This window comes from Streptomyces sp. bgisy159, from assembly GCF_057707805.1.
On the sequence record NZ_JBYIQX010000046.1, the window covers coordinates 1 to 50,319 of the forward strand.

Sequence of the window (50,319 nt, forward strand, 5' to 3'; positions counted from 1 at the left end):
GAAGATCCGGTGTGATTGCTACCTTAGCGTACCACCGACCGACCTGCGGGAATACGAAAGCCCCGCTCACCGGACCGGCGGGGATCCAGTGAACGGGGCTTCACCGCCCGCCGGCCGCCCTCCACGGGGGAGAAGGACGCAACCGTCTCGGCGGGCGCCTCCCCGTCTTCGACGTCGGGGAGGAGCTGGGACGCCAGCGGGGGTGCAGTGGGCCGACCTCACCGGCACTGCGGCCCCCGCTGCGCCCTCCACGCGCGACGCACGGGCGCCGCACGCGGGTCTATGGGGGCGGGGAGACCGCCCAGGTGTATACGCCAATCCGCTGGCCGTTGAAGTACACCGGCCCCCGGTGATTCTCCCGGCCGTCGTGCGGCGAGTTGGCGCACGTCACTACGACGCCGGAAAGGTCCCGCCTGCGGGTGGCTTTCTGGAATGCGACCGTGTCGGCCGGCAGCTTCGTGCTGGCGTCGCACACCCTCAGCCGGCCCGTCATGACGCCTGCCCGTGGATCGCCTTGTGGTGCGCCCGCATGACGCCGACGATCGCGCCGGCCTGAACCGGATTGTGCGACGGATGGCCGGGCGTCGTCGCCGCCACCCACTCCCGCTCCATACCCCTGCACGCGCCGCACCCGGGCCACGGAGCGGGGCGAGTGAATACCGGGCCGGGTACTTCCGTGTACCCGGTGTCAGACATCCGTAACGCCATCCCCGCACCTCCCTGGATTCGGGCGCACGGCTGTGCATTTCGTCACTCGCCGTACGCGGAATGGCACGACCAGTGTGACCACTGAGCAGACACGAGTGCAACCCAACCGCGAAAGAATGCAGAATTGCACTTCGATCACCCATTGGTTCACTCACTGTGGAAAGCTGTGTGCGCACCAGCGACGAACACCGGATGCCAGGGGGTGAGGTATGGCTGAGCCGACTGTGCGGAAGCGCCAACTCGGCGGCGAGCTGCGCCGTCTGCGCACCGCGAAGGGCCCCAAGATCGACGATGTAGCGAACAGCGTCGGCATGCCCGGATCGAAGCTGTCGCGCATCGAGTCCGCACGCCTGGGCATCAAGCCGGCCGACCTTGACGCGCTGCTCGACATCTACGACGTTGAGGACGCCGGGAAGCGTGACGTCCTCCACTCCATCGCGCGTCACGGCGGGGTCCGCGGGTGGTGGCAGACCTATCGCGACGTCATCTCACCCGCGTACGCAGACCTGATCAGCCTGGAGGCGGAGGCCAAGAGTCTTCGGACGTACCAGACGTCGCTCATCCCCGGGCTCCTCCAGACTGCTGCCTATGCCCGCGCCACGCTGGACGCGCTCAGCATGACAGCTACGTCGGCGGAGGTTGACGCACTCGTTGACGTCCGCATGGCGCGTCAGGCGGTGCTTTCCCGCCGGGAGCCGCTGGAGCTGTGGGCCGTCATCCATGAGGCGGCACTGCGCCCGAGGGTCAAGGGTGACCCCCAGATGATGCGCGACCAGCTTCAGGTGCTGCTCGACAAGCAAAGACTTCCGCACGTCTCGATACAGGTACTGCCGCTCAGCGCACCTCCCCACGTGGGGCTGAGCGGGAGCTTCGCCGTCGTGGGGTTCCCGGAGACAGCCGATCTCGACGTTGTCTATCTGGAGAACTTCACGTCAGCCCTGTACGTCGAGGATCCTGCGGAAGTGAGTCGATACGGGTCGGCCTTCGAGCGTCTTCGCGCGGCGGCCCTCCCCTTCGACGAATCGGCCGACCTCGTAGCTCAAGTGAAGGACTCGATCTGATGAACATCATTCCCGACGCCACCGCATCCGGCTTCGACTGGACCAAGTCGTCGTACAGCGGCAATCAGGGCGACTGCGTGGAGGTCGCTCACGGCGCCGTCCCCGCAGCTCTCCCCGTGCGTGACAGCAAGCGCCCCAGTGGGCCGGCGGTGGTCTTCGCCGACGCCACGTGGGGCGTGTTCGTCGACGCGCTGAAGCGTGGCGACGTGGCCTGACGCACAACGCAGAAAGCCCCCGCCGGGTGACCCTGGCGGGGGCTGTTGTGTGGTTGAGCCGCCTTCACGGCGCCACGGGGCGCAGGGCGTACAGCGTACGGACCTCGTCGAGGTCGACGCGCGGTCCGTCGGGGGTCTGGAACTTCACGAGTCGCGGCCGTCCGCCGTTGGCGGCACCCCGGACCGTCTCGACGGCAACGCCGACGACGTCCGCAGCCTCCTTGTAGGTGACGAGAACGGGCGCAGGAACGGCCGGAACGGGCTCCATGGCCTCTTCCTCCAACGGCTCCGTGGCAGGCGCCTCAGCGGTCGTGTGCGGCTCCGTGGCGGGCTCCTCCGCGTGTGCCTTGCGGCTGTGGACGAGGAGGGAGCCGCCGAAGAACGCGAGCACCGGCCAGCCGGCGACGAGGACACGGAGGGCCGTCGGGGGGTGTGCGAGGTCGAGGACGCCGGACGTCGCGATGTTGGCGCCCATGGACGCACCCATGGACAACAGGAACCACGTCCACGGCGCACGCTTCGAACGCCCGTCCTTCTCCCGGATCTGCGCCCACGCCATGACCAACAGCAGGTCGACGCTCACCGGGTACGCCCACGCCTTCCACCCGCCCTGGCCGGCGGCCTCCGCCACGTCGTGGATGTGCGCGAAGGACAGTGCGGCGGCGATGACGGCCTGAATCAGCAAGGGGTCGCGCAGTCTGGCGGCGTTCATGGCTCCTCTTCGTGTGCATGTGGTGTGAGTGGTTGGTGAACCGGAGCCCCCGTCACCGGAATTGACGGGGGCCCGGATGAGGAGAGGATCAACTGATCGACTTCGGGTCGGCCTCCAGGAAATCACCCTCACGGAACTTGCCCCGGGCGACGCCGTCCGCACCGTAGAGGGTGGCGTATCCGTCCCCCGCCGGCTCCCACCGGCCCACAGTGACCCGCGCGAAGCTCGCCCAGCCCTCTACGAGGACGACGGTTCCGGGTACCGCCTGACGGGCGGTGATGACGACGCACGATGCGTCCAGCCGTGTGCCGTTCGGGTTGTGACGGTCCATTGCAACTCCCGCGCGTTGGTAGTGGGTTGACCGCTCCACAGAGAGCAGAGCTGCCACGGCGGGTGAAACGTGATCCTTGAGGAGGTCTGCCCAGTCTCGCGGGTGCTCTCCGCGTCCTCTTCGGCATCGTCAGTCCCGTGGTTTCGCCTGCACAGCCAGCACGTACAGAAGGTCTGCTCTCTGTGGAGTTGTCCCGCTCGGCTTCAGCGAGTGCCTTGCGTTGACTCAACTATGACACACCTATGTCGACCACCACAACTCCATTAGCCAGACAAACGAGAGTCGACTCACACTCCCTCCGCAATCAGCGCCACCCGTCTCCCCCGCCTGCCGGCCAGCGTGACCACGTACCCGCCGCGGACCCTCGTCGTCTCCTCTCCGCGCCTCACGGCCTGGCGGAGGAAGTGACGGTGTGCCGTGTCGTCGACGAGGACGGAGGGGCCGTCCTCGAACGTCAGGCGGTAGCGCACGGTACGGCGCGCCTGACGGTGATGGGGCGGTTCGCGGGGATGACGGCGTCTCCCCCTTCGGCGAACGTGACGTGGACGTGGCCCCGAAGGGCCGTGGGCCACGTGCTCTCGGCAGCCGTCCGCACGTGGCCGTGGAGGACGAAGACGTCGCCCTCGCGGATCTCCCGGGCGGTGATGTGAAGTTCGGTGGTGGTCATGGTGCCTCCTACGAGTGACTCGCACTACAGAAGGAGCCCCCGTCACCGGAATTGACGGGGGCTCCAGGGGTGTCAGGCAGCGAGCACCGGACGCCCGGGGATGCCGGCCAGGCGACGGATCGCGGCGACGATCACGACGACCTTCGGGTCCGTCGGCTCCTGCGCCCAGCTCCCGGCGGAGTGGCGGACGGCGCTGGTCGCCCACGCGTGCATGTACGCCTCGTACTCGTCCTGGCTGAAGTAGCCGGAGCGGTACCACTGTTCGACGGTGTCCGGGGTCATCTTGGACATGCGGTAGGCGTTGCACTCGACGCAGTGGACCGTCATGAAGTGCATGTTGCCCGGCTCCGCCAGGGCGGGGCACGTGGTGGCGGGGACGTCGACGGTGACGGGCTCCAGCTCCTCCGTCGGCTCCTCGATGATCTCCGACGACTCCTCGGCGATCACCTCGTCCGTGGGGCGGGCGTGCTCGTCGCAGGAGTAGACCGGCCACGAGTAGTCGCCGTGCGTCTGCTTGACGTGGCGGACCCGCGTCGCCGGAGCACCGCACGGCTTGTGGCCGAACTCCGTGGCGGTGCCCCACGATCGGGTGATCAGTCGGTGAGTGGCCTCGCAGTTCATGGTGTCTCCCTCGCCAGTAGCTCTTGATGTGACTTCATAGTGACACACATATGTCGGCCACCACAACCCAGTTAGCTAGGCGAACGTGAGCCGATTGGCGCTCCTCCGCCACGACTGCCGCTCCCGCCGGCGCTGAGCACGTCGGGCGAGCGCCCTCCACTTCCCCGGCGGCTGTCCGCAGCAGGAGCAGTCACGGCCCCCGGGACCGTCGGGGCAGAAGCGTCCGAGCATGCGCATGTGACCTCCAAAGTTGGCGCTGAGCTGCGAAGTTGGGCGCTGACGTTGGCTTGGTGTACCTTCTCCGGCGAGAAAGCTGCGGCGTTCCCGCCAGGGCGCTGCGTGAGACCCCTATTTCCCGTCGACGGGTCGTTTCCCCGTCGACGCTGCGAGGCTTCTGAATGCCTCATGAGGGCGGTTGTTGTGCCAAACAACCGTTCGCCCGCATCGAAGGTACGAAGTATTGAGTGTCGAGCCATCACCCGACCTCAACGAAAGGTCCGCTCCGGCGGAGCGTGGTTCAGCGGGCGCCACGTCGACAGGTGACTGTCCTTCGTTGAGGTTTGTCGTGCCGCCGTACGGGCGGTGCCCTCTCGAAGGACGAGCTTTGAGAGGGAGAGGCATGTCGTTCGGCAGCGTGGCGCAGGAGCTTGCGATGACTGCGCCGTGGGTGCTTGCGGCCATCATCGTGGCCGTCATTCTGATCGTCGTTACCGGCGGACTCGTCGGTCTCGTCGTCGTGCTTCACGGGACGACGGAGGCCGCACGGCCCGTGATCATCCACGCTCTTGGCGACCTGTTCCGCGCACTGGGGGACTTCCTCCGCGCCCTCTTCGGGCGTCGCAAGTGAAGGGCGCCAGTGCTTCACGTCCGGTGCAGCAGCGTGAACCCCGTCCCGCTTCCTACGCAGGTCTGGAGGACGAGGTCAGCGCTCCCGAAGTCGGGGATCGCTCCGCCCTGCCGGTTGACGTGCATGTGCGTGTACGCGCGGTACGTTCCGGCGAGCGGGCCGGATATGACGCGCACCGTGCGGCCGACGGGTACCGTCGCGAGCCACTGGTAACCCATGTAGTTGTGGCCGGCCAGGATCCGCCCCGCGTACATCGTCAGCGCGCCCGCGTCGATGCACGGCTGCGGAGCTTTCTCGCAGACCTGGTAGAAGCTGATGCGGATGTCTGCCGGCGGCTGCGTGGTGCGCGGTCGTTCGGTCCGGGACGTCGGGGACGGGGCCGCGAGCGATGCGGAGGGCGAAGGCGTCAGAGACTCGCGCTTCCCGCTTCTCGACGTGTGCGGCGCCGGTCGAGGCTCCGGACGGTAGGGGTGCGGGGAGGCCGGCGACGGCGTCACGACGGGCGCGGAGACGACGTCAGAGAGCCGAGGAGTCGGCGTCTGCGCGTCGGGGGCGATGGCCACGGCCACGGCCGCGACCGTGGTGACGGATGCGGCGACAACGGCCGCGCGGAAGGGGAGCCGGGAGGGTCGGCCCGTGTGGGCGAGCTGCGGCCTCGGACCCGCGTAGTACCGCATGAAGCTGAGGGAGTCAGCCGCCCTGTATGTGGCCAACTGACGCTGAGCTTCGTCGCCCAACAGCTCGTACACCTTCGTGGCCGTGACGCCCTGGCGGTGCGTAAACCGCCAGACGTCGGGTCGGATCTCTTCGGCGTAGACGCGGATGTTGTCGGCGTCTCGGCTCTTGTAGACCGGGAATGCCACTGTCCCTCCAGGTGGTTAGGTCGCTTCGAGTGCCCCGCCGCGGATTCGAACCGCGCGCCCGCCGGCACTGGGGGTGCCGGGTGAGTGGGCGATACCTAGACGGGGCGGGTTACTCAGGCGCTGCGGTCGATCAGTCGGAACAGTTGCTTCGTGACGATCTCCAGCCGGCCGAAGTAGTACGCGGCGCGCGACGGGTCCGCTCCCATCTCGTCAACGATCTCCTTGTAGCGCTGGCGCAACTGCTCCAGCTCGTCCGTGTCCATCGCTCCTCCTACGGCCTGGCCGCTCAACACGGGCAGGCCCTTGTGTGTACGCCCCTGTGTGGGCGTTTTGGCTAGGCGTAACGGACCTCGACGACGGGGCGCTTGTCGTCGCCCTCGTAGCGCACGGTGCGGCTCCAGCAGGGGGCGCAGAGTCCGACAGTGCGTCGGGTCGGCTCTCCCGAGCGGTTCACGATGCGGTGGGTCTCTGAGTCGGCGGCGAACGCCATGCCAACGTCGCGGCAGCACGCTTGGCACTCGTACTCGCTCCGCCGGAACACCGTCGTGCCGGACAACGAGAGCGCGGGTTCGGCAGCCATGGCGGCGTCCGTCCGGTCGTACCGTGCGCGGGCAACACGGCGGTTGTGCTCGTAAACAGCCCGCTCCAGTTCACGCTTGCTGCGGTACAGCCGCATGGCCACGAACTCTGCCGTCTGGTCGCTGCGCATCTCGGCTCCTCCTTTTGGCTAGCCCCGGAGGGCGTTTCGGCTAGAGCAAGTGGCTCACGCTGTGACGCGCGGCAGCACGCTCGACCGCACGCACGCCCTGAAGAGCGGTCTTGCAGGGAGTTCCGAACTCGTTGTCCGCGACAGGGGTCGCGCTCCAAGCGTGGAGTCGCCACACCCAGCCGCTACCCCGTGGGTTCGGCTCCACGATGGCGTACACGTCACCAGAGCCCACCTTGTAGTGCATGAACGCGTTCTCGTCGGCGTTCACCGCACTCCACGAGTCAGGAACGGCTCGGAGTGCACCGATGAACTCGTTGCCGTAGATGTCGGTAACCGTGGCCATTTCGTCCCCTCCCCTGGGGCGCCCCGTGCGAGGCGCCCCGTCAGTTCCTTGCGTGACTCGACTATGGCACAGATATGTCGGCCACCACAACCCCCTTAGGCAAGGAAGCGTGAGTCGACTTGCGCTCCTACTCGCCGGCCAGGAACTCCGCCAGGCGGAGGAGGTCCGCGGCCGTGTGCGGGGTGTCGGCGAGGAGGGACTTCGCCTTCGAGACGAGGGCCTCACGCCCCGGGCAGGCCGGCGCCGGTTCCGACACCTTGCGGACCTCCACGGCCCACACCTCGCCCGCGTCGTTCGTGTCGACGAGGTACGGGAGATCGTCTTCGTCGATGGCCGTGACACGGCCCGTCAGCCCCTCGTACTCGCTGCTGTACGACCGGTACTTCACGATCTCGACGAGGTCACCGACCTTGACGAGGCCGCTCTCCGCGTCCGCGCCGGCGTCGGCGAGGAGGTTGCGGGCGAACTCGGCGAAGTCGTCGGGGCGTACGTAGATGTGGTTCGAGATGTCGGAGCGCATCTCCAGACGTACGTCCCCGTCGGCGTCGACGATGCCTGTGAGGGTCTCGTCGCCCGAGACGCGGCAGGTGAGGGTGTACTCGGCCATGTTCTCTCCTCTGTGGGTAGCTGATGGAGCGTGAGTCGACTCACGCTCCTCGGATCAGAGCTGTTCGACGGAGATTCCGTCGGCCGGCGTTGAGTCGGAACGGGACTCCACCGCGTACATCACGTCGTCGCCCCAGAGGGCGGCCTCATCGGGGCGCACGCCGGAGAGGTCATAGTCGTCGAGGGAAGGAAGTCGGGTCATGGTCGGTGCTCCAGTTCTGTTGTAGGTGTGTGACTCACGCACAGATGCCGTGATCGGCAGCCACGCGTCGGGCGGACTCGACGCCACGGGACCTGAGGCGACGCAGGGCGGCCGGGCGGACGCTCAGGTCGGCGCACGTTTCCCGCTCGTCCTGCTGCGTCATCCCAACGCCGTAGAACGCACGCAACGCGAAGGACTGGCGCGCCGGGATCTGCGTCATGAGCCAGCGGGCCAGGTCACAGCGGCGCCCGGCGTCGGCCGCCTCATAGGAGGTGTCCGGGATGACGTCGGCGAGGGTCATCTCGTCGTCTCCGGTCGACGTGCCCGGCCCCGAAAGCGGCCGGTCGAGACTTTCGGCGTCGGCCAGTGCCTCCACCACGGACACGAACCGCTCGCGCTCCATGCGGTTCTTCGGGTTGCTGCATGTGGAGAGCGTCTGCCACGCCTCCTCGACGTCGCCCTTCGCGCTCCACAGCGCCCGCTTGACGCGCAGGACGGACGTCGGGTCGACGGTCAGGGCCGCCGAGGACCGGACGGCTTCCTCCATGATCCGGCGACGGGCCGCCTGGAAGACGAAGGAGGAGAGCTTGGCGGAGGAGGCATCCGTCCGGTAGTCCCGCACGTGCTGAATGAGAACGGCTCGCGCTTCCTGGAGGAGGTCCTCCGCGTCCTCGCGGCTCGCTCCCGGGGCAGCGGACCGGATCATGCCGGTGAACATGGGGTCGAACGCTTCGACGATGGCCCACATGGCGTCGGAGTCGCCCGCCTGCGCGGCCGTGATCTGCTCGTCCGTAACCTCGATGCGGGCCATTCGTTCTCTCCTCTGTGAGTGCCTTGCGTACTTGGGTTATGGGGCGCAGACGGCCGGATGTGACGCGAGGGTGTGAGTAATGCATGTGACCTGAGTCACACAGTGATGGAGGTATGAGAAAGCCCCCGTCCCGCGTGGGAACGGGGGCCGTGAGGAGTGTGAGTCGACTAGCGCTTGTCAGGTGGTGAAAGGATGTACCGGGAGTCCGGCCGACTCCGCGATGGTCACGTCAGCCACGGCGACCGGGCACTTCTCCCAGCCGGCCAGGCAGTACAGGGCCGTCGCGGTGGCCCACTGAAGTACGGCCGCGTAGGCGGGGACACCTCCGAGGAGCCCTGCCGCTTCGGCGATTGCGCCCACCTCGTCGTCAGTGCTCTGCGGCCCTGTTACAATGATCAACTTTCCCCCTGGGTGGAGGACGCGTCCTCCCCTTCCCAGTGGGCCAGGGCGCGATCCATGGATGCGGAGACGCCGCGAACCACCGCTATTGCGTACGGCAGTTGGTCAGCGCCGTTCTTCAGTTCTGCTTGAAGAGCCCCACGGCGTTCGCAGATCGCCGTGTCCTCCGTCGGGCGGTTAGGTCCGTGCGTCGCCTGCCGGCCCGTTCCGTCCGCATCCACTCCGGGCCGTCGGCGACCCGGCATGGTTACTGCGTCGCCGTACGCGGTGACGAACTGTCGAATTTCGGTCACTGCTCGCTCAAGAGCGTCGAGGAAACAGACCATCCGTGCTGCATTTTCGGCGTGGTCAGGACTGTAAGTCACACAACCTCCACAGGCAATCATCGTGCGGCCGGATCCAACCCCCTCATAGGTACGCTTTGTTGGGGATAGTCCGGTTTCCAACTTCAGGGCGTCCACCCCGTTTATGTCGGTCGACCAATTTCACCTGCGGTTATGTCGGTCGACACACCCCGGAGTGGCTGGTTCCGTTGTTACGAAGTCGTTACCTCGTGAAGGAGTCATGGAGGCTCGTGTGGCGCCTGACGGACCCGCTCCGTGACCGCCTGGTCGTCGTCAGTGAGGCATTGACCAGCGGTTTGTGACAGCCAGTCAGCCACCTCAGTAGAGCCTTTCGACCTATTGCACTCGTCGCACGCGGCGGTCAAGTTGAACCACTCGTGAACACCGCCGGCCGCAAGCGGACGAACGTGGTCCACCTCTGCTACAACCATCCGGCCAAACGAGGCGTCACAGTAGGCACAGGACCACTCGTCGGTGTCCTCCCACCGTCGCAGAACGTCACGGCGTGACGGGTGAAGCGGTGGCTCCGGAGGGCGCAGAAGGGGCAAGGTGCGCATGGGACGTGGTACGGACCGCACGGCGGAGGGACGGAATCCCGCCACCGTGCGGGCAACTGCGGTCTTCCGTCCGAGCGTTGGGACCGCAGACCGGGCGGACGTCACGCTGCCAGCCCAACGCGTTCGTACCACTCGTCTTCACGTGCGCGGAGCGCCTCGTCGTACTTACCGTCAGGGCCCTTCATGTACAGGGAGCCCCACGACCGGCCACCGACCTCCGGGTCCGTGTCCAGAGGGACGCCGAAGAAGTCCATCCGCATGGCCTCCCCGACCTCCCGCGCGACGTCGTCCGCCACGTCGGCCGGTGCCGATCCGAGGCATTCGTCATGGATCGGGAGGAGGAGGTACTCCGTCAGACCCCGGTCGTGCATGTTCAACAGGGCCTGGCACAGGACGTCGCGCGCAGTGCTCTGAACGGCGTAGTTCGTCGCTGCGTAGACCCGGTCCCGGTCCAGCGGCACGCGCCGGCCAGTCGGGGTGAGGACGACGTACCCGTTCGCCCGTGCCTCACGCTGGATCCGGTTCGCGTACCGGCGAATGCCGGGGTACACGCGGTCGTAGGCTGCAATAGCCGTCTTAACCTCAGCGATCGGGGCGCCGGTCTGCCGGGACAGTGTCGTCGATCCGCCTCCATACACCTTGCCGAAGCCCACGCCCTTGCCCATCTTGCGGTGCGCCTTCGTGAAGTCGGGACCCCAGATGAGTTCGGCCGTGAAGTCGTGCAGGTCGCGCCCCTCCGCGATGGCCCGCTTCATGGTCTTCTCGTCCGCCAGGGCCGCCAAGACACGCATCTCCACAGCGCTGTAGTCGACGGAGAAGATCCGGTGCCCAGGGTCAGCGAGCAACGCGCGGCGAATCGTCCAGTCTCCCGACGGGAGTTGCTGGAAGGGCGGACCGGAGATGGACATGCGCGCGGTCCGGGCCTGGAGACTGTTGATCTTCGGGTGGATGCGGCCGTTGACGTCGAGCCCATCGCGCATGGGCAGGGCGTACGACGTCCGCCACTTCCCCGCTCGCTTGCTGTGCAGCACAGCGTCGGCGAGCGGGTTCGGTGTCCGCGTCCCGCGCGGCTGCCACTGCTGATCCAGGTCGGCCAGGTCGAGGAGAACGGACTTGTCCACCTTCAGGGCGCCGCTCGCCGTCTTCTCCGTCAGCCGCTCCCCCATGCCGACGAGTGCCTCCGCGACCTGCTTCGGGGCATTGACCGACGTCACGCCGTACTTCGCAGCCTTCGCCGCGTGGAGCTGCGCCTCCTCGTCCAGCCGCTCGACGAGGCCGCGGACGTAGTCCTGATCGACCAGCATCCCGCGGCGCTCCATGAGCGCGCAGACGTACATGACGCGGTGCTCAAAGTCCACGAGTGCCTGACGGACACCGACCCTGCGAAGCCGTTCGACGCCGATGGGAAGCCACCGGGAAACGAGGATCGCGTCAAGGCCGGCGTACTGGAGGTAGGTCGGGTGGTTGATGTCGATCTTCCGCCACCCCGTCGCCTTCGTCTCGCCGATGGAACGGAAGACTGCGGTCAGGTCTTCCTGCGTGTCCGGCGCCGACGGGTCGACGTCCCTCGCGCACAACTCCTTCAGCTTGAGTCCGTATCCGCCCTCGTGTCGGGGTCGCGAATCGAACAGATGCGCGATAATCTTCGAGTCCGTCACCTTGGGAGCCAGCGTCGCCAGCGGCACCCCAAGGTGACGGTCCAGGACGAGGAGATCGAAGGTGGCGTTGTGGAAGACGAGACGGGGCAAGGCATCGAACGCCCACCGGGCGGTGTCCGCGGTGCGGTCACTAACTTCTGTCTGAAGGACCCATGCGTCCCGCGCGTCGCCGAACTGCGCGGTTCGGAGGCGGTACGTCGGGCTGAAGGTGTCCAGGCCCGTGGTTTCCGTGTCCGCCCCGATCATGACGCCGGCGTGCGCCTGACGCTCTGCCCACCGACGGAACTCGTCGAGGTCCGCGGCCGTCTCTGGGACGCGGGTCATCGTCTCTTCGCCCGCGATGGTGTAGGGGAAATACTTCACAGCCCCATCACCTCCGCCCGCTTCTTTGCGACGCGCTCCGCGTGGGACTTACGGGCGCGCTCTTCCTGCGACAGGTCCGCGACGGTCGCCACGGTGAAGTTCAGCGGGCGCCCCACAGACATGCCGGTCGTGTAGACGTGTGTCGAGCACTGTCCGTCGTACTCCGACGCATCACGCACGGATACCGACGACCACTCACGCTCTACGTCTCCAGTCGTCGCGTCGATGCGGGTCCAGAGCTTCAGGTCGTGACCCGGAATGAACTCCGGCCCGCGCGCCGGGTGCGGCTCCACCTCACCACCCACCGTGTCCGCGTACCGTCGCGCCGCCAACTCATCAAGGAAGACGCCGCGGATCCGGTAGTCGCTGTACTCGCCCGACGTCACGACGTAGGCAGTCTGCTGGTCACTCATGCTGCGTTCTCCTTCGTCTGCCCGAAGATGTCCGTGTCCGTGGCGGGCTCGTCGTCCGCCGGCTCTGCGCTCTCCACCTGAAGCTCCATGTCCGTCTTCAGCCGGAGCCCCTCGAAGCCCCAGCGCCCGCCCTTCTTCGCCTTCGGGAAGCCACGGCTCTCTAGCTCGACGCCCAGCGCCCACCCGGAGAGCACTTCCTTCCGGCTCAGCCCCGCGTCCTGCGCCCACTCCGCGTAGGCGCGGCGGATGGCCATGGGGGCGACGCGTGCGCCCTCCTCCTTCACACACCGGGCGACGAGGAACTCCTCCAGTCGGTCTTCCGACTCGCGGTAGTCCTGTGTCGCCGCCTGGACGGAGGCGGGTTCCTGGAGGCCGTGTGCGTACCACTCCATAGCGCCGCGCACGGCCCACGCGAGGATGCCCTCCGCCTCCTCCCGGAGTTTGGCGGGGAGAGACGGGTCCGCCTTCGAGCCGCGGAAGGTGGCCTCGAACGGAACGAGTTTGACCCTGCGCCAGATCCCCAAATCCTGAGACAGGATGGCGGGCTTGTAGTTGCCGGCGACGAGCAACAGGAACGACGGCACGTAGGTGAAAGGGTTCTGATTCAGGAACCGTGCCGTCACCGGGTCCCCGCCCGTGAGCTGCTTGACGAGTGCCTCCGCAAGGCGGCTGTACTTCTCAGTCTCGCTCGCCGTCACGAGTCGTGCCCCTCGGAGAGAGGCAAGCTCCGGTGACGCCTGGCCAACGGCCGTGCGCTGCTCGAACGTGCTGAACTCCGTCGACTTCGTGATGCCGCGGAAGACGTACAGAGTCGCGTCCAGGAACGCGCTCTTCCCGTTCGCTCCGCCCCCGTGGAGAAAGGCGAAGCACTGCTCGCACGTCGACCCGGTGATGCCGTAGCCGACGAGGCGCCGCATGTACCCGGGCAACTCCGGATGATGGGGGAATATCTCCGTGAGGAACTGCTCCCAGCGTGGAGCCCGTGCGTCCGGGTGGTACGCAACGTCGAGCCGCTTCGTGATCATGTCCACTGGGGTGTGCGGGTGGATCCGCCCCGTGCGGAGGTCGACCGTCCCGTTCGCCACGGACAGCAACTCCGGACGGGCGTCGAACTCGTCGGCCGACGCAGGGACGCCGGGGACGCTCGGGAGTTCCTTCAGGATTCCGTCGATGTGCTTGTTGGTGAGCGCCTTCAGCGCAAGCTTCCGCTCGAAGTCGCTGCCCTCCGCAATCATCTCGGCGCCCATCCGGTGAAGCGCCTCGCGTACGGCGTGCGGGGCCGGTGTCCAGATCGTTCCGTCCCAGACGAGAAAGCCCAGCCCACGGGCGTAGCGCACTCCCCCGCCGGCGCGTCGCATGTAGTCGCGCAGCCGCACGGCCAGGCCGACGTCTGTGCTGTCGAACATCTCTCGCGCGGAGGCGGACATCGCCTGAAGGGCTGTGTCCGTGTCCTGTGTGTCGACGTCCGTCGAGGGTGCAGGGGCGGAGACGGGAGCCTCCAGCTCTACGACGGCCGCCGCACGCACGGCACGGTGCAGCTCCGCGGGGAACGCGTCTGGGGCCCGCTCCCTCCACGCGGTCAGATCCTCGCCCGGGTTGGGGAACGCGAGTCGCCTCACGATGGTGCCGTCCGACTCGACGAGCGCCTTCGCGAGCGCCCTCGTCCCCCGCTCGCCCGCGCTGTCCGGGTCGAAGGCCAGGACGACGTCACGCCCGGCGAGGTGCTTGACGAGTTCCGCGAGAAGGGCCGCGTTACTGGCCAGCGCAGCGCCGCGGATGACAAGCGCGTCGTAGCCGACGCCCACGGACGTCAGACCGTCGCCCGGACCTTCGGTGATCAGGATCGTGTCGTAGCCCGTACCGGCCCGCAGTACTCCGTACTTCGACCACGTCCGACCTTCCACGTTCGTCAGGGACATCCACCGGGCAGGACACTTCTTCGAGATGTCCCGGCCCTGGAGTCCCCGAACCACGCCGTCGAAGCCAACGAGCGGGACGGTGATGCGGGGGTAGCGGGTGAAGGAGCGGGACAGCCACGGCTGAGACCGGGCACCCGGTGCGCAGTACCCGACGTCAAGGTCACCGGCCACGTCCGCCGAGATGCCGAAGCGATCGAGGATGTAGGCGCGTGCTGCCTCCGCGTCGTCACCCGCCAGGGCGGATGACGTCTCGTCGACGAACGCGCGGAGTCCGGCGATCTCCGCGACGCCCACGGCCTCCGCCGGCTTCGCGCTGACGGTCGACGCTCCCAAGTCGTTGACGACGTCGAAGAGGTCCGCCTCACGAAGCCGTGCCTCGTCGAGGATGGACAGCTTCTCGCACCCTGCGCGGCAGACGAGGAGGAGCTTCCCGTCGTTTTTAAGCGTGAGCTTGAGGGACGGAGTCCGGTCGTTGTGCGCGGGGCAGAGCGCAAGGTAGCCGTCGTGCTCCTCCTCCACGCCGTCCAGTCGCCCCAGGATCTCGGACAGTCGCAAGGTCTCTCCCCTCTCGTGCATGCGGAAGGGGACGCCCCCAGAGGGACGTCCCCGGCGTTGTGCTGCGATAGTGCGTCGGCCCAAAGCTGTTAGGCGAGCGCATATGAATGCCGTAGCATCGGTGACTCGCGTTACCTGCTACTCAGCAGCCCTCACGCTGCCTCCCGTAGCTCCTCGTCGATGTCGTGCCACCTGTCGAAGTCGGCGTCCTGGAGCGCCTCCTCCATGATCTTCAGTCGGTTGATCAGTCGCACGTCCGTTCGCACGTCGCGCACGACGTAGCCGTCCGCCACGCCCTTCATGCGTCGTTTGACGACCGCGCAGCCGAACGGTTGACCGGCGTGGATGGCCTCCCGGTTGGCCTGCGCGATGTAGTCGGCGAGAGTGATCGTCTTCTCCGCCTTCGCCTCGACGGCGTGGAGGTAGTAGCCGGCCAGGTCGCCAATGTCACGGGCGCCCATCTGCACGTTGCGATGGACGCCCGGGTCGTGGTGCTCACGCAGGTAGGCGACGAGTGCCGACTCCCACGCGGTGCCCTTCTGCTTACTCGGATTGCTCGATGTCCTCACCTCTCACCCAGACTTCGACAAGCTTCAGCTCGCCGTCGGTGTCGACGATTTCGGGCTCCGACTCGACGCGCCAGGCACGCCCGCCGTACGTCAGTCGGCCGTCGCTCTTGCGGGCACGGCCCTGCGTGCTGTCCGCCATGTCTCCACCTCTTCCCCGCCCCGGCGACGACGCTGTCACCGTGCATGTATCCATCCGGCTTACCCGGGAGGATGGTGTTTGAGACACCTAACGAGAGAACAGGTGTGCGGGGCACGGGCATGCACGGTACCTGCACAGATGTGACCGGGAAGTGGCCGAACGGTCACGCCGCGACGAGCAAACCCCCGCCCCCTCCGCCGGCGTCGACGAGGCGGAGTCCACAGGGTGCGCCGAACTCTCCCGACTCGATGACGCCGTCCCCGCCGAACTCACGGAGTAAGGCCACGCGGTCGGACGCGTCGATGCGGTCGGCGTACGGACCCCAGATCTTGCCCTCCGGGTAGCGGAAGGCGCTCACGGTCTGGACTACTCGGAACACTGCGTCCTCCTCGTCGTCGCCTCCGTTGGCGACTGTTTGTTCGCGGCCTAACGGCTGTCGTAGGATCCAGACCGGAGAGGGCGCCGCAAGCACGCGCCAGCTCAGGACTTTCACCTGACTAGTTGTTCGGTCTTGCGCGTAGTTTCAGCTAGCCCGTACGTAGACCAACTATGGTTTCCGATCTCAACGAAGACACCCCGCGTACACCGGGGGCGCAGTCGGCGGGCGCTGCGCTTGACAGGCATCCGCCTGCCTTCGTTGAGATCTTCGCGTTCTGCGGAGTCTCTCGGAAGCGGCGGCTGACACCGTCCGGGAGGCGGGATGTGGGCCGTTCTGGAGCAAGTGGCCCTGGCTGCTCCGCAGATCTTCCTCTGCGTCATCGTGTCGTTCGTCCTCATGATCCTTCTGTCGCTCGTCATAGCCCTCCGCAAAGCGGAGGCATCGGAGCGGCCCGAGATCATCAGGGCGCTTGCTGACCTGATGGCGTTCTGGAAGAGGCGGTGAGCCCCAGCCACACCACGGCGACGACGAGGGCCAGCGCGGGGATCAGAACCGGAAGGTAGGTCAGGATCGTCAGGAAGTCGCCAACGCTCCTCACCAGATCTCCCGAATGATCACGATCGCCTCGCCGTTGTCCAGCTCGTCTACGGCGTCGATGATGGCGGAGGCTGCCATCAGCTCTTCGCCCTCCCGCAGGCTGTGAAGTTTGGTCCCCTCGTGTACGGGCGGGATGACGAACTCCTCCCGCTCGCCGTCACGGCGCTCTGTCGTGACCTTGTGCACGTTGATGCGGCTCACTCGGACTCCTTCATCTCCTCGACCGCACGGCCGACGACGCGCGGAATCAGGTCGCGCAGCTTGTTGCGCTTCGTCAGCCCCGGATCCTTCGCAAGCCACAGCAGTTGCTCAGCCTCCGCGGCAGTGAGATAGAGGCAGATCGGGTGCACCTTCCGGCGCTTGAAGTAAGCCCTCACTCTGCCTCCAGCTCCCTCATGAACTCCTCCGTCAGCCACGGCCACGAGGCGTAGACGCTGCGCGCGAAGGTGAATTCCACGGGCTCCGCATCGGGGACGGGGCGGACGATGACGGTGTCCGGTTCGCGGATCACTGGACGTCGCTCCACTCCGTGTAGGCGGACTGGATCTGCGCCGACTGCACCCACTCCTGTTTCGCGTACGCGGTTCGCTGCCCGCGGGCCGCTCCGATGCTGTTGAACGGGCCAAAGAAGCGGACGGTCTGACCTCTGTGGTCAGGGGTGTGGCGCGTCACCTTCAACCGGTAGACGTCGTCATCGTCGCCAACCATCTGGCGGGCCATCAGTCCTCCTCCTCGTCGCCCCAGTAGTCGCCGAACGACAGTTCGCTGTCGACCTCGCCGAACACGTAGTGAACCCACCGGGTCTCCACGGCCTTGACGTCCGGGTCGGCGCGAAGGTCAGCAACGGTCTTCACCACGTCGTCCGGGTAGATGTCGTCCTCGTTGCCGCTCTTCCAGCGGATAGAGACGTGATAGGTTCCGCCGTCGAAGACGCCCATCAGAGGTCCCCCTTCGCTGCGCTGTACGCCAGGTCCATGGCGTCGCGCACGTCCCGGCTGCTCAGCTCCTCGCCGTAGGCGCACTCCCGCAACTCCGTCTGAAGGTGCGCAACATCGTTCGCTGCGAGAGAGCGGACGAGCGCCTCAAGCTCCTCGACGAACCCCGCTTGTCGGTATGCCTTGTCGCCCCACCAGTCGGCGAACTTCTCCCAGACGGCCGGCGTTATGCGCCGCTCCTCTTCGTCTCCTGAGATGACCATTACCTCTCCTCTCGTCTCATCACAACCACCTGCGCACCCCGTGCCAGCGCCACCCCGGCTGCCTCCCAGTACTTCGGGAAGTCCTTCCGGCTCGTCGCTGCGGGGCGGATGTAGACCAGGTCTCCCGGGCCGGCGTCACGGACGTCGCCCAGAGCGGGGGCGTTCGCGTCGTCGATGACGTGGAAGGCGCTCACTCGATGCCGCTCAGATCAGCGGACAGCTTGCGCGCGTCGTCGATGTCTTCGACGTCCCCGAAGTTGTCGATCAGTCGCAGTCCCGCGCGAACGAGGTTGAACTCCCGCCGGCTCAGCTCGATGACCACGGTCTCCGGCTCACGTACCTTCGCCATGTTCCGTCTCCTCTCTGTCCTCCTACGCCCAAAGCCCCCGGGCCACGTGGGCACCGGGGGCTGAGGAATGTGGGTCAGACGCGGGTGAGAGGGCCGTACTTCTCGATGGCCTCCGGAAGGGTGAAGCCGCACCACCCGTAGGGCACGGTCGGCGTGCACTGCGCCTGCACAACCGACGAGTCCTCCGGGTTGCGGCGGAGTGCCCAGTAGTCGCCGTCCTGGTCGCGGTACCGGGCCGACAGGTCGTAGACCACGCCGTCGTGGACGGCCACGGTGTCGGCCGGAACCTTCTCGAAGTCCTGCGGGCGGAACGTCCACTCGCTCATGCGTGCGCCGGGGCCAGCGTTGACCTTGATGCGGAACTCGTCCCAGAAGTCGTCGGTGCACGCCGACTTCACCTCGAACAGATCGCCCGCCTTGACGTCGGCGTGGTAGGCGTAGTCCTCCAGGATCCTGACCACGTCGCCGACCTTGACCGGCTCGTCCGCGGCCTCCGGCTCGACGGCCGTCAACGAGTCAGCGCCGTTGTGGCCGACGCGGCCGTCCTCCTCCTTCGTGGCGTACCACTCGTAGTCGCCGTCCCGGAACGGGCCCGCTTCGATGGTGTAGGTGGCGCCGGAGTACCGGCCCTTGACCTTGTCGCCGACGGCGAACGTCGCGGCCGGGGTCAGCAGGGAGCCGGACACCGTCCGGTGGTGGCCGTCGTCCCCTTTGAAGAAGTACCCGCAGCCGCCGGGGGTGTCGTACGGGCCGTACACGATCTCACCGCGACCGAAGACGGAGTTGACCACCTTGTCGCCGACCTTGAACGTCATCTTCTCTCCTCCGTGAGTGGCTCATGTGAAGGCCCCCGGATCGTCGGTGTCCGGGGGCCGTGCGGTGGGGTGGTCAGGCGGTGACGCGGGTGAGGGGACCGTATCCCGCCGCGACGCTGAAGGAATCGCCGTCGTACTCGTCCCGCGGCTTGCTGCCGATCAGGCCGACGACCTTGTCTCCGAACCGCGCGAACTCCCACACGTCGCCGTCCCGGTCGCGGTACTTTGCCGACAGGTCGTACGGCACGCCGTCGTACTCGTAGACGTCCTCGTCGGTGACTCGCTCGACGGCAACGCAGTTCCAGCGGCCGTTCAGATCACCGTGCCTGCCCCGACCGTCGCCGAACTCGACTTTGAAGGCGAAGTAGTTGTCCGGCGCGCACACCTCCACAACGGTGCCCACCCGACCGTTGAAGCGATGCGCCCCGCCCCCGTCGTCATCCGTCACTCGCACCCGGTCGCCGACCTCGATCGGTCGCTCCGCCTCAGCCTTCCGCATCACGCTCGCAAGCGCCGTGAAGGTGCGGACGTCGTCCGGGTCGGCCGGCTCGTCGACGAGCTTGACGACGTAGACGTCTCGGTCGTCGAAGGGGCCGTACTCGACGGTGGCCTTCGCGCCAGCGCGGGTCGTCAGAGCGACGACGTCGCCGACGGCGAACGCCGGGGTGGTCGGGATCTCGGAGAGCACGTCAGGGGTGACCACGACCTCTCGCCCGTTGTCCTGACGGACGAGGTACCGGGTGTCTCCGAACAGGCCGGTGTACGGCCCGTAGGTCACCTCCACCTCTCCGCGGACGTCGTGCTTGACCTTCTGCCCTACCTTGAACGTCTCCGTCACTTGCTCTCCCCCTCGTTGGTGTCGGCGATCACGACGACGTGCTCAGCGCTGACGGTCCGGACGGACGTCGTCTTGCGCGCGATGAAGCCGGAGTCCCGGCCCGTCGGGCGGACCTTCAGCATCGGGACAACGCGCCCGGTCCGCCGGTTGGTCTGCGTCTCCAAGACGATGGCCTCCGAGTTGCGGACCCGGTTTCCCTGGCGCGTCGGGTACGCGATGACCACGCCGGGGCGGATCTCCGCCCCCGTGAAGTCGGTGAGACGGGCTTTGCCCATGTCAGCTCTCCTCCGTGTGTCCTTCTGTGAGTTCCTCGTGCAGCCGCTCCCGGAGGAAGCGGAACGCCTCGTGCGCTTGCTGAGGACAGACCCCGTTACCGATACGGCCGATCTGCTCCTCACGCGTGAGGTCCGGAACGTCAGTGACCCACCCGTCGGGTAGGCCCATCATCCATTCCGCGAACTTCGGCGCGAGCTTCAGCCCACCGCGCGGCCCGCGCATGAGGGGGACGGGGGCCTGCCGCCCCATGAACATCTCCCACCGGTACACGCACTTCGCGAACGGCCCCCACCACTCCGCAGGAGTGTGCGGTCCGTCATCCGCAACGTCGTCCGGGTCGACGTTGAGGAGGAATACCACTTCGTCCTCCAGCGTCGGCCCGTGACCGCCGGCCTTGCGCTTTTCGGGATGCTGCGCGGATCCGTTGTTGGCAAGGTTGGCGGTCGGCGTCTTGAAGATCTTCTCCGCCTTCTCCCTAGGGAAGAGGCGGGCGAGGGCGGTCACGAGGTCGTCACCGCCCGACCCTTCACGGGTCCGCTTGGCCAGGTCGGGGCCGCGCTTACCGTCCGACTCCATCGGCGTCGGCAAGTGTGGCAACGCAGAACCAGCGGTCCCGATGGTGCGGAGCCCCGATGTCGGAAGCTCGAAGAGCTGTCCACGCCGCGTCATACCCGATCTCGTGAAGCGATGTGAGCACTGCTGCTTGTCCCCGATTTCGGAGTGCTCCCACGTTCTCCAGGTAGACGTGTCGGGGTCGAAGAATCCGTATGCCTTCGGCGATGTTGAACCAGATGCCGGAGCGCTCACCCTTGATTCCCTCCCGTCGACCGGCGTTGGAGATGTCCTGGCAGGGGAACCCCGCCGTAATGGTCGTGATGTCCTCGTCGAGGAGGACGCCCCAGTTCTGGTACCGGACGTCGCCGATGTTCGGGGCGTCGGGGAAGCGGTGCGCCATGACTCGGCAAGCGGCGCCGTGAACTTCAGCGACGACCGTCACCTTGTCGCCCGTCAGCGCCTCCACCGCGATACCCAGTCCGCCGTACCCGGCGCAGAGTTCGAGGATCGGCATGCGGTCACCCCGCTCGGAAGGACTTGATGACGACGCCCGCCGGGCCGTCGTTCTCCAGCCGCTCGACGGTGAGGTTGGAGCCGTCGCGCTTGAAGCCGCGGAAGTCCGGGTCCCAGAACGCGTAGTCGTCGTAGAACTCTTCCGCACCGTTCGTCGCGATCTTCAGTGCGGTCGCCTCGTCGCCCGCCCGGACAACGATCGCTTCGTACTCGTCGTAGTCGGTGTGGTCCGTCCGGGACACCAGGAACAGGGCCATGCGTTCTCTCCTCAGTGTGCGTAGAATCGTGAGAGACGCCCGCTCCTTCGCGCCGGAATCGTGAAGGAGCGGGCGTCATGCGGCGTCGCTCAGGCAGCCGCAGGGAGGTCAGCCGGCTCAGCGGCCTCGTAGGCGCCGCGGACCTTGATGACCGGCTTGTTGTAGCTCACCGTCTGGCCGGCGCGCGGGCCCTTCTGCGGGGTGTAAGTGACGTTCTCGATGGTCAGCGTCGCCAGGACCGGCGTGCCCTCGACGTCGTTCTCCTTGTCGCCGGCGTTGCCGTGCTTGTCCAAGTCGGCGAACAGCGGGCCGAGTGCCTCGACGAGCTTCCAGCTACCGGAGTTGAAGCGGAACTTGCCCAGGTCCGGGGCGTCGGCGAGCCGGAACTGCACGTCGACTGACGGCTTCGGCCCGCGCATCTTCGTCGCTTCGAGCTTGCGCTCCGCGATCAGCTTCGGGCAGCCGCACGACTTGCCCCGGTCCTCCTCCGGGCTGAGGTAGGCGAAGCCGTCGCAGTGGTGCGTCAGGCCGGCGCCCGGCATGAAGAGCTTGAAGGACGCGTCGACGCCGTCCGGCTCGATGATGATGCTGACGGTCTTCGCGTCGGTGAGGATCTGGAGGTTGTCCTCGTTGTCCGTCTCCCACTCCTCGACCTCACCGCCGAGGAGCTCGGCGATCTTCGCGGCGACGGTGGGGTCACCGGTCGTCACCCGCCACTCGTTCAGGGACTCCGGCTGCTCCTTGCCGCCGATCTTGACGAGGCGGCCGGACCGGAAGCGCCCGGCGAAGTCGTCGGAGAAGGACGAACGCTCCTTCGGAGCGGCGTCGGGGTCGGCGTCCCAGATGTTGCGGAGGTTGTTGGCCATGCGTGAGTACCTCTCGTAGGTGTCGTGTGCGTGGCTGTGTGCGGCCTCTCGGCCCTACACCCTTGTTATGGGGCGCAGATGACCGGATGTGACGCGAGGCGGACCGCGAATTTCAGTGAGCTGCGCGCCAGACTTCGCCATCCTCGTCGAAGCCGGCGAACTCAAGGCGAGGAACGTGAGTCGACTCGCGCTCGTCGAGGAGGGCGCGGAGACGGGTGATCTCCCGCTGCTTCAGCTCCAGTGCCTCCATGCCGAAGTTGGCTTCGTCGGCCGCGCGACGCCGGGCGGAGAGCCAGGCGAGGCGGTAACGGTCGCGTTCGCCGTGGATGCCGTCGTACGCGGTCACGGCGTTCTCCAGCATGGAGGCCCTGGTATTCACCTGGTCAACGTAGAGGGCGGCCCCGCTCACCTTGGCCTCCGAGACACGAAGGTCTCGGCTCAGCCGCTCGACCTCAGCCCGCAGACGTCCCGGGTCGCAGTGGTCGCAGTGACATGGACCCTCGTCGTAGTCGGGCGTCAAGCACTGCTCAGCCATGCGCCAGCCTCCACAGGTCCCGGTCCGTCGACGACACGCGCTTCGTCCCCAGCAGCCGCCACAGGTCCCCCGGTGTGACGTCACCCGGGAGCCGACCGTCGTCGAAGAGGTGGACCCCCGCACGGAGGTACGCCTCGTCGACGAGCTGAGAGCAGATGAGATGGCCCGTGTCGGCCACGAAGTCACGCACCCAGCGGGGCCGGATGCGGTAGTGCGCGAGTGCGATGGAGGCGTAGTCGAGGAAGCTGTACGGCGTCCCGACGAGGCCACGCGCAGCACCGCAGACCGACATGCGCTCCGCAGCCGTCAACGGGATCCGCCCCGTCGACCAGACGACGGGTTCGTTCGCGTCCTCCAGTGGGATCAGCTCCGCCCCGCCAGGCATGGCCTGGACGATCTGCCCGTTGCCGACGTAGACGTAGGCGTGCTGGACAGGCGCACCGTCGCCCACGAGGTACTGACCGGCGGAGACGAAGGCTCCGGTGAAGCCGCGGATCTTCGTCAGGGCGAAGTCGCCGGGCTGGGGGTAGGTGGTCATACAGCCTCCACGTTGAGTGATATGCGGAACTCGCGTTCGTTGCCGGGGAACGGGTCGCACTCCTCCACGCGCACGTGAAGGGCGTTGTCTTCGAAGCGCAGGGGTGTGAACCGGAGCTGCGGCCCCTCGTCGGGAGTGGTGTAACCCTTGATCCACTCCCCCAGCACATCAAGGGCGAGGTCGCGGACCTCCCCTTCAGCCCAGCCGCCAGGGGTCATCGGACCGCCTCCTCGCTCATGCCGAGCGCGTACCTCTGCCGGAACAGGCGGAAAGGCGTCGTGCGAACGAGCCGCAGGCCACGTCGCAGCCCGCGCGTCCTCTCCCGCGACTGCTCCAGCTCCCATTGCGTACGGGCGAGGAGCCTGTCCCAGTAGGTGAAGCGCTCGCAGCTCTCACACGCTGCCGCGCGGCCGTGCCAGGGGGTTTCGCGGAAGTCGGTGCGTGGCTTTCGGAAGTAGCAGCGAACGCACTTGAGGTGGGTCGTCATGCACTCACCTCCGGGTCGATCACGTCGGCCGCCATGTTGCAGTCGCCCATGTGGTCGTCTGTGTAGTCGCGGAGCCGCTTCGAATTGCGGATCCGCTCCGCGTTCAGATGCGACACGGCCGCGTGGTGGACGTCGATGGCGTCGAGGAGCGCGAGGTTGTGAAAGCCCTCCGGCTCCTCACACGCGGCGTCGATGATGGCCTGACGGGCGCCCAGCACCCTCGCCAAAGCGACGACTACGTCCCGCCCAATCTCCGGGCAGTCCTCCGCGGGGTGGCCCGTGCGCATCGTCTTGCATGCGGCCGGTGGGTGCTGGTCGCACTCGTCGCTCACGTTGTCCGTGTCGACGAGTCCGCAGAGAGCCAGCGCGCACGGGCACGTGGCTTCGATGTGGCCGGGGCCGTCGAAGGATCGTCCGATGTGCATCAGGTCGCCTCCGGGTCGATAAGGTCGGCGAGCTTGTATATGAGTTCGTTCTCCCGCTCGTCGCGCTCGTGCGGCCACGCCTCGTCGCGGAGCTTGTCCGCCAGAGCGTGCGCGTACTCCTTCAGCACCTCGTCGACCAGCCGCTCCGCCTCCGCGCGGTGCGCGTCCATGCGGCCCCGCCGGCTGACGGCGAGGAGGTTCGTCAGGGTGGTGACGAGGGTTCCGCGAGCGGACGTCGCCGTCGTTCCGCCCGGCTCGTAACGCCAGCACGCACGAGTGACAGGAACGAACTTGCTCGCGCAGACCCATCGGCCGTCGTTCAGCTTCGCTCCGTCGTCCTCACTGAAGGCGACGATGCGGTACTGCCGGTCGCCGTCTATGACGGTGTCGCAGAGCTGCGGATCGTTCATGAAGCCGCCTCCGGGTCGATCAGGTCTGCGGCTGCGTCGACGGCGAACCACCCGACGACGCTGTCCGTCAGGTCAGTTCTCTTCTCTCGCTGCCTCTCCGCCAGCGCGTGTACGAACTTCAGCGTCAGGCCGGCGCTCTCTGCGTACGTCGGCGCGTTGACCGCGCTCCAGAACGCTCCGCGGAGTTCCTCCGGCCACTCCGCGGGCGGCAGCGGGAGCCGGCAGGGCGCCTCCGGGTTCCGCGCGCAGGCGGGGCAGTCGCCGTCTCCGTTGGTGTCGTTCTCGCAGACGCTCCTCAACACCCCTGCACCTCCTCCGCCTCCGCGATCAGCGCCGACAGGTCGTCGCCGTTCATGCGCACCGTGGAGATCGTCTCTCCGCGAGCGTTACGCGTGTGGAGGTCGTACTCGATGCCAATGGGGGTGATGGTGACCGACGAGCCGTCGGCCGTGTGGATGGTGGTTCCGCCGTTGATCACTTGCACTCCTCGTACTCGGTAACTGACCGAATGGCCGACTCCCAGACGGCCCCGTGGTAAACCGTGCGGCCGTCGGCGCGGATGGCCACCCATCTGGCGTCGGGCCACACCTCGCCCGGGGCCGTCTTGTAGACCCGGTGCTTGCCGTTTCGAATGCAGCAACGACACGTGGCACTCATGCCTCGTCCGGCTCCTTCAGGGCTGCGTTCAGGTCGTCGATGGACGCCGTGCGCTTGCCGTCCAGTGCCTCTCGGAGCCGGCCGATCAGGGCACGGAACCGGTCACGCTCGGCGTCGAGAGACGCTTTCCACCCTCGCTCGCGCGACTCCGCGGCTTCCCGGTTCCACTTCAGGAGTTTGATCTCCGCGACCAACTCTTCGTGCGTCCATGACGCATAGGTGCTGGCAAACGCCTCCCGCTGCTTGCGCTCGCGCTCCAAGCGATCCACCCGGGCGCGCTCCAGGTCGTCCCAGACCGAGCCGCCGTCACCCACGGTCCCTGTCGGCGTGCTGTAGCCCTGCCCCGGTCCGGGAGCGCCGTCGACGAAGCCGGCCCAGCCTTCGGCTATCCAGCGGCCCAGCACTCCGTGAAGCTCCTCCACCTCGTCGCGGGTGAGCAGGAACGTGCGGCCTCCGCCTGTCGTCGGATGGAAGACGTTGACGAGGACGGTGTCACTCACCGGCGTCTTGTGTGTGGCTCCGACCGTGATCGCGCTGCGCCCTGCGTGCGTCATGTGTTCGTTGAGTGTGTGCATGCGGCTGAACAGGTACACGCTTTCTCCTCTCAGTGCTCCTACGCACTCAGCCCCCGGCGCCGTGGCAACCGGGGGCGAGGTGGGTCGTGTGTGGCTGGCGCTAGACGTCAGCGCCACAGACGTGGCACGGGTACTCCTCCATGTCGTCGTGGGAGCGCGGGCATTCGGTCTCCCCGCGGACGCCGGAGACTTCGGTCGGGCCTTCTTCGATCACTCCCCGCCCCCGCTGTCCCTGCTCGACGCGAGTAGCAGCAGGAGCACGACGAGGACGACGACCCCCGCTCCCCCGGCGGATCCGCTTACGCTGCTGCCTCCCACTTGCCGGCGTCGTTGTTGTCGAGCGTGACCTTGTAGACGTTGCGGGACTGGGAGTGGTAGACGCAGATGCCTTCAGGGTTGGGGAAGCCGGGGGCGGCAACGGAGCCGTGGTGACGGAGGTTCGTCAGCTCGTTCGTGATGGCCTCCTCGCTGAAGACACCCTCGTACGTCTTCGGCACCGGCCGGACGTGGACGCTCCCGACAGAGGCGTCCACGCATCCGTGCCGCTCCGTGTTGAAGAGGCTGAACCGCCGCTCGTTCAGCCCGTACCCCCGCTGAATCCCCCTCCCCCACCATTCGCCGAAGTGGAGGCCCTCGCCGAGGAGCCGGACGAGCGCCTCCGCGTTGTCGTACACCCAGCCGGCGAAACCGTAGTTGTCCGTCGTCTTGCCGGGGGTGATGATGCGGCGCCGGGACTGCGCGGAGACGGCCCACTTCACGCCGTCGACCTCCACCACGTGGAGGCTGCCGTCACCAGGGATGGACCGGATCAGCTCCGCCTCCCAGTCAGCGACAGTCGTCAGATGGATCGCGCTGTTCGTCCCGTCGATCTTCTCCGTCACGACGATGTCCCGGAAGAGCCGCTTCGTCTTGGGCCACTCGCGAAACTCGTGCATTCTCTCTCCTCCATGCATGCGAAGCGGGGCGCCCGGCGTGGACGCCCCGCGTGTGTGACTGGCGTTACTTGCGGCCGAGGATCCTCCGGGCGTACCCGGTCAGCATGTTCAGGCCGATGACGAACAGGACTGCCGTCCCGAAGCCGACCGCCGGCACGACGGCCGCCACGGAGTGCACGGCGCCCAGTACGAGCATGAGGAGCCACGCCTGAAACGGAAGGATCAGTAGGACGGCCAGGCACGCGCCCAGCATCGTGGCCGGGTTGCTCTCCCGCGTCACTCGTTCTCTCCCATCAGGAACCGCGCGAACGCGTTCATCGCGCTCACCTTGTCGGACAGCTTCACACCGTCCTGGTAGCCACGGGCGTTGGTGCTCATGGCCTCCACGTGCTCACGGGCGAGCTTCAGGGCGTCGGCGCGGGACATGGGGGCGGTCTCGGTGGTCTGCTGCTGCTTCGCAGCCTCCATGAGTGCCTGGACATCGCCGACGAGGCCCTCCAGGAGATGTGCTACAGCCGGCGGAATCTGCGCCTCATCGCCATGGTCGATGTGTCCGCCGTAGTTCACGCGGTCCCACAGGTCGACGATGCTCACTCGCTCTCCCCCTTCAGTCGCGTGATCTCCCGCGCCTGGCTGATGATGACGGCCTTCAGCTCGTCGGCGTTGTCCGTGTCGCTCTCTGAGAGCGCGCGTACTTGGTACTGCGCGTACTCCAGGCGGCGCTTCAGCTCCTCGCGCTCGCGCTCGGCGATGCGCAGTTCGCGGCGGATAGGGGCGGTGTCGTCCTGGCGCTCAGCAAGTTTGCGCCACAACTCCGCCTGTTCCCTGGCCTCGTCGCGCTCGTCGCGGATTTTGTCGGCCACGGCGACAACTCGCGCCATGTGGTCCGGGTCCCAGCGGTGCCCGTCGCCCTCGTCGATGTCGACACCCAGCACGTGGGCGACGTCAGCGACGACCTTGCGGGCGTGGCCACCGGACTCGTTCTCTGCGTAGACGGCTTCGAGGGCCACCTTCTCCAGCCCCGCCACAACTCCCAGCGCCTCCGCCTCCAAGGGGCTGTAGGAGCCGGGGCCGGACGCGTAGCGTCGCTTTGCTCGCTCGAACGCAGACATCATCTCGCCGACGATCACGCCGCCCTCCGCTGAGTGCCGGTGACAAATTCTCCACCGCTCGCGATGGGCTTGCCGACGACCCGCTTCTTCGTCACCGTCTCCCAGTCGAACGTGTGCCGCAGGGACAGGAAGTGGTCGAAGATCTCCCGGTCACACTTGACCGGGACGAGGCTCCAGCCCTCCGGGCGGACGTGGAGGACGGCTCCGCCAGCCATCTCCGGGACGGGGATGCTATCCCCGGACCCTGCCAGGATGATGCGGTCGGCGTAGCGGTAAGCGGAGAGCTGGAGCGCCACGGAGTCGTAGACCCGGGCGGACGTCTTCCAGTCGAGAATGACCGTCTCCCCGTCCACCTCCGCGATGGCGTCGAAGGATCCCGCGTAGCGGTGCTCGTCGCTCCAGACCGTCTCTTCGAGGTGGAGGAAGCGAGGCTGGATCTCCGCGAGGAACTCGCGGAACCAGCGCACGTGCGGCTTGACGTCCATGTGGACGTGCCGGTCGTGGACGACCTCCCCTCGGGCCAGGCGCTCGAAGTAGTCGTGCGCCGCGCTGCCCAGGTCCGTCGCCGCCTTGCTCTTCCGCCTGTGCGCGTTCTTGAGGTAGTCGACTGCGCCGGCCGGGTCGCGCTTGCACAGCTCCGAGACGACATCCCAGTTGGTGACAGCCGCCTCCGCGGACTCCTTCGCAGCCCAGAACGTGAGGTAGTCCTTCGGCAGCATGTTGCCGACGCTCGTCACGCCCGGAACCTTGACGCCCCCGTCGTCAGGATCGATGTAGAAGCGGCTCCCGCCGCGCTTGATCGTCGATACTCCGGCCATCCGGCCTCCCAGTGTCGTTGCCTACACCAGGGTTATGGGGCGCAGATGGCCAGATGTGACGCTGGCCGTCGAAGAACTTCCGCCTCCTCCGCCGTGGCCAGACCGCATGCCAAAGTGTCGAACTAACCCGTCTTTTTCTTTCTCTCTAACGCGCGTTAAGAGAAGTAGAAAGTAGGGGTTAGTTCGACACTTTGGCACTCAGTCTGTCCGGAGAGGGAGGAGGACGCCGGCCGACGGTCAGGAGCGCGATTTGGCCTGCGTCAGCTCCCGGAGGGCGCGGATGCGCTCCTCCATTGCTGCTAGCTGCTTGTCCAGCGTCGTGCGCTGCCCGCGCGTCATGTCGTCAGCGATGGCGCCCTCTGACATTTGCGCCAGGATGCCGCTCGCAACCTGTGCGAGGCGTAGTTGATCGGCCGTCGCCTTGACCTCCGCCCCCGTCAGAGTTGACGGAACTGCGTCGGCCTTCACCTCGCCGCGCGGCGCCTTCTCCGACGACTTCGCCGGCTTGGGCTGCTCCGCTGCTGCGATTGCCCGAGTAGCCCGGACGATCGCTGACTGCGTGGCGCGGTTGTCCTGGCCCCGCTCCAGGGGAGATTCCGGGAGGAGGCCGGCACGCTTCAGCTCACGTGGCGTGAGGTAGCGTCGCAGCGCGTTCCCGACGTGCCATCGGACGTTGCCTTTGATTCGCTTACTGTCAGGGTCGTCGTCGATGCCCGCCTGCCGGTACATCTCGTTGACCTTCTGGCGGTACTCGTATCCCTCGCCGCGCCAGTCACCCATCTGCCGGCGCAGGGCGAGCAGGGTGACGGCCACGTTCTTGTAGAGGATCGTCGTTGCGTTCTCAATGCGGACGATCTCCCGCACGTAGGTCGCGCCACGCGCGACGAGGGATTCCTCTGTCTCGTCCTTCAGGTCGTCCAGCTCAAGTTGCGGCAGATCCTTCGCCGACCCCCACGTGAGCGCAGTCGACGTCTCCCGACGTGCTACGTCCTTCGGACTCATCACGGCCTCTCCACGACGCACGGCTGCCCGGAGCACAGTACCGTGAACCACTGACATTGAGTAGACCCTACCGCACAGTAGGAGGACGCGATCATCACGACGTGAATTCCTTACCGCAAACACCGCAGATGACGGGCCCCTGTGCGGCAACAGTCTGTGACATGCGGAAGCTCCGCGGCGGGTCGCACTGGCACTTCAGCGTCAACCGGTCGACGCGCCCTGTCGTCGTCTTGGGCAGCTCCAGATGCGGAAGGGTGAGGGGGATGGCCTCTGTCAGTGCGGCGAGGCCGTCCGCATATCTCGTCCGGGCCTCCTCCGTCAGCTCCACGTCGGCATACCCGACGCCTGCACCCCGGGGTGCGTGAGGGGGCCATCGAAGCCCGACCTCGTCAGCGACGGTCAGGAATTCCCGGTTGTGATAAGCCCCGCGCATGGTGGTGTCCGCGATCTCACGACGCCACGCCAACAGGTGCGCGGCGTCGTGCAGGATCATGGTCAGCGTGGCGTCTGGCCCCGCCTGGAGGATGTCCACATTGATGACGAAGCCCGTGACGGTGCCGTCGTTGTCCACGGCCCATCGCTCCGGGCCATGGTCCTTTCTTCGCGAGGTCGGAGAGATGATCAGTCGTACGGGTGGTAGCTCCGGTACGTCGCTCCGTAGCCGCTCCCATAGGGCGGTCAGGGTGGCGAGTAGCGGGCCGGGTGAGGTCGGCATGCGCGCAGTGTAGGGGGTATGTCGGCCGCCCCAGTCAGTTTCAGGCAGGGCTGCGTGAGTCGACTCATGGTCCCCCAAACGCAAAAAAGCCCCCGCATCCCAGGTGGGACACGGGGGCTTGAGGTGTAGACCTATGGTGTGCGATGCATCACTCCGTCGGTGTGACTCGCTTCCTCGCCGACTCGCCGACGAGGATCGGCAGCAGGACGACGCCGACCGTCGCCGCCTTCTCCACGATGCCGGGGCCACTCAGGGCCGGGACGTAGAGCGCTGCGGCCGTCAGTGCGGCGACGAGGCCGGCACGCAGCCGGACGGGCTCCTGTGCGGCGAAGATCTGGAGCGCCACGTAGGCGCGGAGGGTGAGGCGGTGGACGTAGTCGAAGAGCGCGCGCATGAGTGCCTTTCGTTAGTGGACGTGGAGCGACCGGGCGGACTCCAGGGCGTAGATCTCGTCCCAGACTCGCCCGAGCTGGGCATACAGCTCCGGGAGGTCCTCGTCGTTGCGGACGAGGTAGCGGGCGTCCTCCGGGCCGAGGGATCGCTCCGACTCGTGGTCGAGCTGCGGAACGCCGGGGCGGTCGATGTGGATCAGGTGGAAGCCGGCGCGGACGAGGGAGGCGGCTTCGTTGTGGTACCGGACGTCGGTGATCACGACGGGGACGCCATAGTCGTTGATCTCCTGCGTCTTCTTCAGAGCCGCGCGCAGCCAGAAGTCCTCGTCGAGGGCTCGGATCGCGGCGCCGAACTCCTGGAGGATGCGGCGTACTTCGGGGTGTGCATCCTTGGCCCCCTCCCAGCCGAGGTCCGCCACGACAGTGGACAGGTCGACGCTGTAGTCTCCGTGCTCCGCCAGGTCAACGATCGGGTCCAGCCGGAGCGCCGCCTCCTTCAGCGGGTCGGCCAGGGCCACCCTGCGGTAACCGTGGCCGTCGACGAAGTACCGCCCCGCGGTGTCCTTGCCGGACCGTGCGCGGCCGATGATGCCAACGTTCATCCGCTCCTCCTCCGTGTGGTCTCACAGAGGTAATGGGGCGCAGATCGGAGAATGTGACGCGAGGGTGGAAGATCTTTTGTCAGGACAGCCGGGTCAGCTTGAGGGAGCTGCCCGCCTTCAGCGTGGTCGGGGACGCGTTGGAGGAGTTCTGTGACCACAGGAATGTGATCGATCCCGCGTTGGCGCCGACAACGAGCGTTCCCTTGAACATCGTTCCCGTTGTGGCGTTGAACGTCACGGAGCCGCTCGCCGATGCCACGCCAACGCCGTCGTTGTCCGTCCACACCATGGTGGCCCCGGACGGAACGGACCACGTCGCCTTCAGCCCGCCTCCGCCGCTTGTCCAGACGCCGAGTAGCTCGACGTCGTAGGTCGCGTTGGCCACGACCGTGAGCGTCAGGGCCGGATCCGCCGCGGGTGTCGTGGTCGTGTCTCGGGGGGTGTCACTCGGCTTCACGACGGACCGCGTCGGGGACTGTCCGATGGTAAGGCGGCCGTCAGTGCCCAGTGTGGCTACGCCGGACGCAACGCCCTTCTCCGTTGAGGCCACACCTCCCAGCGCTGTCAGCGCCGCGGAGGCAGATGACGCTCCGGTGCCGCCCTGTGCGACGGGGAGAGGGGCGGAGAGGTTTGTTGCTGTCACCTGCGGGTTCGGGTAGGTGCCTCCCAGGTCGCCGCCTGCGGCGCCGGTCGGAGTCCTGGCGTCGCTCAGCCTCGTGTCGTCCGTTGCCGCAGCTCCGACGTCGGCAGCAGCGAGGACGACGTCCCCTGTCTGGCTGTTCACTGACGTCACAGGGGCGCTGCCGGATCCCGTCAGCACTGTCCCCGCCGGCCAGGCGCCGCCCGCCTTCGGGCCGTACCACGTCACAGCGCCGGGCGTGGTGTCGATGTAGTAGTCCCCGTCCGCGCCCGTGGCGGAGTCTGGCGCACCGGTCCCCGAGATGATCTGGGATCCGTCCGCCCCGGCAGGGCCGGTGACGACGACGTACTCTCCGCCGGCCGGGTCCGTCGGGGCGATGTCCGCGAGGTCGACGGCCGGAGTCGCCGCCGGGAGCGCAAGGTGGTACGTCCGCCCCGTGGCGCGGGCCAGCCGCTCTACGACGGTGTACGTCCACCCCGTGGGATCTACTCCCGGATCGTCGGTGGCCATCAGCACGATTGCGAAGGCACCGTCCGCGTCCAGCTCAGCCACCGCCGAGCCGACGCTAATGACGTCCGCGCTGGAGTAGGTGAGCGCTGCGGGCGGCTCGAAGGTGATCGTCCCTGCGAGCGGGGTTCCGTCCGGCCGGACGAATCGGCCGCTCAGGACGACAGTCGAGATGCCGTCGGGTACCGCAGGCACTATGCGTCTCCTCTCGGTTCCTGGCGGCCGATCAGCAGATGCTCCGCGTCGTGGCCCGCCTGCCACTCACGCACCCGGGCGACGTCCTCTCGGACGCCGTCAATGTCGTCGCGCACGTCGTCAATGCGTGCGTCGAGCCGGGACCCGAGCGACGCCATGGCCGTGGCCACTGCGTCGCGGGTCGCCACTCCCTCCGTCGCCACAGCACCGGCAGTGCGACGCTGGAGCGACAGGAATGCGGGGACAGCCGCGACCACGGCAGCGACGATGACTGACGCTGCCGTGATCATGGCGACGGTGATCTCAGGGCTCATGGGGTCGCCGTGAACCCTCGCTTCGAGGCGAGCCGCCTCAGGGACGCGATGCCAGGGACGCCGTCAGCCGCAGACCCGTGGTACCCGCAGCGACGCTGCCACGCCGCGTAAGCCGCGTCCGTCTTCGTCCCCCATGATCCGTCGACCCACTTCGCGGCGAGGAGTCCCTCCGCCTGGAGCGCGCGCTCAACGACGAGGACTTCGGCCTTGTAGGTCGTGTGGCCGGTGCGGGCTGGGATGTCCTTGCGCCGGGCCGTCAGCAGGTGGGCCAGGGAGACGACGGGCTTCGACGGCTTCGCGGCCGACATCGAGGAGCCGGGCAGCGTGCCCAGCAGCGCGCGGAGAGAGGTCTCACCCGGGACGCCGTCAGCGTCCGACCCGGAGTATCCGAGGGAGCGCTGATAGTCGGCGTAGTTCAGGGTGTCAGCGTCCGACCACCGGGGGCCGGGACCGACCTCGTAGTGACGCCCGAAGCCACGCGCGACGAGGGCGCGTCCGACGGACGTGACGTGGTCACCGTACGCGTTGTAGCCGTAGGTCAGGCCGTTGATGGTGACCTGGTAGCGGGCGACGGAGTCACTGATGGGGCCGGACGTGCCGCCCTGAGGCGTGGTCCCGCCTTCGCCCCCGGCCGCGAGGAGCGCCGCACGGTCGATGTTGCCCGGGTCCCAGTGGTCGTTGCCCGGAACGTGGCAGTGCCCGTAGTGCCCGCCCTGCGTGGCCCACGTGGTGCGGGAGCGGCTCGCGTTGTCGCTGTAGGACGAGGCGAGGGAGCCGGCGGGCCAGACATCCGGGACGCCCCATGACCGTATGGCCCGCATGAGGGCGCGGAAGTTGGGTCCGGGCTTCCAGTACGCCGTGAACGGCTTGCCGGCGTGGGCCAGTACCTCGATCTGAATGCAGACGCGCCCGGTGCGGTTCGTCCGCGTCGACCCGTCGTTCTTCAGCGCCCGCGCACTCTCGCTCAGCGGACCGTACTGCCCCAGACGGTCAGTCGTCGGGTCGTAGAGGATGTGCGGCTCCGACGACACCCGGCTCAGGTACGAGCCGACCGCGCTGAAGGCGGCGTCTCCTCCCCCGCTCTCCGTGGTGTGCCAGACGACGCGGGGCGGAGCCGACGGCGTGTCCATCGCACCGCCGATGTTGCCGCTTCCGATCCGCTCAGCTTCCTTGATCCAGATTTCACCCATGGTCGCCCTCCCTGAGGCATGAAAAAGGCCCCGTCGCTGCGGGGCGTGTGTGAAGTCGTGTGCTGGACGCGGTCACTCGATGGAGTAGCGCATACCGTCGAGACCCACCCAGGCGCTTCGGGACCCGAGCGGCAGAAGGTAATGCAGCGTGCCGTCCGCCCACGCCTCAAGCCGTGCGTGCATGTAGCTCACGCCGGCGTTAGTCGTCCACTGCGTCGGCCCAACGAAGAACCGGGATCCACCGACCGGCCGCGCCTCCGTTGGCAGCGTTGCGAACTGAGTGACATCGTTCGTTGTGAGCGCACTGCCATTCGTTTTGGAAATGGTCCCGCGTAGATGAACGTCGCCGTTCACGATTCGATATCCGGGCGTTCCGGAATTCGCGCTGTAGCCGGCCAGCAGAGACAACGGCTTCCACGGTCCGGGGCTCAACGGCCGCCAAACACCGTCGCCGTCCCGCCGATCCCACCTGTCCTCCGCTATCAGATAGGTGATCATTCCCGGAGCGGGAGCCACCTCACCGGACAACGCTGCGGAGCGGGCGTTGGCGTCAGCGAAACGCATGATCGTGCGGGGAACGATGCCGTTTACGATTTCCTGCGTGGCGACCTCGATATCCGGCGCATCACCAAGCACCGGGTAGGGGATGTTCTGGCCCCATCCGTCGTTACGTGGCATAGCGAGGACGCCTCCAATGCGTCGAGGAATTTGGTTTATGCAAGCGCGCCGTCCACAATCCAGTTGCCGTCGGCGTTCCTGGAAATCTTGACGACGTCGTTGACGGCCGGCGAGGAATAGGACTTGAGGCGTCGGACGCTCGCAACAGGTCCACGCGGCGTTGAAATGTCGACCGTCCCGTCCGCATTCACGGCCGTCACGGTGGCCAGCCCCCACGAGGCTGCGCGTTGGTCTACGGTGACCACCACGAGGCGCTGAACTGCGTCGACGAGGTGGCGAGGAGTCTTCACGAGGCGTCCTCCTTACTTCCTCGGAGGGTCAGGGCGAAGTCTTCCGTGGGTGTGAGTGGGATGGTCAGCGACTGGACAAGGGCACGTGTTTTCCGCCCCGCCCGGATAAGGCGGACGATGTCATTTCCTTCGAGTGCCGGATTCGGCAAACTGTCCACGGACTCCCGCACGCTAGGCGCCACTGCGTCGAATAGCTCGTACTCGGCTGCGGCCTGGCACGCGCCCGTCGTCGTCCACAGGGATGACGAAATGAACTTCGTGACCTTACCGAATGGGCCGCCCCATCTAGTGGGACTGAGTGGGTCAGTGTCTTTCGCCGTTGCACTTACCGGCGCAGTGCCGAGCGCCGTGTTTTCGCCTGATGCCACAACGGCGTTGTAAACGCCCGATCTCGGCATGGAACGCGCGGCAGACACCAGCGTTCCGCCTTCTCCCTCCGCTACATCCCACGCAACGGGGCCGTTTATAAGGTCGGGTAGGTCGGCGATTACGAATCGGTTCTGCGCGTCAACGTATATTTCCGCTTGCATGGCCGTTGCGATCTGAACGACGGCGTCCCAGCGGTCGTTCCCCGCGTCCCAGTTGGCAACGGCGACCAATGGATTACGAGAGTCCGCCGTGGAGTTCACTACCGTCGCGTCGGGGAGCGATTCCCGGATGAGTGCGGTTATCGCGTCGACACATCCTCCGAGACCGCGCGTTGTGGACGGCACTTGGAATGCATCGTCGATCACCGCACATTCCATTGAGGCGCCCGTAACCGTCACGGGGCCGAGATGAACGTCACCGCCGGGCTCGTTGATCCGGAATGTTCCGAGCGGGACCCACTCCTCCGATCCGTTGGAGAACCGGATCCCGCGGGATACGACGAGCTGTTGCCCATAGGCGGCGAGCGGGTCTGTGGCGTCCCACGGGATGTATGTGGGGTCGGCCACCGTCAGGGACAGGGTCCTCCGCGTTTTGCTTCCGCGGTCGACGGTGACCGTGCCCGAGACGATCGGCAGGGAGGCGGCCGTGAGAACGCCTCCGTAGTAGGCGTCCACCCTCGACAGCATCGTGTGCGACGTGGCGAGGGCCTGGAGGAACTGTGCGCTGACTGGGTACACGGGTGCCTCACGCTCCGATGCGTATGGTGAGCCAGGACGTCACTCCGTCGAGGACATCGGCCCACGTAGCGCCGCCGTCCTTGACGGTCTGCCACGTGCGGTCCGCGTCTCCGGTGACACCGCCGATCGGGCGGTCCACCTGCGTCAAGGGCAGGACCCATGTCCGGTCGTGGAACTCCGCGAAGTCAGCGACCGGCGCGGCCGTGACATCGCCGATGGACACGAACATGTCGTCCTCGCCCCACCCGGGAGGCCACTGAAGGAGGAGCGGTCCGCCGGCGTCTAGAACCCAGTCAAGGGCTCGCCGGTCGGCGTCCGTCTCCGTGACGACGGTCAGGTCACCGACCCTTCCGCCACGCACATCTGAGATGACGACAGGCAGCGAGCGTCCACGGACGACGGCTACCCCCTGGCGCGCGGAGCGCGTCCACGTCGGTACCGGCGGCTGGACGACGAGCCGGACATTCTTCTGCGGGAGTCCGGGGTCCTTCAGCCAGACCTCTGTAGGGCTGGAGTCCAGCGTCAGGGGGTCGGAGAGGTAGTCCTGATACCCAGACCCGGACGGGTTCTTGACCGACACGCGCCACTGCATCGGTACGCCGAGTGGCGTCTCATAGTCGGTGACGGCTGCGACGTCACCAGTGATCGTCTGCGACGTCAGGTCACCCGACCACCCGCGGACCGGGTAGCTCGTACCCGCAGCGTCGAGGCGGACGAGGGTCCACAGCCACGACGGGTCACGCGAGGACAGGCCGTTCATGGTGATCAGCGCGCCTCCGCCTCCCGCAGGCACCGCGGATACGGTGAGACCACCTACGAGGAACTGCGCGCGATCGACGTACAGCGTGTCCCCGGCCGTCAGGTCGGAGTACTCCAGTGAGATGCGGATGGACTCGGCACCGTCCGGAGCGATGTCCCCCATGGGACCCCACACCCATCCGGACGCACCCTCCGACGTCCAGCTCTGCCACCTCGTCCGCAGCGCGCTCCCGGTGCTGTCCAACCACTCAAGACGTGTGCGCAGGGCGGGAGTTACCGTCGGCATACGCACTGGAACGCGCATCTGGTAGCTCTGGCCGGGGACGATGGGCTGTGTCGGTGTCGTCTCCAGGGAGATGGTCATGTCTCCGCCGGTCGCCACGACCTTCATGGAGTAGCTACCACCGTAGTAGTAGTCGCTACTCAGTGAGGCCGTTGCGCCTGACACCTGCCAGTCGCTCAGTCCACCCTCGAATTCACTGACCTCGTACGTCAGCAGATTCCCGGCGGCTCCGACCGTCGCGCAGTCGAAAATCCGCATCAGGTCGCAGGTCCATAGCTGGCCAGCGTCGGTAGCCGTCGGACAGAGGGCGAGACGGACGAACGCCGTGCCGGCCGGAGCCGTCCCGACTACCTGGCACGTCGTCCAGTCGGAGTCAGTCAGCGCCCAGTCGATACCGGTCGTCGTCGCGATCAGCGCATCCGACACGTCGTACCATCGCAGGTCGACGCGGATCGGCCCGGCAGCGCTTCGCGCGCTGACCTGCCCCATCAGCTCCGTTCCTGGTGACGAAGCTATCGGGACACCGACGACGTCCATCGGCCCGGCAGCTACGGACGTGAGCGACAGGGAGTACCAGCCCTCACGGGACACCATCGCCAGTCGGCCCACCGACGTGTTCGTCAGGCCGGTCCATTCCGTGGCGTCCGTCTCCACCGACGTCGCGGTGTACGGGTACAAGTTGAGTGACGAGTTCGACGGGAGCCCCAGCTTGAACAGGTCCCCCGCGACCTGACCGCCCGCCGGTAGGCCGGTGACTGTCACTGTCAGGGAGGCGTACTGCGCGCCTTCCGGCGCCACAGCCGTGACCTGCGGTGGCGGGGTGTTCCACGACGTGCTGTTCGCCATGGTGGTGGCGGCACCCGTGGAGGACGCGATCGGAGTGCCTCCCACCGCATCCGCCCACCAGTCGACCGTGACGTATGTGGTGCGGTCGGCAACTGCGGTGATTCCCGCGAAGAACGCGTACCCCTGGTACTCCTCACCTACGGTCACGGCGACTCGTGTTGCCGTGGTGGCCGTGACGGACCCGGCGGCCGTCGCCGTCATACCGAGGCTCTTCGTCCCCGTGTAATAGCGGGTGGACTGGAAGAGCGACGTGTTCGCCCCCGCAGTCCACCCGCTGACGTCCGTCTCCACCGACTCCACGTTGGCGCTGAGGAGGTTGGTGGATACGCTCATCCGCCGTCGCCACCCTGCTCGCCGACGGTCGGCTCCGGCTCCGGGGGCGGAGGCTCGTCGGCCGGCACCGTCGGATAGTCCACGATGGGCGGGACCACTACCGGGTCAGTCGGTGTGGTGTCGGGCATCAGGGCCACCTTCCGTTGTTGAGTGCCGTAGCGGCATGCTGGTCATAGGTGTTGATCTCGGTGCGGACTATGTCCGTGATCTCCTGGTCTCCGACGAAGACACGGACGTCGGCGTGAATCGCCGTCGGACCGCTCGTCTTGGACGCCCGGATGTCCGCCCACTGCTGCGACGTCAGGACCGGCTCCGGGTGTCCCGTGCCGTTGGCGACGAGGTTCATGCCGGGCTGGAGGAAGCCTCCGTCGTCGTAGAGGAACGGCATGGGGTCGATGGCCACGCCGTTGCGGCGCGCCTCCAGGTGAAGATGCGGACCGGTGACGTTGCCCGTCGCACCGACGGCGCCGATCTGCTGCGCGCGCGTCACGATCTGGCCGACAGAGACAGCCATGCGGGACATGTGCGCGTACAGGGACGCCAGTCCGCCACCGTGATTGATCAGGACGTGATTGCCGTACGGGCCGCCGCTCGTCGCCTGCGCCACCTTGCCGGGAGCGACGGAGAAGATCGGCGTGCCCGTCGGAGCGGGGAAGTCGAGGCCCGTGTGATGGCCTGACGACCACATCTTGCCGGCCACGCCGAAGAGGGTGCCGAACGGTGCGTTGACGGGGCGCGCCCATGGGCCGTTTCCGCCTCCGCCTCCACCGACGGAGAAGAGACCGGACACAGCATCAACGATCTTGTCCTTGATGCCGGCTGCCATCTTCACGGGGTACTTCCCGACGGCCTTTCCGAGCGTCGAGGAGCCGACTCCGCCAGCGACCTTGGCCAGGATCGGCTTTATCAGGGCGTCCCAGACCTTGCCCGGATTCGTCATCAGGTCGACGCCGGTCTTTGCCCAGTCGACGGCACCCTTTGCGACGCTGGACACCTGATCCTTCGTCCAGTCCCACGCGCCGCCGAGCGCGCCGAGCACCCCTCCGTCTTCGAGAAGCTGGACGCCGGCCGCCTGCCAGAGCGACTTGGCCCGACCCCGGTACTTGGGGTCGGTGGGAATGACGTACTCGGGGTAGCGAGGGTCACCCTCGCCGACGATAGCCGTCGGCTTGTTCGTCTTCATCGGCCGTGCGACGCCCCATCCGTCGCCGACCGTACCGCCGGCAGCGAGGAACTTGGGGTTGGTGTCGAGCAGCTTCGGGCCCTTGGGGAGCGGGTCCATTCCGACGAAACCGGCCACCTTGTCGAAGACAGCCTTGATGCCCTTGTTGTAGACCCACTCGATCACGAAATTCACCGGCTTAGCGGCGATCTTCGCCACCTGGTACCAGTGCTTCTTCACCGCATCCCGGGCGCTGCCGAAAGCGTCACCGACGAGCTTTGCCGCGCTCCGGATATTGTCGAAGGCTGGCTTGATGCCCTTCTCCCACGCCCACTTCGCCACAGCGACGACGGCCTCTATCGCCGGCTTGACCGCCTTTCGGTGCAGCCACACGAAGCCGTCACCGACGTCGCGTGCCCCTTCGATGACCGAAGTGAAATACCGTAGGACGATGTTCTTGTACCACCACGCAATAAGAGCGCCGATGAAGCCGAAGATGGGGCTGAAAATGCCCTTCCAGAGCCAGACGACCACGTCAGCCAGGAACTTGAAGTAGCCGACCACTACGTCAATGGTGGGCTTGATGATCACTCGCCACAGCCACAGAATGACGTCGCCGACGAGCTTCCAGTAATCAATCATAAAGCCGACGTACGGCTTGATGACCTTCTCCCAGAGCCAGACGACAATGTCGCTGAACCAGCCGAAGAACGGCTTCAGCGCTCGCGTCCACAGCCAGTCTGTTGCTACGCGGATCGCCTTCCATGAGGCATCGACGGCAGTGCGGAACCAGCCGACGTTCTTGTATGCCCAGATGACGCCGAGTGCCAGGGCCGCAACGGCGACGACGATCAGCTCAATGAGCGGGACAATTCCCGTCGCCTGGATCGCTGCGGCCCAACTCCATGTCTCGATGGTGGCCAGCGCCACAACCGTATTGTAGATCCCCATGGCGATGCCGAAGGCTTTCATACCGATCTCGATCGCCTTGTTTACGGCATACAGCCCCCACAGGATCTGGACTACCTCAGGCACGTTTTCCGAGATCCACGACAGGCCGTCGAGGAGCGGTGAGAGGACCGCCATGGATACCTGGCTCATAGGCTCCAGCGCCTTCGCCAGGTCGAATATCGACCCGAACAGGTCCCCGAGGAACTCTGCGACTCCAGGCGCCGTCTCCTTGACGTACGCCAGGAAGCTTTCAAACTCAGGCGAGCCTTTGAGGTTTGCGCCCCAATTAGCGAACCGCCCGGTTATGGTCTGCATCCGGCTGGATATGCCATCCATGTGCGGGAGGAAGGCGTCGACAATGCCCGCCATGCCCTTCAAGACATTTCCGAAAGCCACGCCGAGTCCGACGATTGCGGGCTCCGCGTTCTCCCGGATGTCCGCCTTGAAGCCCTGCCAGAACGGACGCTTCAGGTCAGCGCTCGCGCGGTCCATGAGCGTGCCGATCGCGTCGGCGGCTGCCAGGACGAGCGGCGTCAGAGTCGGCAGGCTGGACTTCGCGCCGTTTACGCCCCTCGTGAAGAGAGGGAGGACGTCAGGCTGTAGCTCCTTAGACCATGCCTTGAAGGCGGCCGTCAGCCCCGTAGGTCCCGCGAGTGCGTCGTACAGCGCTCGCTGTTCCGGTGTCAGTTTCGCGAGTGCCTGTCGGTACTCGTCGGCTTTTGTCGTTCCGGTGGCCGTCGCCCTTGCTGCCGACAGGCGGGCCGACTCAACGCCCCGCTCCGCGGACGCAATGGACTCCGCGGCCTGGACCTGGGTGTTGGCAGCGTTCTCCACGGCGTCGGAGACAGCGCGCTGAGCATCCGCGACCGATTGAGCGGCCTGGACCTCCGCGCGGGCTGCGCTCCGATGAGCTTCTGCTACGGCCGCGACCTGATCGCGGACGTTCTGCTGAGCGTCGGCGAGCTGATCGGCTGCGCGCTTGACGTCCTCGTTACCGTCGACGCCGGCCTTCTTCGCGGCCTCCGCGTCCTTCTGGAGCTGTGCGAAGTCCTTCTTCTGCTGCTTCGCAGCCTCAACCGCCTGATCGTAGGCGAGCTGCGCACGCTGGAGCTGAAGCTCCGTGGCACGGCCGGCGTTGTAGTCGGCGCGCGTCTTGTTGAGATCCTGCTCGGCTTCCTGCACGCGGAGGGCGGCGTCGCGCTCGTCGAGCTTGCTCTGAGTCAGCTTGTCGTTCAGGTCGGCGAGCTGCTGTGCGGCGTCACGCCGGGCCTGAGTCAGAGACTGCTCAGCGTCGCGAGACTGCTTCTTCGCGTCGGCTAGGGAGCGCTCCGCGCGCTCGACTGCTTCCGCGGCCTGGCGCCGCTCGTCCATCGCCCGTGCGGCAGCCTGACCAAGAGCGCGCTCCGCGTCCTCGATGCGGCGGTTGGCCTGCGCGATGGAGCGGGCAGCGTTGCGGCGGGCGGCCGTTAGTGCCTGTTGCGCTGAGGCCATCTGGAGCGCTGACGACGCAGCCTTGTTGTCGGCCGCAGCAGCACCGGCGGACGAGGCAGCAGCCTCCTTCTCCGCGGCGCTCTTCGCTTGAATGACAGTCGCCACGCCCTTGATTGCCGGGATTGCGGCGAGAGCGAAAGCGCCTGCGGCAGCAGAGGCAGCCGTCAGGGCGGCAGCGAGCGCCCCGATCCCTGCGACGATCGGAGGTATCGCCGGCAGCGCAATGACACCTCCTAGCGCCACGGCCAGCCCCAGTGCGCCCGACGTCGCGCTGCTCGTATCCAGGTCTACGTGCCGGTCGTCGACCGCGTCCACGGCCGCACGAACCGCTGCGAGCTGAGCCAGCGCCGCAGCGCTGTCGACGCGGACGTCCACGTCGGTGTTTCGCGTCTGAAGTGCCTGAAGACGCGCGCTGATCTGCTCGACACGGGCCAGCGCCGTGGCGGCGTCCATGTCGATGCCGATGCGTACGTCCCGCATGGCGGTGAGCTGCGCACGCAGACGTGCGACCTCCACCTGCGCAGGCGTGGTGTCGGCGTCGATATTGACGTTGGGGAGCGACGCCTCCGCCTCACGCACCGCAGCACGCAGGCGGGCCCCTAGGGAGCCGTCCGTCTCGATGCGGATGCGATGCGGACCCGCAGTCGCGGCGTCGATCTCTTCCTTTATCTCCACCAGGGCGGCGCGAGCGGCGGCCGTGTCGACCCGGACGGCGACGTTGGGGTGCGCGGCTCCGAGACGGAGGAGTTCCGCCTCCAGCCGCTCCACCTGCGCGCGCGCCGTGGCAGCGTCGATGTCGATGCCGACGCGCTTGTTCGAGAGCTGCTCCAGTTTGGCCCGGATGCGCGCAAGCTCCGCGTCCACACCCGTGTCCCCGAGCCGCACGTCAAGCTTCGGCATGGCCTTGAAAGCGCGCTCCAGCTTGGCGCGCAGGGAACGGGCGAAAGAGCCGCCTGTGTTGTCGCCCTGCCGGGTGGCGGCAGCCTGCGCGGCCTTGCCACCATTGGTCACGGCGTCGGGTATGGCCACCACGATGTGGTGCGACATAGCGTCGCCTAGACGTCGGCCGGCTTCCTCCCCGACACGGGTTGCGGCGGGGAGGACAATCGCCTGCAACTTGGTGTGGAAGTTGGGAGCGATTGGGACGACGTCGACAGCCGCAGTGCCGACAATGTCCAGGTCACCGGCCATGTGTCTACTCCTTCGGCTGTGGCTGGTCTCTCAGCCGCGGGTCGAGTGCGCGGCGCTGCTCGTCTGTGAGCGGATTACGTCCCGCGCGTGCGCTCTTCGGCGGAATGCCGGGACGTGGGGTTGGCTCGAATTCGCCCGGCTTTCCTCCGTGCGCGGCTGTGGTGACCATGCGGAGGAGTCGGACCTCGTCCTTCAACGCCGCGAGGAGCATCTCCGTCCCACTCCATGCCGCACGGTCCGGGCGGTAGTCGGTGCTCGCCCGGTCGATGTCCTCTGTCGGCAGCGCGTTACGCATCGCCGTCTTTGTCGCGCTCTCTGGCGGAAGGTGCTGAATCAGCACTCGCAGCCGCCGCATGGAGAGCCGGCCCCGGTAGACGTCGAGGAGGTCAAGCCCGGGGTAGTAGCGGCAGACGTCGGCCTCTACCGCTTCCGCGTGGTCCGTGAGGATCGCGAGCGTGCCGAAGACTTTCCCGGGGCCTCGCCGCTGGCCTCCATGATCGCCGTGGTGAAGGCGCCGATCTCCTCGAAGGTCGCGTCCAGCTCGACGAACTTCTCAGCGTCGTCGGGGTGCAGTGCACCGGCCGCCCACCCGTCGAAGTCGCCCTGACGGAGCGCCCGCAGGTAGGACGGTCGCCACCGGCTGACGGGCTTCACCCGGAGCGGGACGCCGGTCAGGTCGTGAGAGTTGTACTCGTCCGTCATCGCTTCGGCCTCCTGCGCCTCAGCGGCGGTGGTTTCGGACATGCGCGGGTCTCCTAAGTCAGAGGTGAAGAACAGCGCGGGTCAGTTGAAGAAGTGCAGCGGTGCCCGGACCCGCGCAGATACGGGCACCGCTAGTCAGTGACGTCAGATGACTGGGAAGAACGTGCTGACGTCTACGTCGCCGTAGTCGACGGTGCGGGTCACGGCCGCGGACGTGGCGCCCTTGTAGAAGCGGAAGGTCATCTGGACCGGCATGACGTCCTCGGTCTGCGGCTGCTCGTCGCCCCGCTCGATGACCTTGCCGTTCGGCATGTAAAGGCGCATCCGCTTGGTGCCGTCCATCGAGTCGAAGACGTAGGCGTACCGCAGGTCGGACGGCTTCTCCGGGAAGTCGTACTCCGCCAGGCCAGACACCGCGTCCGGCTTCAGGCTGGTGAGCGGGACGTTGTCGTACAGGGCGCGGACGAGCGGGTTCAGCCCCTCCAGGAAGGTGACCTGAAGCGACTTCGTGGACCGGGTCATCAGGGTCCGGATCGGCTCCAGCGAGCCGGCCGCCGTGATGTCCTTCGTCTCCTCCTCGATCTTGAAGAGGCCACCGTCGGTGGTCACCCAGCCGAGCATCTGCCAGGGCGACGCCGGGTCGGCGAAGTCGGTCGGGGACGCGGTGTTCAGGGGCGCCTGATAGACGAGGTAGTCAGTTGCGCCATACGTGAGATCGGCGTTACGAGTGTCGGCCACTCTGCCTCCTAGGCATGCGAGATGCCCGCGCGCCGTGGCCGACGGGCGGGTCAGTGATCAGTGGTTAGGCGGGGTGGAAGCTGACGGTGTACGACGCGCCACGTCGGTGGATCGCCTCGTTCGCCCACGGCTGCCGGGAGGGTCCGGAATCACAGCGGACGTCGCGGATGATCGCGCCGTTCACGGGACCGCGCAGGAAGAGGAGCGCGTCTCTGAGGCTGTTGGCCAGGGTCCGTGCTTCGTCGGCCGTTGAGGCGAAAACGTCCACGGCCACGCGCGGATGATCGGAGAATCTCTCGGCTCCGCCTCCGATCCGCTCAATACGGATCCGAGGGAGCGCTGTTTCCAGGTCTGCGGGTGTCTCAGCGCCAGCTAGGACACCCATCGTCGCCTCCGCCCACGGGTTCAGGACGGCTTCGATGTCAGGCACGGTGAGCCGCCTTCGCCGCGTCGATGGTCCGCTGAAGGACCGCGTAGCGTGGGACCCGCCCGTCGCCGTGCTCTACGCGCCAGGCATGTGGGGCGGTGTTGATCAGCCGCACAGACGCGCGCCACCTGCTCTGGCCCTTCCACTTGATGTTGCGCCAGACGGGCACGACGTCGAAGGAGGACGCGTAGAGGCCCGAGTGACGGTCACCGTCCGCGGGATCGCCGTGGGGGGCCAGGCTCTCCGCGAGGTGCTTCATGTCGACGGCCGCGTTGCGGCATGCGCGCTGGATCCCGGGGCGCGTGAAGAGCTTTCCGATACCCCGGTAGTTGCCCGTGTACTTCGAGTGGCTCGTCATCCGGTCACCCGCTTCACGAAAATCTCGACACGGGCAAGGGACGTCAGGGGAAAGATCAGTGGCTCCCCCTCCGCCTGCCAGATTTCTCCGCCGCGGAGGATTCGGTCCGCAGGGCGGACGTCAGTTCCGAGTGGAGCGACGAAGACGCGCCGTGATTCAACAACTGTCGATGCGTCGTGCGTCTCCGTCGAGCTGCCGACCGTGACGCCGTAAGGGCTCATGATCGCGCAGTTCTCGACGGTGATCTGTACTGGCGGGCCGGGGATCTCAGATCCCGTGGAGTCGCGGACCACCGGACCCGGACGCTCGACGACGAGCGTCTCGGACATCAGGTCTGCGATCAGGCTCACGTCGCCCTCCAGACCCGCACCGGAGGACAGATCTCCTCTGGTGCAATGTCAAGGGATGAGGCGCTGGCCGCCATGCCGACGGCCCGTCGGAGCCGCTTCCGCTCGTCCTCGGAGAGCATGACGCCCGTCTCTGAGTCGGCGTAGCTCACCAGCATGCCGCCCGCTTGCTCCGACCGGATCCCGGAGGGGTTGGTCAGGATGCGGGCAGCGACGGCCAGGGCGACGCTCTTGACGCCCCGCTGAGGCGGGTCGGTCAGGCGGTCACCCACCTCACCGTAGAAGGCGTCCGCGGTGAGGTCGTGGGCTAGGGCGCACTCAGCGTCGGACAGAGGCCGCTTAAGCAGAGTGCGCAGCTCAGTCGCGTCGAACAGCGCCACTGCCAGCCGCCTTCCGTCGTGGCGCCGCGCGCTTCGCCGGAGCCTTCGCCGATGGTGCAGGGTCCGTGAGTCGACTCGCGCTAGGCGGGTCGGCCCACGCCCTCGGGTTCGTGATAAGAGCCTGCGCCCAGTCGGGGACCTTGTCCGCGGGGCCGAACACGTGGCTCGTCCCGCTCTCGTCCGTCACGTGGACGTTCGCTGCCAGGGTTGCCATGCGTGAGTGCCTCGCGTTTCGGATCAGAGGACGTCAGCGACGAACGTCAGGTCAGGGGCAGCCGCGACCGGGAGGACGATGGACGTCGCACGGGTCCACAGCGTCTGTGGGTCCTCGCTCTTGTAGCCGCCCACCGCCACGCCGGCCGCGTCGCCCTGGAGGCCGTACCGGGGGTCGTTCGCCTCGACGGGGACGCCCCACAGAGTCTTGCCCAGTGCCTCGCCCTGCGCGGGGAGGAAGCAGATCTTGTCCTCCGGCGTCACGCGGGTTGCGGTGCCGTCGACGGACACCTTCGCGTCGTAGATCTGCACAGGCGGGATGTCGAAGTCGCCGAGGATGTTGTTCAGGTCGTCGCGCGTCAGAACGGTCGGGGCCGTCGACGCGCCACGGTAGGCGAGTTCCCGGATCTGCTTGTTGCGCCGCAGGAAGTTGTAGATCTTGCGGGACATCAGCGTGAAGGCGGGGAGGTCGCCGTTCGTGTCGTTGTAGACGTCGAGCCACGCCTGAAGGTCGTCGTACGCCGTGGCGGTCTCCGTGCTGGACCACAGGGTCGCGGCCGTGACGGAGTGCGCCGCGGACCGGCCGAAGTCGACGCCGGCTGACACGCCGTTCTCCGCGATGGTCACGGACCCGTTGAAGATTGCGTCACCACGGGCCAGCTCGACGCGGGCCGCGATGGCGCTGACCAGCTTGATGGAGTCGGCCTCCATCGCGTCGCGCAGTTCGGACGCCTGCGTGTCGACGTTCCGCATACGGATCTGCTCGTACTCGCCGACGGGCATCTTCCGCGAGATGGGCGGCAGTTCGCCGGTCACCCGCGCGGCACCCGACCGGGAGCCGATGTCCGACTCAGCGTCGAACGCCCGGTAGACGGCCGCCTCCACGAGGCCTCCGCCGCCCTTGTTGAAGCGGTAGACGAGATCGTTGACCGTGTCGTTCGGGAGCCACCGGTTCAGACTGAACTGATTCTCCTCGCGCTCCCGCAGGGCTTCACGGGCATAGCCCGTCAGCTCCGCGGGGGTCGCGTACTCAGTGAAGAGCTGCATGTATCAGGCCCTCTCAGACGAAGATGACGCGAGCGCCGAGATCGGTCTTACCGGCAGCGTCGATGGGGACGGGGAGCTTGGCCTCACGGATGAAGCAGTGCAGGAGCATCGACCCGACGACCTTCGTCGAAGCGACGCGCCGGGCGTCGACGTCCTGTGCGGTGAAGAGGAAGCCCACGCAGGTCTCACGGCCGTCAACAGCCGTGTCGTCGTACGGCCCGTACTGGCCGGACGCGGTGATCTTGCCGATCGGGATACCGCTCTTGATGTAGCCGTCCGGGTAGTGGGTGCCGGCGGTGAACGTCGAGACGTCGAGAGTCACGCTCACGGGCGCGTCGGTACCGTGCTGGGACCCCAGCCAGTCTCGACGGTCCTGCGTGAAGCTCTCAGTCTTCAGGCTGAGGTCCATACGGATCCCTCCGTTGTCGGGTGGTTACTGCTGCTTGCCGTGCTTCTGGCGGTAGCGCTCCGCGCCCGCAGACACGGACTTCGTGGCGCCGACGTCGCCTCCGCGGGGGCCGCCGGAGCGGGTAGTGCCGGATCCGCCCTGGCCGTCATCGCCGGAGCCGGATACGAACAGCGCCTTCAGCGCGTCCGCGTCGGCCTCCAGCTCCTCCTTCGTAGAGCCCTGAAGGCGCGCAGCCTGCGCCGGCGTGAGGCCCTTGTCCGCGGCGACTTCGAGGACGAGCGCCTTGCGACTCGCCTGCTCCGCGGCTGCCTTCGCGGTAGCTGCCTCCGCAGCGGCATCGTCGCGCTCCTTCTGGAGCCGCTCCGTCTCGCTCAGGTCGGCCGCCTGGCGCTTCTTCAGCTCCTCGTCCGCTTGACGCAGTCGTTCCAGCTCTGCGGCGTCGGGAGCAGCGTTGGCGCGCTGTTCGTGCTTGCGTGCGTGGTGCTTCCAGTAGGCGACCTGGTGTTCTGCGGACATGTCGGCCACGGGGGTGCTGTCTGGGTAGCCGTGCTCGTTGACGACAGGAGCGCCACCACCGCCTCCACCACCGCCGGCGCTGGGGTCGTCCTCGAAGAGGTTCCAGGGCTGCGCGGAGAACGTGAGGAGCGAGTTACGGCGTGCGAGAGTGCGTCGAGACATGCTGAAGAACCCCTGTCGGGTGTCGTCGGCCCATGCCGGGCGTCAGGTCGGAAGTGGGATGTCGTCAGGGCCGGTGAACCGCTGGCCCCGGAAGCCGAGTACGGGGCCAATCTCCCCGTGATCCCGAGCGATGATGATCTTTCGGTAGTCGACCGCGCGGCCTCCGCGGTCGAAGGTTCCGAGGGCCGCCTCAACGGCGTCGTGAATCTGGTTCAGGCGGTCCTCGTCGATGATCTGACCGGGGTCGTAGTCGGCAGTCACCGTCTTCGGCTCGCAGTCACAGCCCGGGTGGATCGGCATCAGATCTTTCTTGTGGTAGCGCTGCGTCGACGCGATCAAGCAGAGCGCGCAGTCGTACTCACCGCGCAGTTCACGGATGTAGTACTCCACGCCGTCCTGCTGCGCGGTGACCGCCTTGAAGGTGTGGGTCCGCGCTAGCTGAAGATCTGTCTTCGTGATCGTCTCCAGGCGGCGAGCGCCCCGATCGGTTGCGACGTCGAGGGGCTCACCGTTGCTCAGCGCCGTATAGACCTCGACGAACGGACGCTCGTAGACGTCGACCGGGTCCACGCCGCGGAGGGCTTGGCCGGTGACCGTGTCCAGGTCGAGACTCACGCGTGGTCCGCGCTCCCCCATGTCCCGGTAGAGCTGTTCGAGATACGACGTCGTCAGACTGGCTATCTGCCGCTCCCCAGCGAGGATGATCGGGAGCGTCGTGCGACGGAAGCGCGCGGCGTCGGCGTCACGCCAGGATCCGAGTCCGGCCCATGAGCGGTTCACCCTGCCCAGCACGCTCGCCCACACGCTCCGGACCGACGCACCGTAGCGTCGGTCAAGCCGCGTTAGCGTCATCGTTCTCCGCCCCTCGCCCGATCACGGTCCGCTGGTCGCGCCGTGTGCGTGCGTCGTTGAGGGAGGCCGGAGGCGGAGCGGTCGGGTCGGTCGCCGTCTGCGCGTTCATCGCATCGGTGGCCCGGTCGACCTCCATACGAGATATCTCCGTCGGCGTGTAGCCCATGTCTTCCATGCGCTGACGCCACGGGACGCCGGCCGTTGCCTTCTTCGCAGCAGCGTCAGCAAGTTCCGCGATGCTGCGAGACTCCGGGTCACGCCAGACGGTCTCGGCGGACCACGCCGTCGCACGGCGCTCGTCGCCCAGCACGCGGAAAGCCAGGCGCATGGTCTGTTCCCACGACTCGCCGTAGTTGCGCTGCCGGTCGCGGACCTTACTGACGAGGCCGGTCTCCGCGGCCTTCAGGGCGTCGCCACTGACGTTGACCACGGCGCCGATCAGGTAGTGCGGAGGCGTGCGGCTGATGGCAGCGAGATCCTGGACGGCAGCCTGAACGGCTGAGACGTACGGCTTCAGGTCCGTCGCCGCGAACTCGCCGAACTTCGTCTCGGGATCGCCCGACGTCCACAGGCTCTTGATGTCCAGCTTGTACGGCTGGAGCTTCTCGCCCGTCAGTGGGTCTTCATCGACTTCCAGGCCAGATGCCCACCGCTGACGGAAGGCGCCGTACTTCATCGCCGCTATGAGGTTGATCAGTGAGAGGTTGATCCGGTTCTGAATGCTCAGAACGTCCTCGTGCTCAGCGAAGCCGTCGAAGCGTCGGTTCCGTCGGT

General features: G+C 67.0%; 79 protein-coding genes (1 of these 79 only partly in view). 4 read left to right on the forward strand and 75 right to left on the reverse strand.

Annotation, left to right across the window (positions count from 1 at the left end; genetic code table 11):
- The first annotated feature begins 917 nt into the window (after positions 1 to 917).
- A complete protein-coding gene (locus tag AC3ET3_RS30315) occupies positions 918 to 1,769 on the forward strand; it encodes a helix-turn-helix domain-containing protein (protein ID WP_435613249.1) in 852 nt (283 codons plus the stop codon).
- The gene (locus AC3ET3_RS30320; RefSeq protein WP_435613250.1) at positions 1,769 to 1,984 is read left to right on the forward strand and encodes a DUF397 domain-containing protein; all 216 of its coding nucleotides are present in this window, start codon (positions 1,769 to 1,771) and stop codon (positions 1,982 to 1,984) included. Before AC3ET3_RS30315 ends, AC3ET3_RS30320 begins: the two co-directional genes overlap by 1 nt.
- Before the next feature lie 64 nt (positions 1,985 to 2,048).
- Here the strand turns inward: AC3ET3_RS30320 and AC3ET3_RS30325 are convergent, their stop codons facing one another.
- From AC3ET3_RS30325 to AC3ET3_RS30340, 4 genes are all read right to left on the reverse strand, one after another.
- Entirely contained in the window at positions 2,049 to 2,696 is a 648-nt protein-coding gene (locus AC3ET3_RS30325; RefSeq protein WP_435613251.1) for a DUF2637 domain-containing protein, read from the reverse strand.
- 88 nt (positions 2,697 to 2,784) lie between these two features.
- On the reverse strand, positions 2,785 to 3,027 hold the full coding sequence (locus AC3ET3_RS30330) for a hypothetical protein (RefSeq protein WP_435613252.1): 243 nt from the start codon (positions 3,025 to 3,027) through the stop codon (positions 2,785 to 2,787).
- Positions 3,028 to 3,481: 454 nt separating this feature from the next.
- Entirely contained in the window at positions 3,482 to 3,694 is a 213-nt protein-coding gene (locus AC3ET3_RS30335; RefSeq protein WP_435613253.1) for a hypothetical protein, read from the reverse strand.
- A gap of 72 nt (positions 3,695 to 3,766) precedes the next feature.
- Positions 3,767 to 4,315, reverse strand: a complete 549-nt coding sequence (locus AC3ET3_RS30340) for a hypothetical protein (protein WP_435613254.1) — start codon at positions 4,313 to 4,315, stop codon at positions 3,767 to 3,769.
- Positions 4,316 to 4,934: 619 nt separating this feature from the next.
- Between AC3ET3_RS30340 and AC3ET3_RS30345 the strand changes: the two genes are divergently transcribed.
- On the forward strand, positions 4,935 to 5,162 hold the full coding sequence (locus AC3ET3_RS30345) for a hypothetical protein (RefSeq protein WP_432157821.1): 228 nt from the start codon (positions 4,935 to 4,937) through the stop codon (positions 5,160 to 5,162).
- A 14-nt stretch (positions 5,163 to 5,176) separates the two neighbouring features.
- Here the strand turns inward: AC3ET3_RS30345 and AC3ET3_RS30350 are convergent, their stop codons facing one another.
- The 16 genes from AC3ET3_RS30350 to AC3ET3_RS30425 form a co-directional block, all read right to left on the reverse strand.
- Positions 5,177 to 6,025: a superantigen-like protein SSL4 gene (locus tag AC3ET3_RS30350; protein WP_432157820.1), complete on the reverse strand. Its 849-nt coding sequence runs from the start codon at positions 6,023 to 6,025 to the stop codon at positions 5,177 to 5,179.
- Between the two features lie 113 nt (positions 6,026 to 6,138).
- Entirely contained in the window at positions 6,139 to 6,318 is a 180-nt protein-coding gene (locus AC3ET3_RS30355; protein ID WP_435613255.1) for a hypothetical protein, read from the reverse strand.
- Positions 6,319 to 6,359: 41 nt separating this feature from the next.
- On the reverse strand, positions 6,360 to 6,734 hold the full coding sequence (locus AC3ET3_RS30360) for a hypothetical protein (protein ID WP_435613256.1): 375 nt from the start codon (positions 6,732 to 6,734) through the stop codon (positions 6,360 to 6,362).
- 40 nt (positions 6,735 to 6,774) lie between these two features.
- Complete coding sequence (locus tag AC3ET3_RS30365; RefSeq protein WP_435613257.1) at positions 6,775 to 7,077, reverse strand: hypothetical protein; 303 nt, start codon at positions 7,075 to 7,077, stop codon at positions 6,775 to 6,777.
- Positions 7,078 to 7,204: 127 nt separating this feature from the next.
- On the reverse strand, positions 7,205 to 7,684 hold the full coding sequence (locus AC3ET3_RS30370; protein ID WP_435613258.1) for a hypothetical protein: 480 nt from the start codon (positions 7,682 to 7,684) through the stop codon (positions 7,205 to 7,207).
- A gap of 54 nt (positions 7,685 to 7,738) precedes the next feature.
- The gene (locus tag AC3ET3_RS30375; RefSeq protein ID WP_432157815.1) at positions 7,739 to 7,885 is read right to left on the reverse strand and encodes a hypothetical protein; all 147 of its coding nucleotides are present in this window, start codon (positions 7,883 to 7,885) and stop codon (positions 7,739 to 7,741) included.
- A gap of 34 nt (positions 7,886 to 7,919) precedes the next feature.
- Positions 7,920 to 8,696: a hypothetical protein gene (locus tag AC3ET3_RS30380; RefSeq protein ID WP_435613259.1), complete on the reverse strand. Its 777-nt coding sequence runs from the start codon at positions 8,694 to 8,696 to the stop codon at positions 7,920 to 7,922.
- 177 nt (positions 8,697 to 8,873) lie between these two features.
- Positions 8,874 to 9,095, reverse strand: a complete 222-nt coding sequence (locus AC3ET3_RS30385) for a hypothetical protein (protein WP_435613305.1) — start codon at positions 9,093 to 9,095, stop codon at positions 8,874 to 8,876.
- Positions 9,092 to 9,481 carry a DUF7169 domain-containing protein gene (locus tag AC3ET3_RS30390; RefSeq protein WP_435613303.1) on the reverse strand — a complete coding sequence of 130 codons (390 nt, stop codon included), beginning with the start codon at positions 9,479 to 9,481 and terminating at the stop codon, positions 9,092 to 9,094. Before AC3ET3_RS30390 ends, AC3ET3_RS30385 begins: the two co-directional genes overlap by 4 nt.
- A 176-nt stretch (positions 9,482 to 9,657) precedes the next feature.
- The gene (locus AC3ET3_RS30395) at positions 9,658 to 9,996 is read right to left on the reverse strand and encodes an HNH endonuclease (protein ID WP_435613260.1); all 339 of its coding nucleotides are present in this window, start codon (positions 9,994 to 9,996) and stop codon (positions 9,658 to 9,660) included.
- A 101-nt stretch (positions 9,997 to 10,097) separates the two neighbouring features.
- A complete protein-coding gene (locus tag AC3ET3_RS30400) occupies positions 10,098 to 12,017 on the reverse strand; it encodes a DNA polymerase (RefSeq protein ID WP_435613261.1) in 1,920 nt (639 codons plus the stop codon).
- Positions 12,014 to 12,430: a hypothetical protein gene (locus AC3ET3_RS30405; protein ID WP_435613262.1), complete on the reverse strand. Its 417-nt coding sequence runs from the start codon at positions 12,428 to 12,430 to the stop codon at positions 12,014 to 12,016. The genes AC3ET3_RS30400 and AC3ET3_RS30405 overlap by 4 nt, the downstream gene beginning before the upstream one ends.
- Positions 12,427 to 14,904: a phage/plasmid primase, P4 family gene (locus AC3ET3_RS30410; protein WP_435613263.1), complete on the reverse strand. Its 2,478-nt coding sequence runs from the start codon at positions 14,902 to 14,904 to the stop codon at positions 12,427 to 12,429. Before AC3ET3_RS30410 ends, AC3ET3_RS30405 begins: the two co-directional genes overlap by 4 nt.
- A gap of 152 nt (positions 14,905 to 15,056) precedes the next feature.
- Positions 15,057 to 15,473, reverse strand: coding sequence for a hypothetical protein (locus AC3ET3_RS30415; protein ID WP_435613264.1), 417 nt, complete (start codon positions 15,471 to 15,473; stop codon positions 15,057 to 15,059).
- A complete protein-coding gene (locus AC3ET3_RS30420) occupies positions 15,448 to 15,612 on the reverse strand; it encodes a hypothetical protein (protein ID WP_432157807.1) in 165 nt (54 codons plus the stop codon). The genes AC3ET3_RS30415 and AC3ET3_RS30420 overlap by 26 nt, the downstream gene beginning before the upstream one ends.
- Positions 15,613 to 15,775: 163 nt before the next feature.
- Complete coding sequence (locus tag AC3ET3_RS30425; RefSeq protein ID WP_432157806.1) at positions 15,776 to 16,105, reverse strand: hypothetical protein; 330 nt, start codon at positions 16,103 to 16,105, stop codon at positions 15,776 to 15,778.
- A 207-nt stretch (positions 16,106 to 16,312) separates the two neighbouring features.
- Here AC3ET3_RS30425 and AC3ET3_RS30430 point away from each other — a divergent pair, with 207 nt between their 5' ends.
- A complete protein-coding gene (locus AC3ET3_RS30430) occupies positions 16,313 to 16,495 on the forward strand; it encodes a hypothetical protein (RefSeq protein WP_432157805.1) in 183 nt (60 codons plus the stop codon).
- A 90-nt stretch (positions 16,496 to 16,585) separates the two neighbouring features.
- Here AC3ET3_RS30430 and AC3ET3_RS30435 read toward each other — a convergent pair whose 3' ends face one another.
- The 55 genes from AC3ET3_RS30435 to AC3ET3_RS30705 form a co-directional block, all read right to left on the reverse strand.
- Positions 16,586 to 16,789, reverse strand: coding sequence for a hypothetical protein (locus tag AC3ET3_RS30435; protein ID WP_432157804.1), 204 nt, complete (start codon positions 16,787 to 16,789; stop codon positions 16,586 to 16,588).
- Entirely contained in the window at positions 16,786 to 16,965 is a 180-nt protein-coding gene (locus AC3ET3_RS30440) for a hypothetical protein (RefSeq protein ID WP_432157803.1), read from the reverse strand. Before AC3ET3_RS30440 ends, AC3ET3_RS30435 begins: the two co-directional genes overlap by 4 nt.
- Complete coding sequence (locus tag AC3ET3_RS30445) at positions 16,962 to 17,099, reverse strand: hypothetical protein (protein WP_432157802.1); 138 nt, start codon at positions 17,097 to 17,099, stop codon at positions 16,962 to 16,964. Before AC3ET3_RS30445 ends, AC3ET3_RS30440 begins: the two co-directional genes overlap by 4 nt.
- Positions 17,096 to 17,308, reverse strand: a complete 213-nt coding sequence (locus tag AC3ET3_RS30450; RefSeq protein ID WP_432157801.1) for a hypothetical protein — start codon at positions 17,306 to 17,308, stop codon at positions 17,096 to 17,098. The genes AC3ET3_RS30445 and AC3ET3_RS30450 overlap by 4 nt, the downstream gene beginning before the upstream one ends.
- Entirely contained in the window at positions 17,308 to 17,526 is a 219-nt protein-coding gene (locus tag AC3ET3_RS30455) for a hypothetical protein (protein ID WP_432157800.1), read from the reverse strand. The genes AC3ET3_RS30450 and AC3ET3_RS30455 overlap by 1 nt, the downstream gene beginning before the upstream one ends.
- A complete protein-coding gene (locus AC3ET3_RS30460) occupies positions 17,526 to 17,786 on the reverse strand; it encodes a hypothetical protein (protein ID WP_432157799.1) in 261 nt (86 codons plus the stop codon). Before AC3ET3_RS30460 ends, AC3ET3_RS30455 begins: the two co-directional genes overlap by 1 nt.
- The gene (locus AC3ET3_RS30465; protein WP_432157798.1) at positions 17,786 to 17,980 is read right to left on the reverse strand and encodes a hypothetical protein; all 195 of its coding nucleotides are present in this window, start codon (positions 17,978 to 17,980) and stop codon (positions 17,786 to 17,788) included. The genes AC3ET3_RS30460 and AC3ET3_RS30465 overlap by 1 nt, the downstream gene beginning before the upstream one ends.
- Positions 17,977 to 18,135: a hypothetical protein gene (locus tag AC3ET3_RS30470; RefSeq protein WP_432157797.1), complete on the reverse strand. Its 159-nt coding sequence runs from the start codon at positions 18,133 to 18,135 to the stop codon at positions 17,977 to 17,979. Before AC3ET3_RS30470 ends, AC3ET3_RS30465 begins: the two co-directional genes overlap by 4 nt.
- A 74-nt stretch (positions 18,136 to 18,209) precedes the next feature.
- Complete coding sequence (locus tag AC3ET3_RS30475; protein ID WP_435613265.1) at positions 18,210 to 18,950, reverse strand: phiSA1p31-related protein; 741 nt, start codon at positions 18,948 to 18,950, stop codon at positions 18,210 to 18,212.
- A gap of 73 nt (positions 18,951 to 19,023) precedes the next feature.
- Positions 19,024 to 19,788, reverse strand: coding sequence for a phiSA1p31-related protein (locus AC3ET3_RS30480; protein ID WP_435613266.1), 765 nt, complete (start codon positions 19,786 to 19,788; stop codon positions 19,024 to 19,026).
- Positions 19,785 to 20,063 (reverse strand): hypothetical protein, encoded by a 279-nt coding sequence (locus AC3ET3_RS30485; RefSeq protein ID WP_435613267.1) that lies wholly within the window; start codon positions 20,061 to 20,063, stop codon positions 19,785 to 19,787. Before AC3ET3_RS30485 ends, AC3ET3_RS30480 begins: the two co-directional genes overlap by 4 nt.
- Position 20,064: 1 nt before the next feature.
- A complete protein-coding gene (locus tag AC3ET3_RS30490; RefSeq protein ID WP_435613268.1) occupies positions 20,065 to 20,652 on the reverse strand; it encodes a DNA (cytosine-5-)-methyltransferase in 588 nt (195 codons plus the stop codon).
- Positions 20,624 to 21,133 carry a DNA cytosine methyltransferase gene (locus tag AC3ET3_RS30495; protein WP_435613269.1) on the reverse strand — a complete coding sequence of 170 codons (510 nt, stop codon included), beginning with the start codon at positions 21,131 to 21,133 and terminating at the stop codon, positions 20,624 to 20,626. Before AC3ET3_RS30495 ends, AC3ET3_RS30490 begins: the two co-directional genes overlap by 29 nt.
- A 4-nt stretch (positions 21,134 to 21,137) precedes the next feature.
- Positions 21,138 to 21,389, reverse strand: a complete 252-nt coding sequence (locus AC3ET3_RS30500) for a hypothetical protein (RefSeq protein WP_432157791.1) — start codon at positions 21,387 to 21,389, stop codon at positions 21,138 to 21,140.
- An 89-nt stretch (positions 21,390 to 21,478) separates the two neighbouring features.
- The gene (locus tag AC3ET3_RS30505; protein WP_435613270.1) at positions 21,479 to 22,255 is read right to left on the reverse strand and encodes a recombination directionality factor; all 777 of its coding nucleotides are present in this window, start codon (positions 22,253 to 22,255) and stop codon (positions 21,479 to 21,481) included.
- Between the two features lie 112 nt (positions 22,256 to 22,367).
- The gene (locus AC3ET3_RS30510) at positions 22,368 to 22,790 is read right to left on the reverse strand and encodes a hypothetical protein (protein WP_435613271.1); all 423 of its coding nucleotides are present in this window, start codon (positions 22,788 to 22,790) and stop codon (positions 22,368 to 22,370) included.
- Positions 22,783 to 23,328, reverse strand: a complete 546-nt coding sequence (locus AC3ET3_RS30515) for a C40 family peptidase (protein WP_435613272.1) — start codon at positions 23,326 to 23,328, stop codon at positions 22,783 to 22,785. Before AC3ET3_RS30515 ends, AC3ET3_RS30510 begins: the two co-directional genes overlap by 8 nt.
- Positions 23,325 to 23,546: a hypothetical protein gene (locus tag AC3ET3_RS30520; protein WP_435613273.1), complete on the reverse strand. Its 222-nt coding sequence runs from the start codon at positions 23,544 to 23,546 to the stop codon at positions 23,325 to 23,327. Before AC3ET3_RS30520 ends, AC3ET3_RS30515 begins: the two co-directional genes overlap by 4 nt.
- Positions 23,543 to 23,815 carry a hypothetical protein gene (locus AC3ET3_RS30525; RefSeq protein ID WP_435613274.1) on the reverse strand — a complete coding sequence of 91 codons (273 nt, stop codon included), beginning with the start codon at positions 23,813 to 23,815 and terminating at the stop codon, positions 23,543 to 23,545. Before AC3ET3_RS30525 ends, AC3ET3_RS30520 begins: the two co-directional genes overlap by 4 nt.
- Positions 23,812 to 24,240, reverse strand: a complete 429-nt coding sequence (locus tag AC3ET3_RS30530; protein ID WP_435613275.1) for a hypothetical protein — start codon at positions 24,238 to 24,240, stop codon at positions 23,812 to 23,814. Before AC3ET3_RS30530 ends, AC3ET3_RS30525 begins: the two co-directional genes overlap by 4 nt.
- Positions 24,240 to 24,650 (reverse strand): hypothetical protein, encoded by a 411-nt coding sequence (locus tag AC3ET3_RS30535; protein ID WP_435613276.1) that lies wholly within the window; start codon positions 24,648 to 24,650, stop codon positions 24,240 to 24,242. Before AC3ET3_RS30535 ends, AC3ET3_RS30530 begins: the two co-directional genes overlap by 1 nt.
- On the reverse strand, positions 24,647 to 24,952 hold the full coding sequence (locus tag AC3ET3_RS30540) for a hypothetical protein (protein WP_435613277.1): 306 nt from the start codon (positions 24,950 to 24,952) through the stop codon (positions 24,647 to 24,649). The genes AC3ET3_RS30535 and AC3ET3_RS30540 overlap by 4 nt, the downstream gene beginning before the upstream one ends.
- On the reverse strand, positions 24,946 to 25,128 hold the full coding sequence (locus AC3ET3_RS30545) for a hypothetical protein (RefSeq protein ID WP_435613278.1): 183 nt from the start codon (positions 25,126 to 25,128) through the stop codon (positions 24,946 to 24,948). Before AC3ET3_RS30545 ends, AC3ET3_RS30540 begins: the two co-directional genes overlap by 7 nt.
- Entirely contained in the window at positions 25,125 to 25,307 is a 183-nt protein-coding gene (locus AC3ET3_RS30550) for a hypothetical protein (protein ID WP_435613279.1), read from the reverse strand. Before AC3ET3_RS30550 ends, AC3ET3_RS30545 begins: the two co-directional genes overlap by 4 nt.
- Positions 25,304 to 25,900 (reverse strand): hypothetical protein, encoded by a 597-nt coding sequence (locus tag AC3ET3_RS30555; RefSeq protein ID WP_435613280.1) that lies wholly within the window; start codon positions 25,898 to 25,900, stop codon positions 25,304 to 25,306. The genes AC3ET3_RS30550 and AC3ET3_RS30555 overlap by 4 nt, the downstream gene beginning before the upstream one ends.
- 281 nt (positions 25,901 to 26,181) lie before the next feature.
- Positions 26,182 to 26,817 (reverse strand): RNA ligase family protein, encoded by a 636-nt coding sequence (locus AC3ET3_RS30560; protein ID WP_435613281.1) that lies wholly within the window; start codon positions 26,815 to 26,817, stop codon positions 26,182 to 26,184.
- Positions 26,818 to 26,881: 64 nt separating this feature from the next.
- Entirely contained in the window at positions 26,882 to 27,097 is a 216-nt protein-coding gene (locus AC3ET3_RS30565; protein WP_432157779.1) for a hypothetical protein, read from the reverse strand.
- Positions 27,094 to 27,411, reverse strand: coding sequence for a hypothetical protein (locus tag AC3ET3_RS30570; protein WP_432157778.1), 318 nt, complete (start codon positions 27,409 to 27,411; stop codon positions 27,094 to 27,096). Before AC3ET3_RS30570 ends, AC3ET3_RS30565 begins: the two co-directional genes overlap by 4 nt.
- The gene (locus AC3ET3_RS30575) at positions 27,408 to 27,932 is read right to left on the reverse strand and encodes a hypothetical protein (RefSeq protein ID WP_432157777.1); all 525 of its coding nucleotides are present in this window, start codon (positions 27,930 to 27,932) and stop codon (positions 27,408 to 27,410) included. Before AC3ET3_RS30575 ends, AC3ET3_RS30570 begins: the two co-directional genes overlap by 4 nt.
- Positions 27,933 to 27,943: 11 nt before the next feature.
- Positions 27,944 to 28,747 carry a hypothetical protein gene (locus AC3ET3_RS30580; RefSeq protein WP_435613282.1) on the reverse strand — a complete coding sequence of 268 codons (804 nt, stop codon included), beginning with the start codon at positions 28,745 to 28,747 and terminating at the stop codon, positions 27,944 to 27,946.
- Between the two features lie 237 nt (positions 28,748 to 28,984).
- On the reverse strand, positions 28,985 to 29,749 hold the full coding sequence (locus AC3ET3_RS30585) for a hypothetical protein (RefSeq protein ID WP_435613283.1): 765 nt from the start codon (positions 29,747 to 29,749) through the stop codon (positions 28,985 to 28,987).
- A gap of 94 nt (positions 29,750 to 29,843) precedes the next feature.
- Entirely contained in the window at positions 29,844 to 30,320 is a 477-nt protein-coding gene (locus AC3ET3_RS30590; protein WP_432157774.1) for a hypothetical protein, read from the reverse strand.
- 292 nt (positions 30,321 to 30,612) lie between these two features.
- A complete protein-coding gene (locus AC3ET3_RS30595) occupies positions 30,613 to 30,858 on the reverse strand; it encodes a hypothetical protein (RefSeq protein ID WP_435613284.1) in 246 nt (81 codons plus the stop codon).
- Between the two features lie 12 nt (positions 30,859 to 30,870).
- Positions 30,871 to 31,458 carry a deoxynucleotide monophosphate kinase family protein gene (locus tag AC3ET3_RS30600; protein WP_435613285.1) on the reverse strand — a complete coding sequence of 196 codons (588 nt, stop codon included), beginning with the start codon at positions 31,456 to 31,458 and terminating at the stop codon, positions 30,871 to 30,873.
- Positions 31,459 to 31,537: 79 nt separating this feature from the next.
- On the reverse strand, positions 31,538 to 32,800 hold the full coding sequence (locus tag AC3ET3_RS30605) for a hypothetical protein (protein WP_435613286.1): 1,263 nt from the start codon (positions 32,798 to 32,800) through the stop codon (positions 31,538 to 31,540).
- Positions 32,800 to 33,114: a hypothetical protein gene (locus AC3ET3_RS30610; RefSeq protein ID WP_432157770.1), complete on the reverse strand. Its 315-nt coding sequence runs from the start codon at positions 33,112 to 33,114 to the stop codon at positions 32,800 to 32,802. The genes AC3ET3_RS30605 and AC3ET3_RS30610 overlap by 1 nt, the downstream gene beginning before the upstream one ends.
- Positions 33,111 to 34,304, reverse strand: coding sequence for a peptidoglycan-binding protein (locus AC3ET3_RS30615; RefSeq protein WP_435613287.1), 1,194 nt, complete (start codon positions 34,302 to 34,304; stop codon positions 33,111 to 33,113). Before AC3ET3_RS30615 ends, AC3ET3_RS30610 begins: the two co-directional genes overlap by 4 nt.
- A gap of 72 nt (positions 34,305 to 34,376) precedes the next feature.
- Positions 34,377 to 34,982 carry a hypothetical protein gene (locus AC3ET3_RS30620; RefSeq protein WP_432157768.1) on the reverse strand — a complete coding sequence of 202 codons (606 nt, stop codon included), beginning with the start codon at positions 34,980 to 34,982 and terminating at the stop codon, positions 34,377 to 34,379.
- 35 nt (positions 34,983 to 35,017) lie between these two features.
- Positions 35,018 to 35,272 carry a hypothetical protein gene (locus AC3ET3_RS30625; RefSeq protein WP_435613288.1) on the reverse strand — a complete coding sequence of 85 codons (255 nt, stop codon included), beginning with the start codon at positions 35,270 to 35,272 and terminating at the stop codon, positions 35,018 to 35,020.
- Positions 35,269 to 36,315: a DUF5047 domain-containing protein gene (locus AC3ET3_RS30630; protein WP_432157766.1), complete on the reverse strand. Its 1,047-nt coding sequence runs from the start codon at positions 36,313 to 36,315 to the stop codon at positions 35,269 to 35,271. Before AC3ET3_RS30630 ends, AC3ET3_RS30625 begins: the two co-directional genes overlap by 4 nt.
- Positions 36,316 to 36,385: 70 nt before the next feature.
- Entirely contained in the window at positions 36,386 to 38,599 is a 2,214-nt protein-coding gene (locus AC3ET3_RS30635; protein ID WP_435613289.1) for a hypothetical protein, read from the reverse strand.
- On the reverse strand, positions 38,596 to 38,727 hold the full coding sequence (locus AC3ET3_RS30640) for a hypothetical protein (RefSeq protein WP_432157764.1): 132 nt from the start codon (positions 38,725 to 38,727) through the stop codon (positions 38,596 to 38,598). The genes AC3ET3_RS30635 and AC3ET3_RS30640 overlap by 4 nt, the downstream gene beginning before the upstream one ends.
- Complete coding sequence (locus tag AC3ET3_RS30645; RefSeq protein ID WP_435613290.1) at positions 38,727 to 43,394, reverse strand: peptidoglycan DD-metalloendopeptidase family protein; 4,668 nt, start codon at positions 43,392 to 43,394, stop codon at positions 38,727 to 38,729. The genes AC3ET3_RS30640 and AC3ET3_RS30645 overlap by 1 nt, the downstream gene beginning before the upstream one ends.
- A gap of 4 nt (positions 43,395 to 43,398) precedes the next feature.
- On the reverse strand, positions 43,399 to 43,689 hold the full coding sequence (locus AC3ET3_RS30650; RefSeq protein WP_432158641.1) for a hypothetical protein: 291 nt from the start codon (positions 43,687 to 43,689) through the stop codon (positions 43,399 to 43,401).
- A 125-nt stretch (positions 43,690 to 43,814) separates the two neighbouring features.
- Entirely contained in the window at positions 43,815 to 44,138 is a 324-nt protein-coding gene (locus AC3ET3_RS30655; protein WP_435613291.1) for a hypothetical protein, read from the reverse strand.
- Positions 44,139 to 44,240: 102 nt separating this feature from the next.
- Positions 44,241 to 44,834 (reverse strand): phage tail tube protein, encoded by a 594-nt coding sequence (locus AC3ET3_RS30660; RefSeq protein WP_435613292.1) that lies wholly within the window; start codon positions 44,832 to 44,834, stop codon positions 44,241 to 44,243.
- Positions 44,835 to 44,898: 64 nt separating this feature from the next.
- Positions 44,899 to 45,264 carry a hypothetical protein gene (locus AC3ET3_RS30665; RefSeq protein WP_435613293.1) on the reverse strand — a complete coding sequence of 122 codons (366 nt, stop codon included), beginning with the start codon at positions 45,262 to 45,264 and terminating at the stop codon, positions 44,899 to 44,901.
- On the reverse strand, positions 45,257 to 45,619 hold the full coding sequence (locus AC3ET3_RS30670; RefSeq protein ID WP_435613294.1) for a hypothetical protein: 363 nt from the start codon (positions 45,617 to 45,619) through the stop codon (positions 45,257 to 45,259). Before AC3ET3_RS30670 ends, AC3ET3_RS30665 begins: the two co-directional genes overlap by 8 nt.
- The gene (locus AC3ET3_RS30675; RefSeq protein WP_432158646.1) at positions 45,616 to 45,969 is read right to left on the reverse strand and encodes a hypothetical protein; all 354 of its coding nucleotides are present in this window, start codon (positions 45,967 to 45,969) and stop codon (positions 45,616 to 45,618) included. The genes AC3ET3_RS30670 and AC3ET3_RS30675 overlap by 4 nt, the downstream gene beginning before the upstream one ends.
- The gene (locus tag AC3ET3_RS30680) at positions 45,966 to 46,346 is read right to left on the reverse strand and encodes a hypothetical protein (protein WP_432158647.1); all 381 of its coding nucleotides are present in this window, start codon (positions 46,344 to 46,346) and stop codon (positions 45,966 to 45,968) included. Before AC3ET3_RS30680 ends, AC3ET3_RS30675 begins: the two co-directional genes overlap by 4 nt.
- Positions 46,347 to 46,583: 237 nt before the next feature.
- Positions 46,584 to 47,606, reverse strand: a complete 1,023-nt coding sequence (locus tag AC3ET3_RS30685) for a major capsid protein (RefSeq protein ID WP_432158648.1) — start codon at positions 47,604 to 47,606, stop codon at positions 46,584 to 46,586.
- 13 nt (positions 47,607 to 47,619) lie between these two features.
- Positions 47,620 to 48,015, reverse strand: coding sequence for a head decoration protein (locus AC3ET3_RS30690; RefSeq protein ID WP_432158649.1), 396 nt, complete (start codon positions 48,013 to 48,015; stop codon positions 47,620 to 47,622).
- A gap of 24 nt (positions 48,016 to 48,039) precedes the next feature.
- Positions 48,040 to 48,693, reverse strand: coding sequence for a capsid assembly scaffolding protein Gp46 family protein (locus AC3ET3_RS30695; protein WP_435613295.1), 654 nt, complete (start codon positions 48,691 to 48,693; stop codon positions 48,040 to 48,042).
- A 42-nt stretch (positions 48,694 to 48,735) separates the two neighbouring features.
- Positions 48,736 to 49,545, reverse strand: coding sequence for a hypothetical protein (locus AC3ET3_RS30700; protein WP_435613296.1), 810 nt, complete (start codon positions 49,543 to 49,545; stop codon positions 48,736 to 48,738).
- On the reverse strand, positions 49,526 to 50,319 hold the 3' portion of the coding sequence (locus AC3ET3_RS30705) for a phage portal protein (protein ID WP_435613297.1). It continues 733 nt past the right edge of the window; the window shows 794 of its 1,527 coding nt (coding positions 734-1,527); the start codon falls outside the window, past its right edge — the gene reads right to left on this strand; it ends in the stop codon at positions 49,526 to 49,528. Before AC3ET3_RS30705 ends, AC3ET3_RS30700 begins: the two co-directional genes overlap by 20 nt.

What these genes read in the sequence shown, in the direction of transcription:
- AC3ET3_RS30320 (WP_435613250.1), top strand. Translation starts at nt 1,769, where the DNA reads ATGAACATCATTCCCGACGCCACCGCATCCGGCTTCGACTGGACCAAG.
- AC3ET3_RS30360 (WP_435613256.1), bottom strand. Translation starts at nt 6,734, where the DNA reads ATGCGCAGCGACCAGACGGCAGAGTTCGTGGCCATGCGGCTGTACCGC.
- AC3ET3_RS30670 (WP_435613294.1), bottom strand. Translation starts at nt 45,619, where the DNA reads ATGACGAGCCACTCGAAGTACACGGGCAACTACCGGGGTATCGGAAAG.
- AC3ET3_RS30325 (WP_435613251.1), bottom strand. Translation starts at nt 2,696, where the DNA reads ATGAACGCCGCCAGACTGCGCGACCCCTTGCTGATTCAGGCCGTCATC.
- AC3ET3_RS30620 (WP_432157768.1), bottom strand. Translation starts at nt 34,982, where the DNA reads ATGCCACGTAACGACGGATGGGGCCAGAACATCCCCTACCCGGTGCTT.
- AC3ET3_RS30495 (WP_435613269.1), bottom strand. Translation starts at nt 21,133, where the DNA reads ATGCCGATCCTCGAACTCTGCGCCGGGTACGGCGGACTGGGTATCGCG.
- AC3ET3_RS30645 (WP_435613290.1), bottom strand. Translation starts at nt 43,394, where the DNA reads ATGGCCGGTGACCTGGACATTGTCGGCACTGCGGCTGTCGACGTCGTC.
- AC3ET3_RS30505 (WP_435613270.1), bottom strand. Translation starts at nt 22,255, where the DNA reads ATGGCCAACAACCTCCGCAACATCTGGGACGCCGACCCCGACGCCGCT.
- AC3ET3_RS30370 (WP_435613258.1), bottom strand. Translation starts at nt 7,684, where the DNA reads ATGGCCGAGTACACCCTCACCTGCCGCGTCTCGGGCGACGAGACCCTC.
- AC3ET3_RS30510 (WP_435613271.1), bottom strand. Translation starts at nt 22,790, where the DNA reads ATGGCTGAGCAGTGCTTGACGCCCGACTACGACGAGGGTCCATGTCAC.
- AC3ET3_RS30340 (WP_435613254.1), bottom strand. Translation starts at nt 4,315, where the DNA reads ATGAACTGCGAGGCCACTCACCGACTGATCACCCGATCGTGGGGCACC.
- AC3ET3_RS30700 (WP_435613296.1), bottom strand. Translation starts at nt 49,545, where the DNA reads ATGACGCTAACGCGGCTTGACCGACGCTACGGTGCGTCGGTCCGGAGC.
- AC3ET3_RS30500 (WP_432157791.1), bottom strand. Translation starts at nt 21,389, where the DNA reads ATGGCCCTGTTCCTGGTGTCCCGGACGGACCACACCGACTACGACGAG.
- AC3ET3_RS30650 (WP_432158641.1), bottom strand. Translation starts at nt 43,689, where the DNA reads ATGCGTAACGCGCTGCCGACAGAGGACATCGACCGGGCGAGCACCGAC.
- AC3ET3_RS30455 (WP_432157800.1), bottom strand. Translation starts at nt 17,526, where the DNA reads ATGGGCGTCTTCGACGGCGGAACCTATCACGTCTCTATCCGCTGGAAG.
- AC3ET3_RS30635 (WP_435613289.1), bottom strand. Translation starts at nt 38,599, where the DNA reads ATGAGCGTATCCACCAACCTCCTCAGCGCCAACGTGGAGTCGGTGGAG.
- AC3ET3_RS30640 (WP_432157764.1), bottom strand. Translation starts at nt 38,727, where the DNA reads ATGCCCGACACCACACCGACTGACCCGGTAGTGGTCCCGCCCATCGTG.
- AC3ET3_RS30375 (WP_432157815.1), bottom strand. Translation starts at nt 7,885, where the DNA reads ATGACCCGACTTCCTTCCCTCGACGACTATGACCTCTCCGGCGTGCGC.
- AC3ET3_RS30610 (WP_432157770.1), bottom strand. Translation starts at nt 33,114, where the DNA reads ATGAGCCCTGAGATCACCGTCGCCATGATCACGGCAGCGTCAGTCATC.
- AC3ET3_RS30560 (WP_435613281.1), bottom strand. Translation starts at nt 26,817, where the DNA reads ATGCACGAGTTTCGCGAGTGGCCCAAGACGAAGCGGCTCTTCCGGGAC.
- AC3ET3_RS30405 (WP_435613262.1), bottom strand. Translation starts at nt 12,430, where the DNA reads ATGAGTGACCAGCAGACTGCCTACGTCGTGACGTCGGGCGAGTACAGC.
- AC3ET3_RS30365 (WP_435613257.1), bottom strand. Translation starts at nt 7,077, where the DNA reads ATGGCCACGGTTACCGACATCTACGGCAACGAGTTCATCGGTGCACTC.
- AC3ET3_RS30575 (WP_432157777.1), bottom strand. Translation starts at nt 27,932, where the DNA reads ATGATGTCTGCGTTCGAGCGAGCAAAGCGACGCTACGCGTCCGGCCCC.
- AC3ET3_RS30430 (WP_432157805.1), top strand. Translation starts at nt 16,313, where the DNA reads ATGTGGGCCGTTCTGGAGCAAGTGGCCCTGGCTGCTCCGCAGATCTTC.
- AC3ET3_RS30380 (WP_435613259.1), bottom strand. Translation starts at nt 8,696, where the DNA reads ATGGCCCGCATCGAGGTTACGGACGAGCAGATCACGGCCGCGCAGGCG.
- AC3ET3_RS30470 (WP_432157797.1), bottom strand. Translation starts at nt 18,135, where the DNA reads ATGGCGAAGGTACGTGAGCCGGAGACCGTGGTCATCGAGCTGAGCCGG.
- AC3ET3_RS30530 (WP_435613275.1), bottom strand. Translation starts at nt 24,240, where the DNA reads ATGCACATCGGACGATCCTTCGACGGCCCCGGCCACATCGAAGCCACG.
- AC3ET3_RS30615 (WP_435613287.1), bottom strand. Translation starts at nt 34,304, where the DNA reads ATGGGTGAAATCTGGATCAAGGAAGCTGAGCGGATCGGAAGCGGCAAC.
- AC3ET3_RS30595 (WP_435613284.1), bottom strand. Translation starts at nt 30,858, where the DNA reads ATGCGCGCGCTCTTCGACTACGTCCACCGCCTCACCCTCCGCGCCTAC.
- AC3ET3_RS30580 (WP_435613282.1), bottom strand. Translation starts at nt 28,747, where the DNA reads ATGGCCGGAGTATCGACGATCAAGCGCGGCGGGAGCCGCTTCTACATC.
- AC3ET3_RS30685 (WP_432158648.1), bottom strand. Translation starts at nt 47,606, where the DNA reads ATGCAGCTCTTCACTGAGTACGCGACCCCCGCGGAGCTGACGGGCTAT.
- AC3ET3_RS30390 (WP_435613303.1), bottom strand. Translation starts at nt 9,481, where the DNA reads ATGATTGCCTGTGGAGGTTGTGTGACTTACAGTCCTGACCACGCCGAA.
- AC3ET3_RS30315 (WP_435613249.1), top strand. Translation starts at nt 918, where the DNA reads ATGGCTGAGCCGACTGTGCGGAAGCGCCAACTCGGCGGCGAGCTGCGC.
- AC3ET3_RS30655 (WP_435613291.1), bottom strand. Translation starts at nt 44,138, where the DNA reads ATGTCCGAAACCACCGCCGCTGAGGCGCAGGAGGCCGAAGCGATGACG.
- AC3ET3_RS30585 (WP_435613283.1), bottom strand. Translation starts at nt 29,749, where the DNA reads ATGAGTCCGAAGGACGTAGCACGTCGGGAGACGTCGACTGCGCTCACG.
- AC3ET3_RS30535 (WP_435613276.1), bottom strand. Translation starts at nt 24,650, where the DNA reads ATGAACGATCCGCAGCTCTGCGACACCGTCATAGACGGCGACCGGCAG.
- AC3ET3_RS30695 (WP_435613295.1), bottom strand. Translation starts at nt 48,693, where the DNA reads ATGTCTCGACGCACTCTCGCACGCCGTAACTCGCTCCTCACGTTCTCC.
- AC3ET3_RS30330 (WP_435613252.1), bottom strand. Translation starts at nt 3,027, where the DNA reads ATGGACCGTCACAACCCGAACGGCACACGGCTGGACGCATCGTGCGTC.
- AC3ET3_RS30550 (WP_435613279.1), bottom strand. Translation starts at nt 25,307, where the DNA reads ATGAGTGCCACGTGTCGTTGCTGCATTCGAAACGGCAAGCACCGGGTC.
- AC3ET3_RS30600 (WP_435613285.1), bottom strand. Translation starts at nt 31,458, where the DNA reads ATGAACGTTGGCATCATCGGCCGCGCACGGTCCGGCAAGGACACCGCG.
- AC3ET3_RS30335 (WP_435613253.1), bottom strand. Translation starts at nt 3,694, where the DNA reads ATGACCACCACCGAACTTCACATCACCGCCCGGGAGATCCGCGAGGGC.
- AC3ET3_RS30395 (WP_435613260.1), bottom strand. Translation starts at nt 9,996, where the DNA reads ATGCGCACCTTGCCCCTTCTGCGCCCTCCGGAGCCACCGCTTCACCCG.
- AC3ET3_RS30485 (WP_435613267.1), bottom strand. Translation starts at nt 20,063, where the DNA reads ATGGGCAAAGCCCGTCTCACCGACTTCACGGGGGCGGAGATCCGCCCC.
- AC3ET3_RS30475 (WP_435613265.1), bottom strand. Translation starts at nt 18,950, where the DNA reads ATGACGTTCAAGGTCGGCGACAAGGTGGTCAACTCCGTCTTCGGTCGC.
- AC3ET3_RS30420 (WP_432157807.1), bottom strand. Translation starts at nt 15,612, where the DNA reads ATGGCGGACAGCACGCAGGGCCGTGCCCGCAAGAGCGACGGCCGACTG.
- AC3ET3_RS30460 (WP_432157799.1), bottom strand. Translation starts at nt 17,786, where the DNA reads ATGGTCATCTCAGGAGACGAAGAGGAGCGGCGCATAACGCCGGCCGTC.
- AC3ET3_RS30690 (WP_432158649.1), bottom strand. Translation starts at nt 48,015, where the DNA reads ATGGACCTCAGCCTGAAGACTGAGAGCTTCACGCAGGACCGTCGAGAC.
- AC3ET3_RS30515 (WP_435613272.1), bottom strand. Translation starts at nt 23,328, where the DNA reads ATGACCACCTACCCCCAGCCCGGCGACTTCGCCCTGACGAAGATCCGC.
- AC3ET3_RS30345 (WP_432157821.1), top strand. Translation starts at nt 4,935, where the DNA reads ATGTCGTTCGGCAGCGTGGCGCAGGAGCTTGCGATGACTGCGCCGTGG.
- AC3ET3_RS30450 (WP_432157801.1), bottom strand. Translation starts at nt 17,308, where the DNA reads ATGGCCCGCCAGATGGTTGGCGACGATGACGACGTCTACCGGTTGAAG.
- AC3ET3_RS30525 (WP_435613274.1), bottom strand. Translation starts at nt 23,815, where the DNA reads ATGACGACCCACCTCAAGTGCGTTCGCTGCTACTTCCGAAAGCCACGC.
- AC3ET3_RS30520 (WP_435613273.1), bottom strand. Translation starts at nt 23,546, where the DNA reads ATGACCCCTGGCGGCTGGGCTGAAGGGGAGGTCCGCGACCTCGCCCTT.